We start from the raw sequence: 46211 nt of genomic DNA on the forward strand, positions 1-46211 counted from the left end.
GCCGAGGCCGCCAGCCAGCTGCTGGTCGGGCTGGGCGTCGCGCCGTCGGCGATCCGGGTCGAGCGGTTCGGGCCCTCGGCGTCGGAGCAGTCGACGCGCTGACCGAGGGCGGGTTCCGTGCTCGACGAAGGCAAGGCTAACCTCTGCTCGCCTGATCGTTGATCATGAGGAGTCCGCCGTGCCCCGCCGTCCCGTCCGCCGCGCCGCCGTCCTGGTCGCCGGCTTCACCGCTGTCCTCGGGCTGGCCGCCTGCGGCGGCTCAGAGGAGGCGGAGACCGCGGCCGCCGCCGGGTCGTCCCCCTCGTCCGAGGCGTTCCCCGTCTCCATCGAGAACAAGTTCGGCACGACGGAGATCCCGGACGAGCCCGAGCGCGTGGTCACCGTCGGCTTCAACGACCAGGACTTCGTGCTCGCCCTGGGGGTGACGCCGGTCGGCGTCCGGGAGAACCTGGGCGAGTACGACGCCACCCAGCGCCCGTGGGCCCAGGAGCAGCTCGGCGGGGCGGAGCTGCCGACCGTCGGCGGCGCGGAGATCGACGTCGAGGCCGTCGCCGCGCTGGACCCGGACCTGATCGTCGGCGTGTACTCGTACATGGACCAGGCGGTCTACGACCAGCTGTCCGGCATCGCGCCGACCCTCGCGCAGACCGACGAGTACCCCGACGGGGCCACCCCCTGGCAGCAGCAGACCCTGCTCACCGGCCAGGCGCTCGGCCGCGAGGAGCAGGCGCAGGAGCTGGTCGAGGAGGTCGAGGGCCGGTTCGAGCAGGCGATCAGCGACAACCCCGGGTTCGCCGGCACGTCGATCGCCGTGGACCTGACCGGCGTCGGATCAGGCCACTACCTGCTCGGCCAGGACGACCTGCGCACCCAGTTCTTCAGCGACCTCGGCTTCGCCGTCCCCGAGACGAGCACCGACGTCAGCCAGGAGCGCCTGGACCTGCTCGACGCCGAGGTCCTCGTGCTCAACGGGTACACGTCGGAGGACACCGCCGCCGAGCCGTTGCTGGCCGCGCTGAGCGTGGTGACCGAGGACCGCGCCGTCCACCTGGGCCCCTACAGCGGCGAGCTGAGCGCGGCGCTCGGCTACGGCAGCCCGCTGTCGCTGCCCTGGCTGCTCGACCGGGTCGAGCCGGCGCTCGCCGCCGCCGCCGACGGCGACCCGGCCACCGAGGTGCCCGCCCTGACCTGAGGAAGGACCACCGTGTCCCCCACCCCTCGCCGACGCTCGGGGTGGGACCCTGCACGGGGCCGGACCGGGAGGGTGTGCGGGTGATCGAGCTCGACCGGCTGACCAAGCGGTACCGGGCACGGACGGCGGTGGAGGACCTCACCGCCCGGGTCGAGCCCGGCCGGGTCACCGGCTTCCTGGGGCCCAACGGGTCGGGCAAGACCACGACGATGCGGTGCGTCCTCGGGCTCACCCGGCCCACCGCAGGTGGGGCCACCGTGCTGGGCGTGCCCTACGCCGAGCTGCGCGAGCCGATGCGCAGCGTCGGCGCGCTGGTCGACCCGCGCGCCCGGCACCCCGGGCGGACCGCCTACCGCCACCTGCTGGCGCTGGCGCAGAGCAACGCGCTGCCCCGGGGCCGGGTCGACGAGGTGGTCGACCTGGTCGGACTGGCCGATGTCGCGGGAGAGCGGGTGCGCGGGTTCTCCCTGGGCATGGGGCAGCGGCTGGGCATCGCCGTCGCGCTGCTGGGCGACCCGGAGGTGCTGATCCTCGACGAGCCGGTCAACGGGCTGGACCCCGACGGGATCCGCTGGGTGCGGGAGCTGCTGCGCGACCTGGCCGACGAAGGGCGCACGGTGCTGGTCTCCAGCCACCTGATGAGCGAGATGCAGGACACCGCCGACCACCTGCTGGTGATGGGTCGCGGCCGGTTGCTCGCCGACGTGCCGATGGCCGAGCTGCTGGGCGCGGACGCCGTCGTCCGGGTGCGCACTCCCCAGCGGGCGGCGCTCGCCGGCGCGCTGCAGCGGGCCGGCGCCCAGGTATCCGCGGAGCCCGACGGGGCCCTGGCCGTGCGGGGGATGGCCCCCGAGCAGGTCGGCGACGTCGCGTTCGCCGTCGGCGCGCCGGTGCACGAGCTGGCCCGGGCGACGACCTCGTTGGAGGCGGCGTACTACGCGCTCACCGGGGACGACGTCGAGTACCGGGCCGGCACCCGGTGACCGGGCTGCTGCGCGGTGAGTGGACCAAGCTCACCTCGCTGCGCTCCACCTGGTGGGCGGCCGCCGTGTACGCACTCCTCGCGGTCGGGTTCGGCTGGCTGGCGGCCGCCACCACGCCGTCCGCCGCCGACGCGGGCGATGCCGGGGGGATCGCGCTGATCGGCTTCGGCTTCGCCCAGCTCGTGGTGGTCGTCCTGGGCGTCGTCGTCGGCGCGGGGGAGTTCACCAGCGGCATGGTGCTGGCCTCGCTGGCCGCGGTGCCCCGGCGGGTGCGGTGGCTGGCGGGCAAGACCGTCGTCGTCGCCGGAGCCGTCGGGGTGCTGACCGCGGTGCTCGCGCTGGGCTGCTGGCTGGCCGCGCGGACGTCGACCGGGGTGCCGGGCGGGGTGCCGCTGACCGGATCCGGGGTGGGCGGCGCCCTGCTGCTGCAGGTCGCCGGAGCCGGGCTGACCGCAGTGCTGGCGGTCGGGCTGGGCGCGGCGCTGCGGTCGACGGCCGGCGGGGTCGGCGCGGGCATCGGGCTGGTGCTGGGTCTGCCGGTGGTGCTGCCGCTGTTCGGCGACCTCGCCACGTCGGTGGCGCAGGCGCTGCCGGTGCTGCGGGTCGCCGGGGTGCCCTTCCTGGCCGACGGTCCCGGCTGGGCGGTGGGCCTGGCCGTCACGGCCGCCTGGGCCGGCGGCAGCTGGCTGCTCGCCGCGGTGCTGCTGGTCCGCCGCGACGTCTGACGGGTGTGCGCGGTGCCCCAGCGGGTAGTGCGCGGCCGGACCGCGGCGCACCTCGCCCGGCCATCAGGGCAGGAGAGGAGCACCGTGGCCATCCGCGAGGAGGACGCCCGGGAGGAGCTCGGCGAGACGCCGGGGCCGACCGAGGACGAACTGCAGCAGGCGTTCGACACCATCGTCAGCGACGGCGCGCAGCGTCTGCACCGCAGCTGGCGGGAGGTCCTCACCACCGGCTTCGCCGGCGGCCTGGAGGTGGCCACCGGGGTCCTGCTGCTGCTCGCGGTCTACGCCGAGACCGGCAGCCACCTGCTGGCCGGCCTCGCCTTCTCGGTGGGTTTCATCGCCCTCCTGCTGGCCCGCAGCGAGCTGTTCACCGAGGGCTTCCTGGTGCCGGTCACCGCGGTGGCGGCCGGCCGGGCCGGCTACGCGCAGCTGGGCAAGCTGTGGAGCGGGACCCTGGTGATGAACCTGCTGGGCGGCTGGCTGGTGGCCTGGCTGGTCGCCCACGCCTTCCCGGAGCTGGGCGACACGGCCATCGAGAGCGCCGCGCACTTCGTGGACGCACCGCTGGACCTCCAGTCGGCCTCGCTGGCGATCCTGGCGGGGATCGCCATCACGCTGATGACCCGGATGCAGCACGGCACCGAGTCGGACGGGGTGAAGGTGGTCGCCGCGGTGGCGGGCGGCTTCCTGCTCGCCGGGCTGCAGCTGTTCCACTCGATCCTGGACTCGCTGCTCATCTTCGTCGCGCTGCACGCCGGTGCACCGTTCGGCTACGGCGACTGGCTGGCCTGGTTCTGGTACACCACGCTGCTCAACATGGCCGGTGGCCTGTTCGTGGTCACCCTGCTCCGGCTGGTCCGCAGCAAGGACATGATCAAGGACGAGCGCGCCGCGGCCGGCGACGACTGAACGGTCAGCCCCGGACCGCGCGGCGCATCGCCGTCACGTAGCGGTCCAGGGCCAGGGACTGCACCCGGCTGCTGATCGGAGCGCCCAGGCGGGCGAGCGGGGTGGCCAGCCGGGAGAAGGCGCGCAGCTCGTAGTGCACCTCGCCGTCGGGCGCCCGCGTGACGACGAAGCTCTCCTCGCCGCTTTCCGGGTGGCCGGGGAGCGTGCCGTAGCCGAACCCGCGGCGGTCCGGCTCGTCGACCACCCAGACGACCCGGCACGGGATGTCCAGACCCAGCCGGCGCAGCCCGGCGGTCATGAGGACGACGGTGCCGACCGTGCTGGCCGGTCCGCTGGCCTGGATCCGCAGGCCGGCGGCGCGCTGGGCCGCCCAGCGGAACACCGCGGCGGCGGCGCGGTCGAACTCCGTCGCGCCCGAGCCGATCCGCTCGCGGCGGTCGACGTGGTCGTAGCCGGCCGGCAACTCGGCGTCCCGGGTGGCGCCCACCTCGGGGTAGGTGAACGGTGCGTCGGCCAGCTGGGTGAGCGTCGTGCGGCGGAGGATTCCCACCCGGCCAGTGTGCCCGGCCGGTCAGGGCCGGGCGCTGTGCGCCCTCAGGCGGTGCTCCAGCTGCGTGACCAGCGCCGGCAGCTCGTCCGCGGGAACGGCCCCACCCAGCCAGAAGCCCTGGATCTCGTCGCAGCCCAGGGCGCGGAGGTCCCGCCACGTCGCGGCGCTCTCCACGCCCTCGGCGACCACCCGCAGCCCGAGGTCGTGCGCCAGCCCGATGATCGCCCGCACGATCGTCCGCGAGCCGGCGTCGGTCAGCATGCCCATCACGAACGACCGGTCGATCTTCAGCGTCTGCACCGGCAGCCGGGTGAGGTAGGCCAGCGAGGCGTGCCCGGTGCCGAAGTCGTCCACCGACAGACCGACGCCGAGCACCCGCAGCTGGCGCAGCACCTCCAGCGCCCGCGTCGGGTCGTCCATCACGGCGGTCTCGGTGATCTCCAGCTCCAGCGCGCCCGGGGCCACCCCGGCATCGCCCAGCAGCGCGGCGATGCGCCCGGGCAGCGTCAGGTCGCCGAGGCTGCGCGCGGAGAGGTTGACGGCGACCCGCAGCGGGCGGCCGGCGTCGGCCCAGCTGCGGCTGTCGGCGAGCGCCTGCACCAGGACGGCGTCGGTGAGCTCGTGGACCAACCCGGTGTGCTCGGCCAGGTCGATGAACGACCCGGGCAGCAGGAGGCCCCGGCGGGGGTGCTCCCAGCGCAGCAGGCCCTCCACCCCGATCACCCGGCCCGTGCGCAGGCACGCCTGCGGTTGGTAGTGCAGCCGCAGCTCGCCGGCGGAGACGGCCCGGCGCAGCTCGCCGTGCAGCACCAGGCGGTCGGCGTCGAAGGTGTCGATCGCGGGGGAGTAGACGACCAGCCCCGTCCGGTGGGCCCGGGCGTCGGAGAAGGCGACGTCGGCCCGGCGCAACAGCTCGGTCGGCTCGGTCACGGGGCCGGCCGCCAGCCCGGCGGACGCCGAGAGGTCCAGCACCAGGTCGCCCAGCCGCACCGGCTGCTGCAGCGCGGCGAGCAGCTGCGCGGACGAGGTCTGCGGGTCCGCGGCGGCCGGCCCGATGAGCAGCACGCCGAACTCGTCGCCACCCAGGCGCGCCACCAGGGCACCGGGCGGCGCGTCGTCGGTCAGCCGGGCCGCGACCGCGCACAGGAGGTCGTTGGCGGTGTCGTGGCCGAGGGTGGCGTTCACGTCGCCGAAGCCGTCGAGGTCGATGAGGAGCAGGGCGGGCGGAGGGCCGGCGTCGACTCCGAGCGCGGTGGCCAGACCGGAGAAGAAGGACTCGCGGTTGGCCAGCCCGGTGAGGAGGTCGTGGCTGGCCCGGTAGGAGAGGTCGGTCTCGGCGCACGCCCGGCGGCGGTGCTCGCGCTTGAGCTGAGCCCCGCGCCGGGCGCCGAAGCCGATCATGAACAGGTGGCTGCCGGCCAGCAGCAGGACCAGGTGGTCGACCGGCACCGGCCCCTGGGACCAGCGGTCCAGGGCGTCCGGCAGGTCCCAGGCCGCGCTGGCCGCGCCGAGGGCGACGGTGAGGAGCACGACCACGCCGAACTCCGCCAGCACCGTGCGGCGCAGCTCGGTCGCGTTCCGCCCCGTGCCTCGCATGCCGCCTCCTGGCGCTGCTGGCGCCGGCCGTCCGTGACCGAGTGCCCGAACCGAACATGGTGGTGTGCACCCGATCGGCCGGGGGAGGTTGCGGCGGGCCGGTCATCCGTTCGGGGGGCCGGAGCCCGGACCGGGGGCGGTACGTTGTGCCCACTGTGCTGCCCGCCGTCACCGCCACCCGCTACGTCACCCCGTTGCGCGAGGGTGGCTCGCTGCCCGGCCTCATGGAGGCCGACGACCTGGGCACCTACGTGGTCAAGTGGCGGGCGGCCGGGCAGGGCGTGAAGGTGCTCGCCGCCGAGGTCGTCTGCGGTGAGCTGGCCCGCCGGCTGTCGCTGCCGGTGCCGGCGCTCGTCACCGTCGACGTCGCGCCCGAGCTCGCGGTGGGGGAGCCGGACTTCGAGGTGCAGGAGCTGCTGCGCAACTCGGCCGGGGTGAACCTGGGCATGGACTACCTCCCCGGCGCGCTGGACTTCGAGGCCGGCGCCGCCCAGGTGTCGCCGGAGCTGGCCGGGCGGGTGCTCTGGTTCGACGCGCTGATCGGCAACGTCGACCGGTCCTGGCGCAACCCGAACATGCTGTTCTGGCACGGCCGGCTGCACCTGATCGACCACGGCGCCTCGCTCACCTTCCACCACAACTGGGCCGGGGCCGCCGCCGCGGTCACCCGCCCCTACGACGCCGCCCAGCACGCGCTGGTCGAGTGCGAGCCCGACGTGCCGGGCGCCGACGCGGCGCTGGCCTCCCGGGTCACCCCGCAGCTGCTGACCGAGGTGCTCGCGCTGGTGCCCGACGCGTGGCTGGAAGGGCCCACGCCTGACGAGGGGCCTGCGACCGTGCGCGCCCGCTACGTCGACCAGCTGCTGGCCCGGCTCGCCGCCCGCGACGCCTGGCTGCCCGGCCTGGTCGCCAGCGCCCGGGCCGGCGGTGCCGGACGGCGGTCGGCGCCCCGTGGGCAGAACCGGCCGTCCTGGCTGGGGCCGCCGCCGCCCGAGGGGGTGACGCAGCGGTGAAGCAGACCTTCGAGTACGCCGTGCTGCGGGTGGTGCCGCGGGTCGAGCGGGGGGAGTGCCTCAACGCCGGGGTGCTGGTCTACTGCCGGCAGCTGGACTACCTGGGCGCCCGGCTGCACCTGGACGTCGACCGGCTGCGCGCGCTCGACCCGACCGCCGACCCGGCGGCCATCGACGCCGCGCTGCAGGCGGCCGGCGACGTCTGCGCGGCCGAGCCCGCCGCGGGGGCGGCCGGCCGGGAGGTGCTGGGCTCGCGGTTCCGCTGGCTCACCGCCCCGCGCAGCACCGTCGTCCAGCCGGGCCCGGTGCACACCGGGCTGACCGCCGACCCCGACGCCGAGGCCGACCGGCTGCTGAGGTTGCTGGTCCTCCCCGTCGAGGGCTGAGGGGAACTGCTCCGGGTCACGGCAGCCCGGAGCCGGGGAACCACCGAGCGACGAGGTCGTAGGCCGCCTGCAGCTCGGGGCCGGCGTCCGCGTAGGGCGTCGGGTCGACGTGGGCGTCGATCCGGCGGCCGAACTCCAGGTCGAGCCCGCTGACCCCGTCGCCCACGCCCACGCCGACGCGGAGGCGGGAGGCCCGCCACTGGAACTCCAGATCGGGTCGGTGGCCGGTCTCCTCCTCCAGCTCCTCCGCCAGCGCGGCCAGGTCGTTGACCACGTCTCCGACGGACAGCAGCCCGACCCGGCGAACGGTCCGCCAGATGCCGGTCGTGTCGCCCGACCACGTCGGCAGGCCGGGGAGCGCTGCGGTCAGCTGACCAGGGGAGAGGACGGTTCGGGTGACCATGCCAGCAGCCTGCCGGTGCGCACCGACAGGACCGTTCTGTCCGACCCGCCCGGTAGACCACCGGCATGGAGATCACCGCGGTGGGCGTCGCCGCCACCGACCTGCGCCGGGCCGTCGCCTTCTACGAACTGCTCGGGTTCCGCTTCCCGACGTTCGACGACGGCGAGGAGCACGTGGAGGCCACGCCGGGCACCGGGGCGCGGCTCATGATCGACACGATCGCGATGCTGACCGAGCTGCTCGGGGAGGCGCCCCGGCCGGGCACCGGCGCGGCGTTCGCGAGCAACCTCGGCAGCCCGGCAGAGGTCGACGAGGTGGTCGCCCGGGTGGCCGCGGCCGGGCACACGGTGGTGCTGGCGCCGTGGGACGCCCCGTGGGGGCAGCGCTACGCCACCGTCGCCGACCCCGACGGCTACCGGGTCGACCTCTACGCGCCGCTGCCCGGCTGACGATCCGGGGCCAGCAGGCTGTCGACCTGCGCGGCGAGCTCCGGGTCGGTGTCGGTGAACGGGGCGAGCGCCTCGTCGGTCCGGCGGGCGTACTCGACGTCCAGCTCCGTCACGCCTCCGGCGGAGTGCGTCGTCAGGAAGACGCGCAACGTGCGCCACCGGACGTCGACGTCGGGGTGGTGGTCCAGCTCGTCGGCGGCCACGGCCAGGTCGGCCATCACCTCGGCCGCGTCGGCGAAGTCGATGCCCTGCACCGTCCGTTCGATGCCGGAGGTGTCACCCGACCACTCGGGCAGATCGGCGAGAGCGGCGGTGAGCTGGTCGGGCGTCAGCGGGGTGCGGCGGGCCATGCCCCGATCCTGCCGCTCAGACGTGCAGGCCGCACTCGACCTTGTTCTTGCCGGCCCAGCGGCCGGCGCGGGGGTCCTCGCCGGAGGCGACGGGGCGGGTGCACGGCGCGCAGCCGATGGAGGCGTAGCCGATCTCCTGCAGCGGGTTCACCGGCACCTGGTGCTCGGCGATGTAGGCGTCGACGTGCTCCTGCGTCCAGGCCGCGAGCGGGTTGACCTTCACCATGCCCCGCTTGGCGTCCCAGTCGACGACCTTGGTGCCCGCCCGGGTCACCGCCTCGTCGCGGCGCACCCCCGAGCCCCAGGCGACGAAACCGGCCAGTGCCTGTGCCAGCGGCTGCACCTTGCGCAGCGAGCAGCACAGGTCCGGGTCGCGCTCGTACAGCTTGGCTCCGTGCTCGGCGTCCTGCTCGGCCACCGACTGCGGCGGCTGCACGTTGTGCAGCGTGATCGGCAGCACGCCGGTGATCCAGTCGCGGGTGCCGATGGTCTCGGCGAAGTGGTACCCGGTGTCGAGGAACACGACGTTGACCCCGGGGACGGCGCGGCTGGCCAGGTGCGCCAGCAGCCCGTCGGCCATGCTCGAGGTGATCGCGAACCCGTCGCCGAAGGTCTCCCCGGCCCAGGTCAGCACGGCGAGGGCCTGCTCGATCGGGTCGGCGATGCCCGCGAAGCGTGCGTCGGCCTCGGCGGCCAGCTCCGGTGTCGGCTGGACGAGGGACGTGGTCACGGTCGGTTCACCCCAGTTCCGGTCAGGTGCACGGTGAAGGTGCGCAGGCACGCGGTGCAGTGCCAGCCTTCACCCTCCGGGACGAGGTCCTCGTCTCCGCAGTACGGGCAGTGGAACACCGGGAGCTGGCGAGTCCTTCCCGGCCGCGCCGGCTCGGTCGGCTCGCTCACCTCAGACCAGCCATTCCTCTTCTGCGCGCGAGACGTAGGCGGCGAACCGCTCGCCGGGCTCGCGGCGCTCGAGGTAGCCGCGGAGCACGCGCTCGCAGTAGTCCGCGGTCTCCTCCTTGGTGATCTTGTGGCCGCGGAACTTGCGGCCGAAGGAGGCCTCGACCCCGAGGTGACCGCCCAGGTGGACCTGGAAGCCCTCGACGCTCTCGCCCTCGGCGTTGCGGACGATCATGCCCTTGAAGCCGATGTCGGCGGTCTGGAACCGGGCGCAGCTGTTCGGGCAGCCGTTGACGTTGATCCCGATGGGCTCGTCGAAGTCCGGCAGCCGCCGCTCCAGCTCGGCGTACAGCTCCTGGGCGTGCTGCTTGGTCTCGACGATCGCCAGCTTGCAGAACTCCAGCCCGGTGCAGGCCATGGTGCCGCGGCGGAAGGCGCTGGGTCGCACCAGCAGGTCGTGCTCGGCCAGCGCGTCGACCAGGTCCTCGACGCGGGCGTCCGGGACGTCGAGGATCACCAGCTTCTGCTGGGTCGTCGTCCGGATCCGCCCGCCCTGGGTGCCGTACTCCTCGGCGAGGTCGGCGATCCGGGTCAGCAGCGTGCCGCTGAGCCGGCCGGTGCGCAGTGCGAAGCCGAGCGCGTTGAGGCCGTCCTTCTGCTTGCTGACGCCGACGTGGTCGCGCTGGTCGTGCTTGGCCGGCGCCGGGGCGGGGCCGTCGGGGAGCTGCTCGTGCAGGTACTCGTCCTGCAGCACCTGACGGAACTTCTCCGGGCCCCAGTCGGCCATCAGGAACTTGATCCGGGCGTGGTTGCGGGACCGGCGGTAGCCGTAGTCGCGGAAGATCGCGGTGCACGCCGCCCAGACGTCGGTCACCTGGTCGGGGCGGACGAACACCCCGATCCGCTTGGCGAACATCGGGTTGGTCGACAGACCGCCACCGACCCACAGGTCGTAGCCGGCCTCGCCGTCGGCGTTCACCACACCGACGAAGGAGACGTCGTCGATCTCGGGCTCGGTGCAGTGGTCGACGCACCCGGACATCGACGTCTTCCACTTGCGCGGCAGGTTGCTGAACTGCGGGTCGCCCAGGTACTTCTCCACGGTCTGGGCCAGCACCTCGGAGGCGTCGATGACCTCGTCCTCGAGCACCCCGGCCAGCGGGCAGTTCAGCATGACCCGGGGGACGTCACCGCAGGCCTCGGTGGTGGAGAGCCCGATGGACTCCAGTCGCCGCCAGATCTCCGGAACGTCCTCGATCCGGATCCAGTGCAGCTGCACGTTCTGCCGGTCGGTCACGTCGGCGACGTCCCGGCCGAACTCCGTGCTGATGCCGCCGATGACCCGCAGTTGCTCGGTGGTCAGCTGCCCGCCGTCGATGCGCACCCGCAGCATGAAGTACTCGTCCTCGAGCTCCTCGGGCTCCAGCACGGCGGTCTTGCCACCGGGGATGCCCTGGGCCCGCTGGGTGTAGAGCCCCATCCAGCGCATCCGGCCGCGCAGGTCGCCGGGGTCGATGCCGCCGAACCCGGTGTGCGCGTAGATGTCGAGGATCCGCTGGCGGACGTCCAGCCCGTCGGAGTCCTTCTTCATCCGCTCGTTCGGGTTCAGCGGCTCGCGGTAGCCCAGCGCCCACTGCCCCTGTCCGCGGACGGGGCGGTTGCTGCTGCGAGTGGGGGTCGACACGTCAGTCGTTCTCCTCTGCGCCGGCACGGGAGCGTGCGCGACGCGGCCGGGTGTGGGTGCAGCAGGGAGGCTGCGGGGGGAGCGGGGCCGGGGTCAGCGCGCGGCGCGACAGGCGGCGCTGGAGACCCGCGCCAGGTCGACGTGCAGGCGCGACACGAGCAGGGCGCCGCAGTCCGTCACGCTTCGATGGTGCCACACCGGCCCGGCGGTGGCGCTCGGTCGCTGTGCTCAGTCGGCGGCGGGGACGCCGAAGGAGCGCCAGGCGCTCTCGAGCTCGATGAGCTCGGCGACCTGCGGCGGCATCGTGCCGGCGACGACGTCGGCCAGGGTCACGTTCTCCAGCACCCGCCGGTAGCCCTCCCGGGCGGCCACCCACACGTTGGCCAGCGACGCGGCGGGCCCCGGGTACTCGACGTCCTCGGGTCGCTGGCCGTGCACCTCGGCGAGGAAGCCCTGCTCCACCCGCATCACCCGGGCGATGGAGACCTCCGACGGGGGCAGGGCGAGGCGGTAGCCGCCCTCCCGGCCGCGCTGGCTGGTGACCAGCCGGGCGTGCTGCAGGTCGCCGAGGATCGCCTGCAGGAACCGGGCGGGGATGCCCTGGGCCTGGGCGATCCGCTCCGACGTCAGCGACTCGGGAGCCACGGAGGCCAGCTCGACGGCCGCCCGCACCGCGTAGTCGACCCGGGCTGAGATGCGCACGGCGCTCATCCTGCCGTGTCTGGTTGGCTGGCCCGCGTGTTCCAGCTGAGGTTCACCACGTTGGTGGAGGCGCCGCTCACCGTCGCCTTCGACGTGGCGCGGTCCCTCGGCCGGCCGTGGCCGCAGCCGCTGCGGGAGGTCGCCTCCGACCGGCCGTGGTCCGACGTCTACGAGGCGGTGCCGGGCCGGGGCCTGCGCCGGCTGGTGCACACGCGGCACTTCTCGGCCACCGGCGCCGGCACTCTGGTCGAGGAGCAGGTCGACGGGGAGACGTCGCTGCCCGGCGTGCTCGGCGGGCTGGTCGACCAGACGCTGCTGCGCGGCCGCGTCGTCCGCGCGATGCAGGCCCACCTGGACGCCTTCGCCGCAGCGGCCGCCGAGCGGGCCCTGGCGGTGACCCAGGTGGTCGGCGCCGCGCTGGTCGACGACCGGCGACGGGTGCTCGTCGCGCAGCGCGGGTCGGGGCCGCTGGCCGGGCTGTGGGAGTTCCCCGGGGGCAAGGTCGAGCCGGGGGAGGCCGACCTCGACGCGCTGGTGCGGGAGTGCCGCGAGGAGCTCGGCGTCGTGATCGCCCCGCAGTCGTTCCTGGGGGAGGTGCCGCTGGACGGCGTCGTCGCCGGGGGCGCGCCCGGGTCGTCGACGCTGCGGGTGTGGTGGGGGCGGGTGACCGGCGGCGAGCTGGTGGCGCACGAGCACACCGAACTGCGCTGGGTGGCCGACGACGAGCTCGAGGAGCTCGACTGGATCCCCGCCGACCGCCCGCTGCTCCCCGCCGTCCGCGCCCTCCTCGCCCTGTAGCCCCAGCTCCTTTCGCTTTCCGCGCCGAAAGCGAGGGCGGGGGGCTCGCTTTCGGCGCGGAAAGTGGTGTTCGGGGCGGTCTCCCTGTGGACGACGGGTTCACGGTGGGTCCCGGTGCGTCAGGGTCCCCGTTCGTGGTGCCTCGTCGACCTCTTCCGCACGGCGTCTTCCTCGGTTCCCACGCGGTGGCGGAGGGACTGCTGACCCGGGAACAGCTGCTCCGGCTCTACCGGCGCGTCCTGCGCAACGTGTACGCGGAACCGGGGCTGCCCTTCGACCACGAGCTCAGGTCGCGGGCGGCAGCCCTGTTGATCCCGGCGGACGCCGTCCTCGGCGGTCGGTCTGCTGCGGTGTGGTGGGGAGCCCCGACTGCGGGGCCCGTCGATCCGGTCACGGTGATCGTGCCGCCAGCATCCGCCTGGCGGGGCCCGCAGGGCGTGCGGGTGCACCGCAGCCTCCTCTCCCCCGGGGACGTGACCACGGCGGCGGACGGGCCGCGGATCACCTCCGCTGAGCGCACCGCGTGGGACGTCGCGACGCTGGAGCGCACGCTGGACGCGGTGGCCTGCCTGGACGGCATGGCGCACGCGCAGACGTTGAGCGGGGGCGTGATCCGGGCGCTCGTGGCCGGTGCGCCGGGCCGCTGGCGTGGCCGGCGGGCAGCGTCGGCGTTGTCCCTCGTGGACGGGCGGGCGCAGAGCCCGCCCGAGTCCTGGCTGCGCGTCGCTTGTCACCTCGCCGGACTCCCCGCGCCCGTCCCGCAGTTCGACGTCGTGGACCGGGGGAAGTGGCTCGGCCAGGTGGATCTCGCCTGGCCCGAGGCGGGACTGATCGTCGAGTACGAGGGTGCCTACCACTTCGAGGGCGAGCAGATCGTCAAGGACGACGCCCGTTACGAGCGGCTGATCGCGGCGGGGTGGCGGGTCATCCGTCTGCTCGCCGCAGACCTGAGAGACCTCGACGCCGTCGTCGCGCGGATCAGAGCAGCGCTGTGACCGGACCCCGATTCGCTTTCCGCGCGGAAAGCGAGGTGGACCGCGTCGATGGTGCGCACACGGGAGGTGGCATCGGCGTGTCCGCGTGTGTCTCGCCCCACACGCAAGATCGTTCGCCGCACTCCGTCCCAACCTGGAAATCCCGAGGTGGGCGGCGCCGGTGTTGCACGGATGTTTCGGGTCGGGCGCAGCAGTCCTGAGCAGAGGTCACAAGTTGGTGACGGTCGTGGACGGCCCCTTCGGGGCTGCTTACTGTCCTCCCCGTCCGCTCTGCACGACCGGGTGTCTGCCAGATGCGTACGAACTCGTCACCGACCGGCCACCTCGCCGTCACCGGCAGGTCCCGGTTCCCGACCGCCTCCCGTGCCAGTCGCGGGTCGAGGAGGAAATCGAACGTGAAGTTGAGCAAGCGCAGCGCGATGCTCATCGCTGCCGGGGTCTCCGGCACGATGGTGCTGTCCGCGTGCGGCGGCAGCAGTGACAGCGGTGGCGGCGGGAACGAGTCCGGCGGCGGGCGTGTCGTGTTCGGCGAGTCCACCGACTTCCCGGAGAACCTCTTCCCGAACATCGCCGCCGGGAACGCGGTGTCGACCGCCAACATCATCCACGGGGTCCTGCCCGGCGCCTTCAACGCGCTGCCGGACTTCAGCGTGGTCTACAACGAGGACCTGCTGACCGAGGAGCCGACCCTCGAAGAGGTCGACGGGCAGCAGGTGAACACCTACACGATCAGCCCCGACGCGGTCTGGAGCGACGGCACTCCGATCACCGCCGACGACTTCGAGTTCACCTGGCGCAGCAGCCGCTCCGGTGACCCGGCGGACGGTGGCTGCCCGGCGAACCTGTCGACCACCGGCTACGAGCAGATCGCCTCGGTCGAGGGCTCGGGCGACGACAACAAGACCGTCACCGTCACCTACGAGACCCCGTTCTCCGACTGGCAGTCGCTGTTCAGCGGCGACTTCGGCGGGGGCATCCTGCCCGCCCACCTGATGGACGACGACGACCCGGTGGCGCTCTGCGAGACCCTGACCGCCGGCTGGCCGATCGCCCAGGGCCTGCCCGAGGACATCTCCGGTGGCCCGTGGCAGGTCAAGGCGGAGAACATCGACGTCGGCAACCAGGTCGTCGTCCTGACGCCGAACCCCGAGTGGTGGGGCGAGGGGCCGAACCTCGACCAGCTCGTCATCCAGAACATCGGCAACGACCCGACGACTGCCGTCCAGGGTCTGCAGTCCGGTGAGCTCGGCGTCATCTACCCCCAGCCGCAGCTCGACCTGGTCGACCAGGTCGAGGGGCTGGCGCCGAACGTCGAGAGCGACATCACCTTCGGTCTGTCCTTCGAGCACCTGGACTTCAACGCCACGGGCCCGATCCTGAGCTCGCTGCCCGTCCGCCAGGCCTTCACCATGGCGCTGGACCGCCAGGAGATCGTCGACCAGACCGTGGGTCAGTTCTCCAGCGACGCCGAGGTGCTGCAGAACCGCATCTACTTCAACAACCAGCCGCAGTACGAGGACACCGCTCCCGACCAGTACAAGGAGCAGAACACCGAGCAGGCCCGGGCCCTGCTGGAGAGCGACGGCTGGGTCGCCGGCCCCGACGGTATCTACGTCAAGGACGGGCAGCGCCTGTCGGTCCAGATCGACACCACCGCCAACAACCCGCTGCGGCAGACCACCATCGAGGTCATGATCCCGCAGCTGGCCGAGGCGGGCATCGAGGCGACGTTCAACGCGAACCCGGACATCTTCGAGAGCGCCGAGTCGCCCACCTCCCTGGAGGGTGGCGGTTTCCAGGCCGCGCTCTTCGCGTGGGTCGGGTCGCCGTTCCGCGGCGCCACGCAGTCGATCTACACCCAGCCGCAGGGTGACAACATCCAGCAGAACTACTCGCGGCAGGGCACCCCGGAGATCGACGCCCTCTTCGCCGAGTTCGTGAGCGAGCCCGACCCCGAGGCGCAGGCCGAGCTGGGCAACCAGATCGACGCCCTGCTCTGGGAGCAGGTCGCCACGGTCCCGCTGTACCAGAAGCCGACCTTCATCGCGTACCAGAGCTCGATCAACGGCGTCGAGGACAACTCGACCCAGGCTGGTCCGCTGTGGAACTCGGCGACCTGGACCGTCGACAACTGACCTCGGGGCCCGAGCACGCACCAGCGGCTCCGAGCGTCACCAGCACTGAGCACCACCAGCACTGAGCACCACCAGAGCCCGGCGCCGCCGTCCTGACGGCGCCGGGCGCCGGATCCGCGGCCCCCTGGGACCTCCCTCCTGGGGGGCCGTGGCTCGTCCGGGGCCGAGGCGCGTCGATCGCGTCCACCGCCCCGGAGCGGCCGGCGGTGGTCCCCGCTCACCGCCGGCCGGCGGGGCCCGAGAGTCGGCCGACTGCGGGCCATCCGGACGCTCCGCACACCTCGTCGTCCCGCACCGGACGGCTTTCGCTCCCGGCGTAAGGTCACCGCATGTTCTTCTTCACGATCCGGCGTCTGCTCGCGTCGGTCCTCGTGTTGCTGGTCAGCTCGTTCCTGGTCTTCGCGCTGTGCGCGGCCAGCTTCGATCCACTGGCGAGGTACTACAGCCAGAACCCCCGGCCGCCGGAGTCGTTCTTCATCAACCTCCGCGAGACCCTGGGCCTGAACGACAACTTCTTCGTCCGGTACTGGCGATGGCTCTCCGGGGTGCTCACCGGCGACTTCGGCGAGACCATCAACGGCACCCCGGTCGCCGACCAGCTCTGGCCGCGGCTGATGGTGACCGGCCGGATGATCGTGGGTGCGGTCGTGATCGCCATCCTGCTGGCGATCATCGTGGGCGTCATCGGTGCCGTTCGGCAGTACAAGGCGTCCGACTACACCCTCACGTTCATCGCCTACATCCTCATCGCGCTGCCGACCTTCTGGTTCGCCGCGCTGCTGAAGGAGTACGTCGCCGGTGGGGTGAACGACCTGTTCGGGCAGCAACTGCTCTACACGATCGGTGAGGAGACACCGGGGCTCGCGCTCTACGCCTCCGGCTGGGAGCTCTGGTCCGACCGGCTCGGGCACCTCGTGCTGCCCACGATCAGCCTGGCCGCGCTGTCCTTCGCCGCCTGGAGCCGGTTCCAGCGCGCAGCGATGCTCGACGTGCTCGGATCCGACTACATCCGGCTGGCCCGGGCCAAGGGGCTCACCTACCGCCGCACCGTGCTCCGGCACGGCCTGCGCAACGCGCTGATCCCGCTGACCACGGTGGTCGCGCTCGGCGTGGGCACGCTGCTCGGCGGCGCGGTCATCACCGAGACGGTCTTCGTCTGGCACGGCATGGGCGAGTACCTGCTGCGCAACGGCATCGGGCAGGACGACATCAACGTCGTGCTGGGGTGGCTGCTGGTCAGCGCCGTGTTCGTCGTCATCTTCAACCTGGTCGCCGACATCCTCTACGCGGTCCTCGACCCGCGTATCCGGCTGTCCTGACCCGGCATCGCGAGAAGGAACGAGCTCATGGCCTCCACCCAGACCACGACCGGCCCCACCGGGCCGGTGGTGCCCGCGACTCCGGGCGCTCCCGAGGGCACCGGGATCGACCGGGAGTTCGGCGTCAAGGCGCGCAGCCAGCGTCAGCAGATCCTCGGCCGCTTCCTGCGCAGCAGGATCGGGATGACCGGAGCGGTCATCTTCGTCCTGCTGCTGGCCTTCGGCTTCCTCGGCCCGCTGGTGACCGGCGTCGACTACGCCCAGCAGAACAGCAGCTTCCAGTCCGTCCCGCCGGGCACCGCCGGCTACGTCATGGGCAGCGACGCGATCGGCCGTGACCTCATGGCCGGGATCATGACCGGAGTCCAGCGCTCGCTGTTCATCGTGCTGCTCTTCGTCGCCATCGCGTTCCCGCTCGGGCTGCTGGTCGGCGCGCTGGCCGGCTACTTCGGCCGGTGGGTCGACAGCGTCCTCATGCGGCTGGTCGACCTGATCCTGACCGTGCCGCTGCTGGTCGTGCTGATCGTCGTCGCCAGCAACTTCCCCGGCTCCCGGACGCCGCTGGGCGTCGGCATCATCCTCGGCCTGTTCGGCTGGCTGGACCTGGCCCGGATCGTGCGCAGCCAGTTCCTCTCGCTGCGGGAGAAGGAGTACGTCGAGGCCGCGCACGCGATGGGCGCCTCCAACCGGCGGATCATCTTCCGCCACCTGATCCCCAACGCGCTGGGCTCGCTGATCGTCTGGACGACGCTGGCCGCGGCCACCGCGATCACCCTCGAGGCTGCGCTGACCTACCTGGGCTTCGGCGTCAACGGCGCCAACCAGACCTCGCTCGGCCGGCTGGTCTCCGACGGCGTCCAGGCGGCGAGCACCCGCCCCTGGCTCTTCTACTTCCCCGGCCTCGCGCTGCTGATCATCGTGCTGTCGATCAACCTGATCGGCGACGGCATCCGCGACGCCTTCGACCCGAGCAACCGCCGCGTGCGGGCCTGACAGTCCTGATGACGGAGAGCTCCTTGTCCACTTCTCCCGGGTCCACTCCTGCCGGGTCGACCCTCGCCGGCGCGACCCCGCTGGGCAGCCTCAGCGACTCCCGCACCACCGGCGGCCGCGACGGCGCCGACCCGAACGCCCCGCTGCTGGAGGTCACCGACCTCAACGTCCGGTTCCCCACCGAGGACGGCCTGGTGCACGCCGTCCGCGGCGTCGACTACACGCTGCGCTCCGGCGAGGTGCTCGGCATCGTCGGCGAGTCCGGTTCGGGCAAGTCGGTCACCTCGCTGGCGGTGATGGGCCTGCTGCCGGGATCCGCCCGGGTGACCGGCTCGGTAAAGTACCGCGGCCAGGAGCTGCTGGGGCAGAGCGACCGCAGCATGTCGCGCGTGCGCGGCAAGGGCGTGTCGATGATCTTCCAGGACCCGATGACGTCGCTGGACCCGGTCTACAAGGTCGGGGCGCAGATCGAGGAGACGCTGCGCATCCACGACAAGTCGTTGTCGTCGAAGGCCTCCGAGGCCCGCGCCGTCGAGCTGCTGGAGCTGGTCGGCATCCCCAACGCCGGGGAGCGGGTGCGCTCCTACCCGCACGAGTTCTCCGGCGGCATGCGGCAGCGCGTGGTCATCGCCATCGCGATGGCCAACCAGCCCGAGGTGATCATCGCCGACGAGCCCACGACGGCGCTGGACGTCACCGTGCAGGCGCAGATCCTCGAGGTGCTGCAGACGGCGCTGCAGGAGACCGGCGCCGCGATGGTGATGATCACCCACGACCTGGGCGTCGTCGCCGGGATCGCCGACCGCGTGCTGGTCATGTACGCCGGTCGGCCGGTGGAGGTCGGCAGCGTCGAGGAGATCTACTACGAGCCGCGGATGCCCTACACCCTGGGGCTGCTCGGCTCCCTGCCCCGGCTGGACTCCAGCACCCGCGAGCGGCTGACCCCGATCGTCGGTGCCCCGCCGTCCCTGGTGAGCATGCCGCCGGGGTGCCCGTTCGCGCCGCGCTGCCCGCTGCACGTCGCCGAGTGCGACGAGGCCGAGCCGCCCCTGCTGCAGGTGTCCCCGGGGCACGAGGCCGCGTGCATCCGCACCGAGCAGGTCGCCGCGGCCCACGGTCACGCCGCCGAGGTGTTCAGCGCAACTGCCGAGGACCGCGCGCTGGCCGCCGGGGCACTGCCGTCCGACGTGGCCGGCACCGAGGTCGACCGGGACGCAGCCACCCCCGCGACCCCGCCGGACGACCAGACCGAGCCCGGTGCCGCGCGCACCGGGAGTGACACCGGCAGCGTGGTCAGCGACCGCGGTGCCAGCAACGGAGGACGGGCATGAGCGCCCCCACGACCGAGCGCCCCGAGGGGGGCGCCGCGACCCGCGAGCCGATCCTGTCGGTGCGCGGGCTGGAGAAGCACTTCCCGATCAAGGGTGGCGGGCTGATCAAGCGCACCGTCGGGGCGGTGCGCGCCGTCGACGGCGTCGACCTCGACCTCTACCCGGGCGAGGTGCTCGGGCTGGTCGGCGAGTCCGGCTGCGGCAAGTCGACCACCGGGCGGGCCATCCTCAACCTCCAGCCGGCCACCGCCGGCTCGGTGGTGTTCCAGGGCCGGGAGCTCGTCGGCCTGGGCCGCAAGGCGATGCGGCCGCTGCGCCGGGACATCCAGCTGGTGTTCCAGGACCCCTACGCGTCGCTGAACCCCCGCATGCCGGTGTTCGACATCATCGCCGAGCCGCTGATCATCCACGGGCTCACCCAGGACGAGACCGAGCTGCGCGCCCGCGTGCGCGAGCTGGTGGAGACCGTCGGGCTCAACCCCGAGCACACCAACCGGTACCCCGCGGAGTTCTCCGGCGGGCAGCGGCAGCGCATCGGCATCGCCCGGGCCCTGGCGCTGCAGCCCAAGGTGCTCGTGCTCGACGAGCCGGTGTCCGCGCTGGACGTCTCCATCCAGGCCGGCGTCATCAACCTGCTCGAGGACCTCAAGAACGAGCTGGGCCTGAGCTACCTGTTCATCGCCCACGACCTGTCCGTGGTGCGGCACATCTCCGACCGGGTCGCCGTCATGTACCTCGGGCGGATCATCGAGGTCGCCGACCAGGAGGAGCTGTTCACCCGGCCGGCGCACCCCTACACCCAGGCGCTGCTGTCGGCGATCCCGCTGCCCGACCCGCGCCGCGAGCGGCAGCGCCAGCGGATCATCATCAGCGGCGACGTGCCCAGCCCCGCGAACCCGCCGTCGGGCTGCCGGTTCCGCACCCGCTGCTGGAAGTTCGCCAGCGTCCTGACCGACACCCAGCGGCAGCAGTGCATCGACGTCGACCCGCCCCTGGAGGAGCGCGGCACCGGGCACCTCAACGCCTGCCACTACGCCGAGGTCAAGTCGGTGCTGTGACACGGCGGTCCTTCCGGACCGCACCGCGGCCAATGGCCGTGCCCGGCGTGCGCTGAGCCGTTGCGTCGGGGTCAGGCGGGAGTCCTCCGGACCCCGCGCCTGACCCCGGCAGCTCGCTCCGCTCGCGTCATCCCTCCGCGTCGCGCCTCTCACGCGGGGTGCGTTCTCGGTCGTCACGCGCGCCCGGGAAGATGTCCCGGTGACCGCCGATCGTCGCCTGCTGCTCGTGCACGCCCACCCCGACGACGAGACGATCAACAACGGGGCCACCATGGCCCGCTACGCCGCTGCGGGCGTCCAGGTCACGCTGCTCACCTGCACGCTCGGCGAGGAGGGTGAGGTGCTGGTGCCCGAGCTGGCCCAGCTCGCCCCCGACCAGGCCGACCAGTTGGGCGGCTACCGGATCGGTGAGCTGGCCGCCGCGCTGGCCGCCCTGGGGGTCACCGACCAGCGCTTCCTCGGCGGCGCCGGCCGGTACCGCGACTCCGGGATGATGGGCACCCCGGCCAACGAGGCGCCGCGGGCCTTCTGGCGGGCCGACCTCGCGGCGGCCGTGGACGCCGCCGTCGCCGTCGTCCGCGAGGTCCGCCCGCAGGTGCTGGTCACCTACGACGAGAACGGTGGCTACGGCCACCCCGACCACATCCAGGCGCACCGCGTCGCGATGGCGGCCGTCGACGCCGCCGCCGACCCCGCCCACCGGCCCGACCTCGGCCCGGCCTGGGCGGTGTCGAAGGTCTACTGGAACGCGATGCCCCGATCGGTGGTGCAGCAGGGCATCGAGGCGCTCGCCGCGCTGGGCGAGGCCGCACCGTTCCAGGTGCTCGGCGACCTGGACGAGGTGCCGTTCGCGGTGCCGGACGACGTCGTCACCACCGTCGTCGAGGCCCCCGAGCAGGTGGCGCGCAAGGAGGCCGCGATGCGTGCCCACCGCACCCAGATCACCGTCGACGGGCCGTTCTTCGCGCTGTCGAACGGCCTGGGGCAGCAGCTGCTGGCCACCGAGCACTACCGCCTGGTCCGCGGCGTCCGCGGTCCGGCCGGCCCCGGCCCGCAGGGCTGGGAGGACGACCTGTTCGCCGGGCTGCCCGGGTGACCGCGCTGCGGCTGCTGGGCTGGGCGGTGGCCGCCGTCGTCGTCTCCGGCTGGCTGGCGGTGGTCGAGGTCTTCTGGCTGCCCTGGCGCCCGGCCGGCATCCCGGTGCCCATCTCGATCGTCGCCGCCGTGGTCGGCAACGTGCTGCTGGCGTGGGCGGCCCGGGAGCTGTCCGGCTCCCGCCTGGTGGGCGTGCTGCCGCCGCTGGTCTGGCTGGTCGTCGCGGTGGCCGCGATGAACCCCCGCCCGGAGGGCGACCTGCTGCTGCCCGGTGGTGACGCGGTCACCACCACGGTCAACCTGGCCTTCCTGCTGCTCGGGGTGGTCTCCGCCGCCTTCGCCGTGGGGCAGACCCTCGGCGGCCCGCGCCGTCCGGCGCTCAGCCCGGGAGCCGCCGGTAGTGGTAGCGGTGGTGCTCGATGAAGCCCGCCCGGCGGTAGAGCGCCCGCGCGGGGGCGTTGCTGGTCGTCACCTGCAGGTAGACCGAGTGAGCGCCCCGCTCGGCGGCCCAGCGCTGCAGCGCGCCCATGACCGCGGTGGCCAGGCCACGTCGCCGGTGCTCCTCGGCCACGGTGACCGCGCTGACGCCGAGCCACCCGTCGGTGAGCACGCCGCGCCCCACCGCCGCCAGCGGAGCCGGTTCGGGGTCCAGCCGCACCGATGCGAAGGCGACCTGCTCGGCGTTGACCAGCACCTCCCGCGCGGTCGGCGGCAGGGCCCGCCCGCGGTGCCGGTAGCCGGCCAGCCAGGCGTCGTCCGGGGTGGGGGAGAGGTGGACCGGCACGTCCGGCGCCGCTGGTGCGGTCAGCGGGGCGGTCAGCACGTGCACGTCCTCCTCGCGGGACCAGCCCGCGGCGGCGAACGCCGCGTCCGCGGCCCGCGACTGCACCCCGGGCAGCTGCGCGCACGGCGGAATGCCCCGCTCGGCGTACCAGCGGCCGACGGCGTCGACCGCCTCCGGCAGCGGCAGCCCCGGGTCGCCGGCGACGAGCACGGAGTTGGCGCGGCCGGTGAACCCGCCGCCGGCGCGCAGCAGCCAGCCGCCCAGCGGCTCCTCCTCCAGCGCCCGCCAACCGCGGGCGGCGACCCGCTCCAGGTCGACGACGCCGAGGGGTGAGCGTCTCTGTCCCATGCCCCCGATCCTGCGTGGTGCTCCTCGCGCGCAGGTCGCCGGGTCACCCGCGAGAGGGCGGGTCGACCACCCGTCGCGCTGACCGCGGGGGTGCCGGGTGATACTTGACGGCGTACCGCTGCGGCCCTGGTCAGTCCCGGGGTCGTCGCCCCTGCACGTCCCGGAGGAGACCCGTGACCTACGTCATCACCCAGGCCTGCGTCGACGTCCTCGACAAGGCGTGCATCGACGAGTGTCCGGTGGACTGCATCTACGAGGGCGAGCGGATGCTCTACATCCACCCCGACGAGTGCGTCGACTGTGGCGCCTGCGAGCCGGTGTGCCCGGTGGAGGCCATCTACTACGAGGACGACGTCCCGGACAAGTGGAAGGACTTCTACAACGCCAACGTGGAGTTCTTCTCCGACCTGGGCAGCCCCGGTGGCGCCGCCAAGACCGGCAAGATCGCCAAGGACCACCCGCTGGTCGCCGCCCTGCCGCCGCAGGGTGAGGGTTCCTGAGCACCACGGGGCCCGCCGGCCGGCCGCAGCTGCCGGACTTCCCGTGGGACTCGCTCGCCGCGGCCCGCGCCCGCGCCGCTGAGCACGCCGGGGGCGTCGTCGACCTGTCCATCGGGACGCCGGTCGACGAAACCCCCGCCGTCCTCACCCGGGCACTGGCCGCGGCCGGCAACGCGCCCGGCTACCCGACGGCGCTGGGCACGGCCGACCTGCGCCGCGCTGCGGCCGGCTGGCTCGCCCGCCGGCTCGGCGTGGAGCTGGCCGACCCGCTGGGCGCCGACCCGTCGGTGATCCCGACCATCGGCTCCAAGGAGCTGGTGGCGCTGCTGCCCACCATGCTCGGCCTGCACACCGGCACGGTGCTGGTCCCCGAGGTCGCCTACCCGACCTACGAGGTGGGCGGCGTGGTCGCCGGGCTGTCCGTCGTCCGCACCGACACCCCGCCGGCCGAGGCCGGGAACGCGGTGCTGGTCTGGCTGAACTCGCCGGGCAACCCGCACGGCCGGGTGCTCGGCGACGGCGAGCTGCGCGCCTGGGTGGCGTGGGGCCGCGAGCACCGCGTGCCCGTGGTGGCCGACGAGTGCTACATCGAGCTGGGCTGGGACGTCACCCCGCGGTCGGTGCTGCACCCGGCGGTGTCCGGCGGTGACCACTCCGGCCTGCTGGCGGTGCACTCGCTGTCCAAGCAGTCGACCGCGGCCGGCTACCGGGGCGGGCTGCTCTCCGGTGACCCGGCCCTGGTCCGCCGGGTGTGGGAGGTCCGCCGCCACCTGGGCCTGCTGGTACCGGCCCCGGTGCAGGCGGCGATGGCCGCCGCGCTGGCCGACGACGCCCACGTCGAGGCCCAGCGGGAACGCTACCGGTCGCGGCGGGAGCGGCTCGTGGCCGCGGTCCGGGCGACCGGTGCGCGGATCGACCACTCCGAGGCCGGGCTGTACCTGTGGGTCACCCGCGACGAGGACTGCTGGACGACGATCGACTGGCTGGCCGGCCTGGGCATCGTGGCCGCGCCCGGGTCCTTCTACGGCCCCGCCGGTGCCCGCCACGTCCGGATGGCGCTCACCGCCACCGACGAGCGCATCGACGCCGCCGTGCAGCGACTCGCCGGCTGCTGACGGACCCCGTCCTCCTCACCCCTCGTCCTCCGCGCCCTCGCCCGCTCGGGACGAGCCGCTGGACGGGGCCGGGGTCGCCACCGCCGGCCGGTGCTGGGCGGGGCTCCGCCCGGTGGACCGCTTCACCGCCGCGCTCAGGGCGAACGGGGTCGCGTAGCCGACCCGGCGGGCGATCGCGGCCAGTGTGAGGTCCGGGTCGCGCAGCAGGTCGGTGGCCAGCGCGATCCGCCAGCCGGTCAGGTAGGTCATCGGGGGCTCGCCGACCAGCGCGGTGAACCGGCGGGCGAGTGTCGCGCGGGCCACGCCGACGGCGGCGGCCAGCGACACGACGGTCCACGGCCGGGCCGGCCCGTCGTGCAGCAGGGCGAGGGCCGGGCCGACCACCGGGTCGGCGTGCGCGGAGTACCAGCCCGGCGCCCGGGCTCCGGACCGGTCGAACCAGGAGCGCAGCGCGGAGACCAGCGTGACGTCGAGCAGCCGGTCCAGCACCGCGGTCTGCCCTGGGGCCTCCCGGGCGAGCTCGTCGGCCAGCAGACCGACCAGCGCGCCGGTGCCCGCGTCCGCGGGGACGACGGCGAGCTCCGGCAGCGCCCGCACCAGCCGCCGGCCGACCTCACCGGGATCGGGGTAGGTGCCGGTGAGCAGCACCGTCTCCCCGGCGGCGTCGTTGCCCCAGGTGCGCGGCCCGAGGGTCGTCATCCCTGCGGCGGTGCTCGACCCGGCGGCGGGCGTGCAGATCTGGCCGGGCCCGATGGTGACCTGGGGCGGCGTCTGGGGCGCGTCGGCGACGGTGTACGGCCGTGGGCCGCGCAGGAGCGCGACGTCGCCGGCGCCCACGAGGCTGGCCCGGCCGTCGTCGTCGAGCACCCACGCCGACCCGGCCAGCACGGCCAGCGCGGTGAGCGGCGCCTCGTCGGCGATCCGCAGTGACCACGGGGCCCGCAGCACCGAGCGCAGCAGGAAGGCGTCCTGCGCGCGCGGCGCGGTCAGCAGCGCGGAGACGGCGTCCATGCCCGGCACCGTAGACGCTCGCGTATGCGCAGGGGAGTCCTGGCGATGGACCGTCTCACCGGCCGCCGCTGTACTCGTGGCATGACGACGATCCTCGTGACGGGCGGTACCGGGACCACCGGGAGCCGCGTGACCGCGCGCCTGCGGGCGGCCGGCCACCGGGCAGTGCCGGCGAGCCGGGGCGGTGAGCGCCGGCTGGACTGGGCCGAGCCCGGCGGCTGGGACGCCGCGGTGGCCGGGGTGGAGGCGGTGTACCTGGCCTACGCCCCCGACCTGGCGGTGCCCGGGTCGGGTGAGGTCCTGGCCGCGTTCACCGGCCGCGCTGCCGCGGCCGGGGCCCGGCGGGTGGTGCTCCTCTCCGGCCGGGGCGAGCCGGGGGCGCAGGCCGCCGAGCAGGCGGTCGCCGCGGCCGCGGATGCCGCCGGGGTCGACTGGACCGTGCTGCGGTGCAGCTGGTTCGCGCAGAACTTCACCGAGGGGGCGTTCGCTCCGGCGATGGTCGCCGGTGAGCTCGCCCTGCCGGTGGACGGGGTGCGGGAGCCGTTCCTCGACGCCGACGACATCGCCGACGTCGCGGTCGCCGCACTGCTGGGCGAGGGGCACGCCGGCCGGGTGCACGAGCTGACCGGCCCACGGGCGCTCACCTTCGCCGAGGCGGTGGCCGAGGTGGCGGTCGCCAGTGGCCGGCCGGCCCGCTTTCGGTCCGAGCCGGTCGAGGAGCACCTCGCCGGGCTCGCCACCGCGGGGGTGCCCGAGGAGGTCCGGGAGCTCATGCGGCACCTGTTCACCGAGGTGCTCGACGGCCGCAACACCCCGACCACCGACGGCGTGCGCCGCGTGCTCGGGCGGGAGCCGGCCGACGTCGCCGCGCACGTCCGCCGCGTGGCGGACGGGCCGGTCTGACCGTGGAGCTGCTGCCGGGGCTGGCCGCGCTCGGCGCCGGGCTCGTCGCGGGTGCGTTCGCGGTGTTCAGCCTGATGGTGATGCCGGCGCTCGCGGCCCTGTCCGCGAACGCCGGCGTCGCGGCGATGCAGTCGGTGAACCGGACGGCGCTGCGCCCGGCCTTCCTCACGCTGCTGCTCGGCACCGCCGCGCTGTGCCTGGCCACCGGGGTGCGTGAGCTGGTCGGTGACGGTCGGCCGGCGCTGCTCGCCGGCGCGGCGGCCTACCTGGTCGGCGTCGTCGGGGTGACCGTCGCCGGCAACGTCCCGCTCAACGAGGTGCTGGCCCGGCTGGACGCCGGGTCATCCGCGGCGGGGGAGCGGTGGCCGGGCTGGGTGCGCCGGTGGACCGGCTGGAACACCGTCCGGGCGCTGGCCGGGACGGCCGCCGCGGCGCTGCTGGCCGTCGCGGCGGCCGGCTGACGTCAGGTCGCCAGCTCCAGGCGCAGCGGCCGCCCGCCGGTTCCCGGCGCCTCGGCCCAGCCGCCGTCCAGCGTCCACCGCCAGCCGTCCAGCGACACCCGGGCCAGCTGCAGCCGGTCGGCCGAGGCCACCGCCCAGTGCGCCGCGGGCCAGCCCTCGCCGGGCACGGTCAGGGCGCCGCCGACGCCGATCTCGGCCGGACCCGCCTCCCGGCGGACCGCGTCGGCCACGGCAGCGACGCGCTGGTCGACCGGGGTGTCGGTGGCGGTCGGGGCGTAGCTGCACGACAGCGTCCCCGGCCCGTCGGCGAGCAGCGCACCACCCAGCGCCTGCCCCAGCGGCTCCCACTGCTGGTAGGCCTCCGGGAAGCCGCTGCGCTGCACGGCCTGGGCCACCTCGGTGAGCCGGCCGGTCTCCCAGCCGGGCACCTCGACCAGGCCGTCGAAGAACATCCCGGCGGCGTACACCGGGTCCCGCACCTGCTCGGGGGTGCCCCAGCCCTGGGACGGGCGCTGCTGGAACAGGCCGAGGGAGTCGCGGTCGCCGTGGTCGAGGTTGCGCAGCCGCGACTCCTGCTGGGCGGTGGCCAGGGCGATCACCGTGGCCCGCGCCGGCAGCCCCCGGGAGCGGGCGACGGCGGCGATCGTGGCGGCGTGGGCCGCCTGCTCGGTGGTCACGGTGACGTCGGAGCCGGCCACCGTGCACGTCCCGCTCGCCACGGGGGCACTCTCGTCCCCGGCCTGCCAGACCGCCAGTCCGCCGAGCAGCAGCACCAGCGCCAGCAGCACCGGACCCAGGGGGCGCCGGCGGGCCCGTCTCCGCGCCCCCGGCCGGCGGGAACCGCGCGCCGCCGGCCGGGCCGGGGGACGCCCCGACCGGGCCGGGGGACGCCGCGTCGACGCCGGGGAGCTCGCCATCGCCGCCGATGCTAGGCAGCCAGGCTGTGCCTTCCCTGGCAGGACGACGCGGCGAGCCCCCGGTCAGCCGGTGGCGTGCGGCTCACTCGGCGGCCCACTCGGCGGCGTGCTCAGTGGCCGGCGTGCTCAGTCGTTGGCGTGCAGGGCGGCGTTGAGCGAGCCCCAGTCGCCGTCACGCGGGGTGGCCTCCAGCGCCCCGGTGACCGAGTTGCGGCGGAACAGCAGCCCGTCGCGCCCGGAGAGCTCCGCGGCCTTCACCGTCGATCCGTCCGGGAGGGTGACCTTGGCGCCGGCGGTGACGTAGCAGCCCGCCTCCACCACGCAGCGGTCGCCGAGGGAGATGCCGATGCCGGCGTTGGCGCCCAGCAGGCACCCCTCGCCGATGGAGATGACCTGCTTCCCGCCGCCGGACAGCGTGCCCATGATCGAGGCGCCGCCACCGACGTCGGAGTCGCGGCCCACCACGACGCCCGCGCTGATCCGACCCTCCACCATCGACGGGCCGAGGGTGCCGGCGTTGAAGTTGACGAAGCCCTCGTGCATCACCGTGGTGCCCTCGGCCAGGTGGGCGCCCAGCCGCACCCGGTCTGCGTCGGCGATCCGCACCCCGGAGGGGACGACGTAGTCGACCATCCGGGGGAACTTGTCGATCCCGAAGACGGTCAGGTGGCCGTGCGCGGAGCGCATCCGGGCCCGGACGGCGTCCAGCTCGGTGGCGAGCACCGGTCCGGCGCTGGTCCACGCCACGTTGGCCAGCAGGCCGAAGATGCCGTCCAGGTTCGCGCCGTGCGGCCGGACGAGCCGGTGGGAGAGCAGGTGCAGCCGGAGCCACGCGTCGTAGGCGTCGGCCGGGGGCTCGGCGAGGTCGGCGATGGTGGTCGCGACGGCGATCGAGGAGACCCCGCGCACCTCGTCGGAGCGGACCAGGTCGGAGTGGTCGGGGCCGAGCAGGCCCTCCAGCTCCAGCACGCCGAGCTGCTGGGTGCCGCTCCCGCCCTGGTCGGCGGAGCTCAGCGAGGGGGTCGGGAACCAGACGTCGAGGACGGTGCCGTCGGCGCTGAGGGTGGCGATGCCGACGCCGTTCGCGCCGGTGGTCTCTGCAGGGGTCGTCACGGTCGACCACGCTACCGAGCCCCGTGATCGACGCCGCAGACGATCGGAGCCGGCGGCCCCGGGCTGTTGGTGATCACGATGCCCGCCGTTGGCCGGGTCGGCACCTGTCTCGGCCAGGGTCCTCCCGCGGCGGACGGTCCGCCCGGAGCTCCCAGGAGGCAAGCGGTGCAGGTACAGGACGACCGGGCGGCGGCCGGTCAGGGCGTCAACAGGCGGAACTTCCTCAAGGTCGGCGCGGCGGGCTCGGCCCTGCTGCTGGCGCCGGCGACGCTGTTCCGCCCGGCGCGGGCGCTGGCGGCCCCGGGTGAGGCGACCCAGGTGGCGAGCGACAGCCCGCTGCTGCCCTTCGTCGACCACTACAACACCAACACCACCGACAACCTCAGCGCCGAGACGAACGCCGCGGTCGTCATCCTCTCCGGGATGCAGGACCTGTGGGTGACCGGGGCCAGCTGGGACGACGGCGTCGCGGTCGACCCGCTGCTGCGGCAGAACATCACCCACGTCGTGCAGGTCACCCGGGCGCGCACCGCCGCGGAGGCCAAGCAGTCGTTCATCTACGACCGCCAGCACCAGAGCTACTCGGTGACCGGCGGCCTCGGCCCGCTGACCGAGCTCTACCGGACCGGGGCCAAGGCGGTCACCAGCATCACCTCCGCGCCCGACGGCACCCCGCCCACCAAGATCGACGACGCCGTACCGGCCGGTGCGCCCGCCGGCTCGTCGACCGGCGCCGGCTCGCCGTCCTCCGAGCTCGGCCGGGTGGTCGACCTGGTCAACACGCTGCGCGGTTCGAACACCTCGAGCAACCCCACCAAGTACACCTACCAGTACCCGCGCCCCTGGCGGCTGACCAGTGCCAGCACCGTCGTGCCCACCGGCGCCACCGACGACCTCGGCTACCCGGTGTACCGGTCCGACGTGGTGGTCGCCCCGCAGCTGCTGCGCCAGCGCAGCACCACCCCGGCCACGGACGGCGGCTACCCCAGCGGTCACACGAACGCGACCTGGCTGGCGTCGCTGGCCCTGGCCTACGCGGTGCCGGAGCGCTACCAGGAGATGGTGGCCTGGGCCGCCCGCCTGTCCGACTACCGGATCGTCACCGGCATGCACTCCCCGGTCGACGTGATCGGCGGGCGGATCCTCGGCACGGCGCTGGCCGCCGCGAAGCTCCACGAGGCCGGCAACGCCCAGGTCAAGGCGGAGGCCCGCGCGCAGGCGCTGGCGTACTTCACCTCGCGGACCGGGACGACCGCCGACACCCTGGCCGCGTTCGCCCAGGCCGGCGCCGACCGGGAGGCGACCCGCCGGCTGCACCTGCAGCGGCTGACCTACGGCCTGCCCACCCGCGGGTCGACGTCGGTCCCGATGGTGGTGCCCAAGGGCGCCGAGGCGCTGCTGGAGACCCGGCTGCCCTACCTGACCGCCGAGCAGCGGCGCGAGGTCCTGCGCACCACCGCGCTCCCGTCGGGCCACCCGCTGCTGGACGGCCCCGAGTACTGGGGCCGGCTGGACCTGTTCACCGCCGCGGACGGCTACGGCCGCTTCGACGGCGAGGTCCGGGTCGCGCTGGACGGCGCCGCCGCCGGGTTCGCCGCCCGGGACACCTGGCGCAACGACATCACCGGCGCCGGCCGCCTCGTGAAGGCGGGTTCGGGCACCCTCGAGCTGGCCGGGGCGAACACCTTCACCGGAGCACCCGGGTGCTCGACGGCACCCTGGTGGCCCGGTCCAACGGCGCGCTGGGCAACGGCCCCGTCCAGGTCGACGGCGGGGCCCTGCGCCTGGGCGCCGGGGCGACCGTGGTCGCGGCGCGCGGGGACGTCAGCCTGACCGGTGGTGCGCTGCAGCTGACCTTCGGCGCCGGCGCCCAGCCCCCGCTGTCGGTGATCGGCACGGCGACCCTGGGGGCCGGCAGCCGGCTGGAGGTCACCGTCACCGACCCGCGCCGCTGGGCGCACGGCGGCGAGGTGCCGGTGCTGCTGGCCCGGTCGGTTCGCGGCGCCTTCGGCTCCGTGGTCGAGACGACCGGCAGCTGCCGGGTCGAGGTCGTGCACCGCGCCGGCGGCGTCTTCGTGCGGCTGACCCCGGCGCGCTGACCGCGGCCGGCCGACCCGCGCGTGCGGGCCGGTGACGGGCCGGGCCTGATTAGGCTCGGCCCGTGACCGCTCCCGCCCCGTTGGACCTGACCGCCGACGTGCTGACCCTGACCCGCGCGCTGGTCGACACCCCGTCGGTCTCGGGCGAGGAGGAGCCGCTGGCCGACGCGGTCGAGGCCGCGCTGCGCGCCCTGGGCGGGCTGGAGGTCGAGCGGCTCGGCAACACGGTGCTGGCCCGCACCAACCTCGACCTGCCCACCCGGATCGTGCTCGCCGGCCACCTGGACACCGTGCCGATCGCGGACAACCTGCCCAGCCGGGTCGAGACCGTCGACGGCGAGGAGCGGCTCTACGGCTGCGGCACCAGCGACATGAAGTCCGGTGACGCGGTGATGCTGCGGCTGGCCGCCCGCTTCGGCGTGCCCGGCGCGCAGCCGGCCCGCGACGTCACCTTCGTCTTCTACGACAACGAGGAGGTCGAGGCCACGCGCAACGGGCTGGGCCGGGTGGCCCGCGAGCGGCGCGGCTGGCTCTACGGCGACCTGGCGATCCTGCTGGAGCCCACCGACGGCGTCGTCGAGGGCGGCTGCCAGGGCACGCTGCGCGTCGTGCTCACCGTCCCCGGCAAGCGCGCGCACAGCGCCCGGTCCTGGCTGGGGGTGAACGCCGTCCACGGCGCCGGGGGCATCCTCACCACCCTCGCCGGGTACGACGCGCGTCAGGTGGAGATCGACGGCCTGCAGTACCGGGAGGGGCTCAACGCGGTGCGGATCGAGGGCGGCGTCGCCGGGAACGTCGTCCCCGACGAGTGCCGGGTGACGGTGAACTTCCGCTACGCCCCGGACCGCGACGAGGACGCCGCCGAGGCGCACGTGCGCGAGGTGTTCGCCGACGCGCTGGCCGCCGGCGTGACGCTCGAGGTCACCGACTCCTCCGGCGGCGCGCTGCCCGGCCTCGGCGAGCCGGCCGCGGCGGACTTCGTGGCGGCCGTCGGGCAGCCGCCGCGGGCCAAGCTGGGCTGGACCGACGTGGCCCGGTTCGCCGCCTTCGGCATCCCCGCGGTCAACTACGGCCCGGGAGAACCCAACCTCGCCCACCAGGTCGGGGAGTACACGCGCATCGACCGGCTCCAGCCGGCCGAGGACGCCCTGATCGCCTACCTCAGCGGGAGCGACGCATGAGCTCGACCGAGAACGGCCGCCGGCCGCGCCCCACCCGGCACCGGGGCCCGATCACCCTGCGCGGCGGTGAGCCCGACCCGCAGACCGAGGGGTCGACCACCGACCAGCGGCTGCTGGACCTGCGCGGCACCAGCGACTGGGTGCACACCGACCCGTGGCGCGTCCTCCGCATCCAGAGCGAGTTCGTCGAGGGCTTCGGCCTGCTCGCCGAGCTGCCGCGCGCGGTGAGCGTCTTCGGCAGCGCCCGCACCCCGCGCGACTCCCCGTTCTATGAGACCGGGGTGCAGCTGGGCGCCGCGCTGGCCGAGGCCGGCTACGCGGTGATCACCGGCGGCGGGCCGGGCGCGATGGAGGCGGCCAACAAGGGCGCCTGCGACGCCGGCGGCATGTCGATCGGCCTGGGCATCGAGCTGCCGTTCGAGCAGGAGCTCAACGAGTGGGTCGACGTCGGCATCAGCTTCCGCTACTTCTTCGTGCGCAAGACGATGTTCGTGAAGTACGCCCAGGCCTTCGTGATCCTTCCCGGCGGCTTCGGCACGCTCGACGAGCTGTTCGAGGCGCTCACCCTGGTGCAGACCCGCAAGGTCACCCGCTTCCCGGTGATCCTCTTCGGCTCGGAGTACTGGTCCGGGCTGCTCGACTGGATCCGCACCACGATGACCGAGGCCGGCACGGTGGGCCCGCGGGACCTCGACCTGCTGCACGTCACCGACGACGTCGCCGAGGCGGTGGCGATCATCTCCGCCGCCGAGACCGAGCGGGAGCGGGACCCGGCCGCGGACGCCCCGTCGCCGGCGCCGGTCGACGACTGACCGTGTCCGCCGTCGTCTTCGTCCTCGGCCTGCTGGTCGTCGGCGGGCTGCTCTTCCTCGGCGGTTCGTTGCTGCTGGGCCGGGGGGAGACCCAGCCGCCGGCCGACCCGGCGCGCTCCCCGGTCGAGCTGCCCGACGACCGGCCGGTGGTCGCCGACGACGTGCGCGCGCTGCGGTTGTCGGTCACGGTGCGGGGATACCGGATGAGCGAGGTCGACTGGCTGCTGGAGCAGCTCGCGCAGGCGCTGGACGAACGCGACGCGGAGATCGTGGCGCTGCGGGCCGCCGCCGCGCCGGCCGAGCACCCCACGACCGAGCGGTCCACCACCGAGGACGAGGAGCGCACCGATGCCTGAGCTGGTCGAGCAGGTCGACGTCGACGCACCCCCGGAGGAGGTCTTCGCCGCGCTGGTCGACTGGGAGCGGCAGGGGGAGTGGATGGTGCTCACCGACGTCGAGCCCGACGCGGACTCCGGCGCGCAGGGCGTGGGCGGGCGGATCGCCGCGGTCACCGGCGTCCGGCTGCCGTTCGGGCTGCTCGGCGGCCGCCGCATCGGCGTGCTCGACACCATGCTGGTCACCCGCTGGGAGGCGCCGCGGCGGGTCGACGTCCGGCACACCGGGAAGGTCGTGCGCGGCACCGGCACCTTCGAGGTGCTCCCGCGCGGCGGGAACGGGTCGACCTTCGTCTGGACCGAGGAGGTCGACCTGCCGCTGGGCGCGCTGGGCCGGGCCGGCTGGCCGCTGGCCCGGCCGGTGATCGCCGCCGCCTACCGGGTCTCGCTGCGCCGGTTCGCCGCCTACGCCCGCGCCCACGGGCGCTGACCGGCGGACGACCCGGCCTCCCGGACCGCCGCCCGGCTGCGGTACCACTGCCGCCAGAGCAGCGCGGCGACGACGACGTGCACCACGGTGCCGCCGTCGTAGAGGAGCCGCGCACCCGCCTCGGCGTGCGTCACGCCGGTCGGCGGGTGGGCGTACAGCCACTTCGCCAGCACGTCGTGGCCGGCCATCCCCGCGCCCAGCGCCACCGCCCGGGCGACGACGCCCCGCCGGTGCGGCGCGGGGTCGACGGCGAGGACGGCGGCGGTGGCCAGCCAGCCGGTCAGCAGCACGTGCACCGAGACCACCAGGTGGCCGCCGGGGGAGTGCGCGACCGCGCCGAGCAGCCCGCCGCCGTGCAGCACCCACAGCCCGCCCACGTTCAGCGCGACCGCGACGAACGGGTCGCCGAGCACCCGGGCCGGGGCCGAGCGCAGCAGCCGGCTCAGCGCCCGCGCCCGGGCCACCGGCAGGGTGCGCAGCAGCAGCGTGACCGGAGCGGCCAGCACCAGCAGCACCGGCGCGACCATCCCGGTCAGCAGGTGGGCGGCGAGGTGCGCCCGCAGGTCCCCGTGCGCCTGCGCCAGCGGGCCGGTCAGCCCGGCCGCCGCCACGGCCAGCCCGGCCAGCCAGCTCGCCGTCCGCCGCGGGGACCAGCGCAGGTCGACCGCGGCGAGCAGGTAGCCGAACGCCAGCAGCGCCAGGACGGCGAGGACGAGGGCGCTCACCGACAGCCGCTCACCGGTCGACCGCGGGGGTCCGGTCACGCGCCAGCAGCACGAGACCGGCCGCGAGGAGCGCGAGGCCGGCGCCGATCCACACCACGTCGTAGGGGAGCAGGTCGACGCCGTAGCGGATCTGGTGCACCCGCAGCACCTTGTGGTCGACGACGCCGTCGAAGGTCTGGAACGCGCCGGCCCCGGTGAGCACCGCGCCCCACCAGGTACGCGGTGCGAAGGAGCGCCGCCGGCGGACGTCGGCCAGCAGCGCCAGCCCGGCGACGGTGGCCGACCAGGTGGCGGCGTGCAGCAGGCCGTCGGAGACCAGCGCCAGATCGCCGCCGGCGCGGTCGTAGAAGTGGTGCCAGTGCAGCAGCTGGTGGAAGACGATCTCGTCGACCGCACCCATCGCGCCGGCGCCGAACAGCAGGCCGGCCCACAGCAGCCGGCGGCGGTCGCGGGGCGCGGGCTCGGTCACGGTGCTCCCTCGGCGGGCGGCGGCGGTCGCCCCTCGCTGCCCGCCCGCCCCGACCGGGAAACGCCCGCCGGTCGTACGACCGCCGGTGGACCCGTCCCGGGCAGGATCCGTCCCCGGGCCGACGCGGGCGGAGGCCCGGCCGCCCGACGATCAGGTCATGACGGCTGTCCTCTCTGCCCGCGACGTGCGGATGACCTACGGCGCCGGCCCCACCGCCACCCACGCGCTCGCCGGCGTCGACCTCGACGTCGGCCCGGGCTCGCTGGCGGTGATGGGCCCGTCCGGCTCGGGCAAGACCACGCTGCTGCACGTGCTGGCCGGCATCCTGCGGCCCTCCTCCGGGTCGGTGACCTGGCGCGGGCAGGACCTCGCCGGCCTCTCCGACGCCCGGCGCACCGCGCTGCGCCGCACCGACTTCGGTTTCGTCTTCCAGTCCGGCCAGCTGCTCCCCGAGCTGCCGGCGGTGGAGAACGCGGCGCTGCCGCTGATGCTCGCCGGGGCCGGCCGCCGGACGGCGACCGCCCGGGCCGCGGAGTGGCTGGGCGGGCTCGGGCTGGCCGGGCTGGAGCAGCGTCGGCCCGGGGAGCTCTCCGGCGGGCAGGGGCAGCGGGTCGCCATCGCCCGCGCGCTGGTGGGTGAGCCGGGTGTGGTCTTCGCCGACGAGCCGACCGGTGCCCTCGACGCCGCGACCGGCTCCGAGGTGCTGCGCCTGCTGGTGACGGCGACCTCGGCGGCCGGCGCCGCGCTCGTCGTCGTCACCCACGACGACCGGGTGGCCGCCGGCTGCGACCGGGTGGTGACGATGGCCGACGGCCGGCTCGTCGACGACCGGCGGGTCACGCCGGTCGCCGGCGGGGTGCCCCGGTGATCGCCGCGCTGCGACTGTGGGCCGGCCTGGCCCGCCGGCAGGGTGGGGACCGGCTGACCACCGGACTGGCGGTGATCGCGTTCACCGCGGTGACCTGGGCGCTGCTGACCACCCTCGGTGGGGTGCGGGCCTTCGTGGCACGCGCCGAGGTGCAGAGCGAGGGCATCGGCGAGATCTACGTGGTGCTGTCGCTGACCGCGGCCGCGCTGATCCTGGTGCCGCTGGTGACCTTGGGCGGGGCGGCGGCCCGCCTGGCGGTGGCCCGGCGCGACGCCCGGATGGCCGCGCTGCGGCTGGCCGGGGCGACCACCGGGCAGGTGTCGGCGATGGCGGGAGCCGAGGCGCTCACCCAGGCGGTGGCCGGCGCGCTGCTCGGCGCGGTGCTCTACGGCGCGACGCTGCCGCTCGTGGCGCTGCTGCCCTTCCAGGGGCGCACCTTCGACGTCGCCGAGCTGTGGGTCGGCAGCTGGGCGGGGCTCGCGCTGCCCGCCGTCCCGCTGGTGGCGCTGGGCTCCGCGCTGGCCGCGCTGCGCCGGGTGGCGATCACCCCGCTCGGGGTGGCCCGCCGGCTGCCGCCGAAGGGGCTGTCCTGGACCCGGCTGCTTCCGCTGGTCGTGCTCGGCGGGGTGTTCACGGCCACCGCCAACGGGATCCTCCAGGCCGAGCTCGTGGTGCTCCTCGCCGTGCTGCTGGGCAGCCTCGCCGGGGCGATGTGGGTGTTCACCCTGGTCGGGCCGTGGCTGGTGACGGTGGTGGGCCGGGTCGCCGTCCGCCGGGCGCAGAGCGTGCCCACGCTGCTCGCCGCGCGGCGGCTGCTCGACGACCCGAAGGCCGCCTGGCGCAGCGTCGGCGGGGTGGCGTTGATCGCCTTCGTCGCCGGCGTGCTCTGCGTCAGCCCGGCGATGGGGGCCACCGCGGAGGGCGAGGCGCACCTGGGCGCGGACATCGCGGTCGGCACGGCGGTGACCCTGCTGATCGCCGCGCTGCTGGCCGCGGTCTCCACCGGGGTGACCCAGGCCGGCCGGGCACTGGACTCCGCCGCCGAGTACCGGGCGCTGCACCTCGCCGGCACCGAGGTGTCGGTGCTGCACGCCTCCCGGATGCGGGAGACCGGCCTGCCGCTGGCGGTGTGCGTGGGCGGGGCGTCGATCACCGCGCTGCTGATGATCAGCCCGTTCGCCGATCTGCTGGCCCAGGAGCCGATCGGGCTGGTGCTGTTCGCCGGCTCCGTCGTCGTCGGGTGCGCGCTGGTGCTGGCCGGCACCGCGGCCAGCCGCCGGATGGTCGACCGCGCGGCCCGCTCGCTCGGCTGAGTGTGTCCGGCGCGGTGATCACCTCGCGCTCAGCGGTGCTTCCCCGTCGGGATGACCCCGCTCCGCGCGGGGTGATCATGGCGGCTCCGGCGGACCGCCACCACCGCCCACGCCGCGGCGACCAGCCAGACCGCGACCACGAGCAGCAGCAGGTTGCGCTTGAGGTCGCGGGGCAGGAACGACGGGTTCGCCGGGCCGTCGGCGGGGGTGAGCAGGAACGGCAGCGTCACCAGGGTCAGCACCCCGCTGACCACCCCGGCGACGACGACCGGCGGCCGCGCCGGCGCGGGCAGGAACCGGGCGGCGAGCCAGCCCAGCCCGATCCACAGCGGGGCGATCACCAGGTCGTGCAGCAGCGCGCTGCCGACGAACCAGGTGGCCCACGAGCCCAGCGGGATCCGGTCGCCGGCGGTCACCAGGTTCCAGCCGCCCCACAGCACCGCGGCCAGCCCGGGCACGACGAACAGCCAGCGCCACCACGGCCGCAGCGCCGAGGTCAGCGGCCGGCCGGGGTCCGAGGCGTACGGATCGGCCGGGACCAGCTCCGCGGCCCGCGGATCGTGCTCCCGGCTGCTCTCCCGTTCCAGGCTCATGCCGGCCGCACCGCCGTGACCCACTTGGTCTGCATCACCCCGGGCCGGTTCGGCGCGATCAGCCGCACCGGGTAGCCGTGGTCGAGGTCCAGCGGCTCGCCCTGCAGTTGCAGCGCCAGCAGGGTGAGCGGGCTGCGGGCGTGCGGCGGCGCCACCACCGACGTCCGGTAGAGCCCGCCGGGCTGCAGCGACTCGACGACGACCTCGGTGTCCCGGGGCAGCCCGGCCCCGGCCAGCAGGTCGGCCAGCCGCACGCCGGTCCAGGTGCCGCCGGCGCTCCAGCCCTCGACGCAGGTGATCGGCAGGTCGACGGTGGTCTGCGGCATCGCCTGCAGGTCGGCGAGGGTGAGCTCCAGGCGGTCCGGGCCCGCGATGGTGAGCCGGTACGCCGGGTCGACGGCGGTCTCGGTCACCCCGGCCCGGTCGGCGGTCTGCCGCACGGGGAGGTCCTGCGGCCCGACGCCGGGGTGCCGCGGGGCGAGCACGGAGACGTCGGCCAGCGGTGAGAACGTCTGCCCGACCATGGTCAGCGTGACCGCCCCGGCGCCCGCACCGGCGGCGAGCACGAACGCCCGCCGGGACACCGCCTGCTGCTCGGCGGCCTCGTCGTCGGCGGTGAGCTCCGCGGCCTGCTCGGGGGCCAGGCCCGCGACGGCGCCGGGCGACCCGCGGCGGGCCAGGCCGCGGCGGATCTCGGGGGCCTTGGCGCCGACGTGCACCGCGACCGCGCCGATGGCGATCCAGCCGGTCCAGTAGTGGGTGTCGGGGAAGAAGAAGCCCCACGGGTACCACTGCGCCGTGTTGACCAGGCCGGTGACCAGCTGGAACGACGTGGCGCCGACCAGCACCAGGATGGACAGCCGGCTGATCGCCCGGGACGGTGACCCGGCCGGTGGCCACTCGAACAGCTTCGGGTAGACCGTCCAGAGCTTCACCAGCAGCAACGGGATCGCGGTGAGCCCGACGGTGACGTGCACGCCCTGGGTGACGCCGTAGAGCCACACCGGCTGGGCCGGCCAGCCGAACCAGCCGGGCGGGTCCTGGATCCAGTGGCTGATCAGCCCGGTGCCGAAGCAGAGCAGGAAGGCGACGCCCAGCCACGCACCGACCCGGGCGGAGCGGCGCTCGGAGTGCAGCGGGCTGCCGAACGCCCCGCGCCGGAACGGGCCGCGGCGCAGCCCGTCCGGCGGTGCCGGCAGCCGGGCGCCGAGCAGCCGGTCCAGGGGGGCGGTCACGGCAGCCCGCCCGCCACCTCGTCGACCGCTCGGCGGGTGCGGCTGTCCGGCGGGCACAGCGCGGCCACCGCGAGCGCGTCCGGGAAGTGGTCGATGTCGGTCAGCTGCGGCAGGTCGAGCACGGTCAGCCCGGCGGACTCCAGCGCGGCGCGGGTGCGCACCGCGGTGTCCTCGCGGGACATCGGCACGTCGGGCAGCACCTGCGCGCCGTCGGGGGAGTGCAGCCCGAGCGCCCACCAGCCGCCGTCCGGTGCGACGCCGAGCACCGCCGTCCCCGGCCCGGCGGCCACCAGCCGGTCGAGGGCGCCGGTCAGCAGCGCGGGAGTCACCTGCGGGGTGTCCATCCCGATCAGCAGGGTGGGCAGCGCGCCGTCCGGGCCGGCCATCGCGTCGGCGAAGGCGCGCGCCAGCCGGGTGCCCAGGTCGCCCTCGACCTGCGGGACGACGACGCAGCCGGACAGGTCCAGGTCGCGGGGGGCGCCGTCCAGGGCCACCACCCGGCGCTGCACCGGGGTCGCCCGCACCACGTCGAGGGTGTCGCCGACCGCGGCGGAGGCGATCGCCGCGGCCTGCTCCGGGGTGCACGGCGGGGTGAGCCGGGTCTTGCTCCGGCCCGGCACCGGCGCCTTGGTGATCACCAGCAGCTGCGTCATCGCGCCAGCACCTCCCGCATGTCCCGGATCGTGCGCAACGTGCCGAGGGCCGTGCCGGTGACCTTGGACCTCGTGCCCTCGGCGCGCGGGGCGTAGTCGACGTCGACCTCGACGATCCGCCAGCCGGCGTCGGCCGCCTTCGTGACCATCTCCAGCGGGTAGCCGAACCGGCGGTCGGTGATCCCGAGGGCCAGCAGCGCCTCCCGGCGTCCGGCGCGCATCGGGCCGAGGTCGTGCAGCGCGAGCCCGGTGCGGCGGCGCAGCATCACCGACAGCGCCAGGTTGGCCACCCGGGCGTGCAGCGGCCAGGCGCTGCGGTGCGTGGGCCGGCGGCGGCCGAGCACCAGGTCGGCGTCGCCGGCCAGCACCGGGTCGGCCACCTTCGGCAGGTCGGCGGGGTCCATCGAGGCGTCGGCGTCGCAGAAGCAGACGACGTCGTCGGTGGCCGCCTCCAGCCCGGCGTGCGCGGCGGCGCCGAAGCCGCGCTGCGGCACGGGGACGACGGTGGCGCCGTGGTCGGCGGCGATCTGCGCCGACCCGTCGGTCGAGCCGTTGTCGGCGACGATCGCGCGGTAGCCGGCGGGCAGCCGGGGCAGCACCGCGGGCAGCGCACCGGCTTCGTTCAGGCAGGGGAAGACGACGTCCGGCACGGACGGACGGTAACCAGGTTCGGGGATCGTCGCCTGCTGTTCGGTCGTGGACCACCGATCGGGTGCCCCCGACCGGCCGGCCCGCCGCCGGCCACCTAGGGTCGATTCGGTGCAGACGGTGCCGGCTCCGGTCGACTCCCCGGACGGCGGTCCGCGCCGGTGGTGGGTGCCGCCGCTCGCCGTCGCCGGAACCGCGGTCTTCGTCGTCGCGATGGGCCTGATCGGCCGGCGGCTGACCGAGTCCGGCGTGCGCCTGCACCTGCTCGGCGGGTGGGTGCTGCGGGGCGCCTTCGGCGTCGTGCTCACCCCCGCGGTCCTGCTGCCGGTGGCGGTCGGGCTGGCCGGCGTGCTGTGGGGGCCGGCGCTCGCGGCCCGGGCGAGCTGGCGGCTGCTGCTGCCGGGCTCCGCGCTGGCCGCCGCCGGCTGGGCGGTCGCCCTCGCGCTGAGCTCCGGGGCGCACCGGCTGACCGAGCCGCTGGACTCGGTCTACGAGTACCCGCACGACGTGCCGCGGGTCGGTTCGATCGGGGAGCTCCTCTCCGGCTTCGCCGCCTCGGTGCCGGCCGACGCCGCCGATCCGTGGACCACCCACGTCGCCGGCCACCCACCCGGCGCGCTGCTCGCCTTCGTGCTGCTGGACCGGCTCGGCCTGGACGGGCTCGGGTGGGCGGCGGCGCTGTGCATCGCCGGCGGCGCGCTCGCCGTGCCCGCGGTGCTGGTCACGGTGCGCGCGGTGGCCGACGAGGCGAGCGCCCGGGTGGTCGCGCCGTTCCTGGTGCTCGCCCCGGTCGCGCTGTGGGTGGCCACCAGCGCCGACGCGCTCTTCGCCGGGGTGGCCGCCTGGGGCGTCGCGCTGCTGGCGACGGCGGCCGCCCGCGCGCCGGGGCTCGACGCCGACCTGCGCGCCCTGGGCGGTGGGCTGCTCATGGGGCTCGCGCTCTTCCTCTCCTTCGGGCTCACCGCGCTCGGCCTGGTGGTGCTCGTGGTCGTGCTGGTGCACCGCGGCCGGCTGGGCTGGGCCGGGGTCGCTCGGGTGCTCGGCGTCGGCGCGGTGGGCGTGCTGCTGGTGGTCGCCGCGTTCGCCGCCGGCGGCTACTGGTGGGTGGAGGGCTTCACCGTCGCCGGCGACCGGGTGCGCTCCGGGCCGTCCTACGCCAACCGCCCGCTGGCCTTCTTCCTGTTCAGCAACCTGGCCGCCGCGGCACTGGCGGTCGGACCGGCCGCCGTGGCCGGGCTGGCCTCGCTGCGCCGGCACCGGCTGGCGCTGGTGCCGCTGGCCGCGCTCGTCGGGATGCTGGTCTCCGACGCCACCGGGCTGGTGCGCGGGGAGACCGAGCGGATCTGGCTGCCGTTCCACGTCTGGCTGCTCGTCGCCACCGCGTTCCTGCCGCCCCGGCAGCGCCGCTGGTGGCTGGCCGCCTCGGTGCTGCTCGCGCTGGTGATCGAGGTGCTCGTCCGCACCGAGTGGTGACCGCACTGACGACGCCGGCGGGGCGTGGGCCAGGATGACCGGCGTGCGGACGTCGGGGGTGGCTCGGTGAGCCGGCGGGGCTGGGCGCTGTTCGTCGCGATGTCGCTGATCTGGGGCGTGCCGTACCTGCTGATCAAGGTCGCCGTCGGTGAGTTCTCCCCGGTGCTGGTGGTGTTCGCCCGCTGCGTCATCGGCGCCGCGGTGCTGCTGCCCTGGACCGTCGCCCGCGGTCAGCTGCGCCCGGCGCTGCGGCACTGGCGGGCGCTGCTGCTGTTCACCGTGCTGGAGATGACCGGCCCGTGGCTGCTGCTGTCCTGGGCCGAGCAGTCGCTGTCCAGCTCGCTGACCGGGCTGCTGGTGGCCGCCGTCCCGTTCGTCGCCGCGCTCACCGCCCGGATCGCCGGCGACGAGGACCGGCTCTCCCCGGTGCGGGTGCTCGGCATGCTCATCGGCGTCGTCGGCATCGCCGCGCTGCTCGGGCTGGACGTCGCCGGTGCCCAGCTGTCCGCGATCGGCGCCGTCGGGCTGGTGGTGGTCGGCTACGCCACCGCGCCGATGGTGGTCACCCGGGCGCTGCCCGACGTGCCCGGCGTCGCCGCCGCGTCGATCGCGCTGGCGGTCACCGCGGTGGTCTACGCCCCGTTCGCGCTGCCCCGGCTCGGGCAGCTGCCCGGCGCGCCGGCGGACGCGCTGGCGTCGCTCGCCGCGCTCGGGCTGGTGTGCACCGCGCTCGCGATGGCGCTGTTCTTCGCCCTCATCCGCGAGGCCGGCCCCCAGCGGGCGCTGGTGATCACCTTCGTGAACCCGGCGGTCGCCGTCCTGCTGGGGGTGCTGCTGCTCGACGAGCCGTTCACCCTCGGCCTCGCCGTCGGGCTGCCGCTGGTGCTGCTCGGCTGCGTGCTGGCCACCCGCCGCAGCCCCACCCGCCCGCACCGCTCCGAGCTGACCGAGGTCGACAGCGCCGTCCCCTGACCCCCTGGAGGAGAGCCATGACCGAACCGTCGACGTCGCCGGTGGTCCGCACCCGTGCAGGTGCGCTCCGCGGCCGCACCGAGGGCGGGACCGCGGTGTTCCGCGGCATCCCGTTCGCCGCGCCGCCGGTGGGCCCGCTGCGTTTCCAGGCACCCCGGCCGGCCCCGGCGTGGGACGGCGTCCGGGAGGCCGATGTCTTCGGCCCTCCGCCGCCGCAGGCACCCATGGGGCCGCCGCCCCCGGAGCCGCCGTCCGCCGGGCCGGTGCGCCACGACCCGACCGACTGGCTGACCCTCAACGTCTGGACGCCGGACCCGGGCGCCACCGGCCTGCCGGTGCTGGTCTGGGTCTACGGCGGCGCCTACCGGATGGGCACCGCCGGCGTGCCCGAGTACGACGGCGCTGCGCTCGCCCGCAGCGGCGTCGTCGTGGTCACCGCCAACCACCGGGTCGGGGTCGAGGGCTGGGCTGAGTTCGACGGCGCTCCGGCGAACCGGGCGCTCCTCGACGTCGAGGCCACGCTGCGCTGGGTGCAGGAGGAGATCGCCGCCTTCGGCGGGGACCCGGCGCGGGTCACGGTCGTCGGGGAGTCCGCCGGCGCGGGGATCATCGCCGCCCTGCTGGTGATGCCGACGACCGGTGGCCTGTTCTCCCAGGCGGTGCTGCAGAGCGTGCCGGGCACCTGGTTCACCCCGGAGCTGGCGCGCGACGTCAGCGCCGAGCTGCTCGCCCCGCTGGGTCTGCCCGCGTCGGCCGCCGCGCTCGCCGACGTCCCGCCGCAGCGGCTGGTCGACGCTCTGGGTGAGCTCGACCGGCGCCTGCCCGGGCTGGACCGCTGGGGTCTGGTGGCACACACCCCGACGCCGTTCTCCCCGGTCGTCGACGGGCAGGTGCTGCCCACCGACCCGTGGACCGGCCTCACCGCCGGTGCGGCCCGCGACGTGCCCGTCGTGGTCGGGCACAACCGCGACGAGTGGCGGCTGTTCCTCGCGCTGGCCGGTCAGGTCGGCGCGGTCACCGAGGAGATGGCCGCCACCGCGATGGCGGTCTTCGGCCCGGGCGCGACGCCGGAGACCCGGATGCGGGCGGCCTACCCGGACGCGGAGGCGGAGGAGCTCTTCGTCCTGGCGCACTCCGACCGGATGTTCCGGGTGCCCAGCCTGGACGTCGCCCGGGCGCAGACCGCCGGCGGTGGCCGGGCGCACCTGTACGAGCTGACCTGGCCCGCGTCGGGCGGTGGTGGCGTGCTGGGCGCGTGCCACGCCCTGGACGTCCCGCTGGTGTTCGGCCGGCTCGACGTCGGGCTCGGGGCGCAGCTGCTGGGCAGCCCACCGCCGGCCGAGGCCGCCGAGGTGTCCGCGCAGCTGCAGGCCGCGTGGACCACCTTCGCCCGGGACGGCGACCCCGGTTGGCCGGCGTTCGACGAGCGGCGCGCGCTCACCCGGGTGTTCGACACCGGCGAGCGGGGCGGGGTGCGGCCCTACCCCGAGCAGGCCCTCCGCGACCTGTGGCGGAACGCGCCGATCGGGCTGCTCGACGTGCGCCGCTGACCCGCCCCCGTTCCGCCGACATGGCCATTTCGGCGGAACGGAACGGAACGGGGCGGGTCAGGGGGCGGGGCGCAGGGGAGCGGTGGCGAACTCGCGCATGCCGTCGGCGAAGGTGACCCGCGCGCGGAAGCCGAGCTCGGCCGCGGCCCGCGCGGGGGAGGCCACCACGTGCCGGACGTCGCCGATCCGGTACTCCCCGGTGACCTGCGGTGCCGGGCCGCCGAACGCCTCGGCCAGCGCGGCGGCCATGTCACCGACGCTGTGCGGCACCCCGGAGGCGACGTTGTACGCCCGCAGCGCGGCGTCGGGCGCCTCGGCCTCCAGCGCGCGCAGGTTGGCCTGCGCGACGTCGGTGACGTGCACGAAGTCGCGCATCTGCCCGCCGTCCTCGAACACCTGCGGCGCCCGGCTGCCCTCCAGCGCCGACCGGAAGATCGAGGCGACCCCGGCGTAGGGGGTGTCCCGCGGCATGTGCGGGCCGTAGACGTTGTGGTACCGCAGCGCGATCGCGCCGCCGCCGGTCGAGCGGGCCCACGCCGACGCGAGGTGCTCCTGGGCCAGCTTGGTCGCGGCGTAGGTGTTGCGCGGGTCGGCGGGGGTGTCCTCCCCGACCTCGCCCCAGGTCAGCTGCCGACCGCACACCGGGCAGGGCGGCTCGAACCGTCCGGCGTCCAGGTCGGCCCGCCGCCGTGGTGCGGCCGGTACGACGCCGTGCTCCGGGCACTCGTAGCGGCCCTCGCCGTAGACCACCATCGAGCTGGCCAGCACCAGCCGGCCGACGTCGGCGCGCGCCATCGCGGCCAGCAGTACCGCCGTCCCCAGGTCGTTGATCCCGGCGTAGGCGGGCATGTCCTGCACGTCGACGCCGAGGCCGACCATCGCCGCCTGGTGGCAGACGGCGTCCACCCCGGCGAGTGCGCGGTCGACGGTCGCGGCGTCCCGGACGTCGCCGTGCAGCAGCTCCACGCCGTCCAGCCCGGGCACGCCGTCGGGGTAGCCGGGGTGCACCGCGGGGAGCAGGGCGTCGAGCACCCGCACGTCGTGGCCGGCCGCGCGGCAGGCGGCGGCGACGTGCGAGCCGATGAAGCCCGCCCCTCCGGTGATCAGGATGCGCACGAGCGCAGACGCTAGCTTCGGTGCCCGTGGAGCGCTCCCGATGCGGCTGGGCGACCAGCGCGCCCGAGTACGTCCGGTACCACGACGAGGAGTGGGGGGTACCCCTGCGCGGGGACGACGCCCTCTACGAGCGGCTCACCCTGGAGGCGTTCCAGTCCGGGCTGTCCTGGATCACCATCCTGCGCAAGCGGCCCGCCTTCCGGGCCGCGTTCGCCGGCTTCTCCATCCCGGCGGTCGCGGCGTTCACCGACGAGGACGTCGCGCGGTTGACGGCCGACGCCGGCATCGTCCGCAACCGCGCGAAGATCACCGCCGCGGTCGCCAACGCCCGCGCGGCGCTGGAGGTGCCCGAGGGGCTGTCAGCGCTGCTCTGGTCGTTCGCGCCCACCGGGCCGCGGCCCCGGCCGCGGACGCTGGCCGACGTGCCGGCCACCAGCCCGGAGTCGGTGGCGATGGCGAAGGAGCTCAAGCGCCGGGGGTTCCGCTTCGTCGGGCCGACCACCGGCTACGCGCTGATGCAGGCCACCGGGATGGTCGACGACCACGTCGCGACCTGTTTCCGCGCCGGTTCCGGGGGCCCGGTGTGACCCGTACCGGTGGGTCCGGGTTGGTCGATCCGCCCCCCATACGGGATCATGGATGCAGGTTCTCTGCACAACTGGTGCCACACCGCGGCCGTCCGGCCACGGGTGGCGGGCGAAGGAGGCACGCATGGCGGCCATGAAGCCGCGCACGGGTGAGGGTCCCCTCGAGGTCACCAAGGAGGGCCGCGGCCTGGTCATGCGCGTTCCGCTGGAGGGGGGCGGCCGGCTCGTCGTCGAGCTGACCCCCGACGAGGCGAGCGCCCTCTCCGAGGCCCTGAAGGGCGCGATCAGCTGAACACCGCCGCGAGCCTGCCCCCGGGCAGCCCCGCGGGCGACGACGCGGCCCCGGCCGCCGGCAGCACGCCGGCGACCGGGGCCGC

Annotated in this window: 53 protein-coding genes (1 of these 53 only partly in view); 34 read left to right on the forward strand and 19 right to left on the reverse strand. The window is 75.0% G+C overall.

What is annotated here, in order from left to right:
- The 5 genes from ACI79A_RS11315 to ACI79A_RS11335 all read left to right on the forward strand — a co-directional run.
- Positions 1-102 carry the 3' end of an FAD-binding oxidoreductase gene (locus tag ACI79A_RS11315; protein WP_457083089.1) on the forward strand. 675 nt of this gene lie to the left of the window's left edge, so 102 of the gene's 777 nt are visible here — the last part of the coding sequence; its start codon lies off the left edge, out of view; it ends in the stop codon at positions 100-102.
- A gap of 76 nt (positions 103-178) precedes the next feature.
- Positions 179-1192 (forward strand): iron-siderophore ABC transporter substrate-binding protein, encoded by a 1014-nt coding sequence (locus tag ACI79A_RS11320; protein ID WP_457083091.1) that lies wholly within the window; start codon positions 179-181, stop codon positions 1190-1192.
- Positions 1193-1272: 80 nt separating this feature from the next.
- Positions 1273-2175 carry an ATP-binding cassette domain-containing protein gene (locus ACI79A_RS11325; protein ID WP_457083093.1) on the forward strand — a complete coding sequence of 301 codons (903 nt, stop codon included), beginning with the start codon at positions 1273-1275 and terminating at the stop codon, positions 2173-2175.
- The gene (locus ACI79A_RS11330) at positions 2172-2900 is read left to right on the forward strand and encodes a hypothetical protein (RefSeq protein ID WP_457083095.1); all 729 of its coding nucleotides are present in this window, start codon (positions 2172-2174) and stop codon (positions 2898-2900) included. The genes ACI79A_RS11325 and ACI79A_RS11330 overlap by 4 nt, the downstream gene beginning before the upstream one ends.
- Positions 2901-2984: 84 nt before the next feature.
- Positions 2985-3809 (forward strand): formate/nitrite transporter family protein, encoded by an 825-nt coding sequence (locus ACI79A_RS11335; protein WP_457083097.1) that lies wholly within the window; start codon positions 2985-2987, stop codon positions 3807-3809.
- A gap of 4 nt (positions 3810-3813) precedes the next feature.
- Here ACI79A_RS11335 and ACI79A_RS11340 read toward each other — a convergent pair whose 3' ends face one another.
- Entirely contained in the window at positions 3814-4359 is a 546-nt protein-coding gene (locus ACI79A_RS11340) for a DUF1990 family protein (protein WP_457083099.1), read from the reverse strand.
- 21 nt (positions 4360-4380) lie between these two features.
- Positions 4381-5955, reverse strand: coding sequence for a putative bifunctional diguanylate cyclase/phosphodiesterase (locus ACI79A_RS11345; protein ID WP_457083101.1), 1575 nt, complete (start codon positions 5953-5955; stop codon positions 4381-4383).
- 155 nt (positions 5956-6110) lie between these two features.
- On the opposite strand from ACI79A_RS11345, the gene ACI79A_RS11350 reads away from it, so the two are divergent.
- Together ACI79A_RS11350 and ACI79A_RS11355 are read left to right on the forward strand one after the other, a co-directional pair.
- Positions 6111-6968 carry a HipA family kinase gene (locus ACI79A_RS11350; RefSeq protein WP_457083103.1) on the forward strand — a complete coding sequence of 286 codons (858 nt, stop codon included), beginning with the start codon at positions 6111-6113 and terminating at the stop codon, positions 6966-6968.
- On the forward strand, positions 6965-7354 hold the full coding sequence (locus tag ACI79A_RS11355) for a DUF3037 domain-containing protein (RefSeq protein ID WP_457083105.1): 390 nt from the start codon (positions 6965-6967) through the stop codon (positions 7352-7354). The genes ACI79A_RS11350 and ACI79A_RS11355 overlap by 4 nt, the downstream gene beginning before the upstream one ends.
- 16 nt (positions 7355-7370) lie before the next feature.
- Here the strand turns inward: ACI79A_RS11355 and ACI79A_RS11360 are convergent, their stop codons facing one another.
- Positions 7371-7757: a hypothetical protein gene (locus ACI79A_RS11360; RefSeq protein WP_457083107.1), complete on the reverse strand. Its 387-nt coding sequence runs from the start codon at positions 7755-7757 to the stop codon at positions 7371-7373.
- A gap of 65 nt (positions 7758-7822) precedes the next feature.
- Here ACI79A_RS11360 and ACI79A_RS11365 point away from each other — a divergent pair, with 65 nt between their 5' ends.
- Positions 7823-8206: a VOC family protein gene (locus ACI79A_RS11365; protein WP_457083109.1), complete on the forward strand. Its 384-nt coding sequence runs from the start codon at positions 7823-7825 to the stop codon at positions 8204-8206.
- Here ACI79A_RS11365 and ACI79A_RS11370 read toward each other — a convergent pair.
- The 5 genes from ACI79A_RS11370 to ACI79A_RS11390 all read right to left on the reverse strand — a co-directional run bounded on the left by ACI79A_RS11370 (position 8185) and on the right by ACI79A_RS11390 (position 11848).
- Positions 8185-8556 carry a 4a-hydroxytetrahydrobiopterin dehydratase gene (locus ACI79A_RS11370; RefSeq protein WP_457083111.1) on the reverse strand — a complete coding sequence of 124 codons (372 nt, stop codon included), beginning with the start codon at positions 8554-8556 and terminating at the stop codon, positions 8185-8187. The genes ACI79A_RS11365 and ACI79A_RS11370 overlap by 22 nt on opposite strands.
- 16 nt (positions 8557-8572) lie before the next feature.
- Positions 8573-9286: a phosphoadenylyl-sulfate reductase gene (locus ACI79A_RS11375; RefSeq protein ID WP_457083114.1), complete on the reverse strand. Its 714-nt coding sequence runs from the start codon at positions 9284-9286 to the stop codon at positions 8573-8575.
- Positions 9287-9457: 171 nt separating this feature from the next.
- Entirely contained in the window at positions 9458-11137 is a 1680-nt protein-coding gene (locus ACI79A_RS11380; protein WP_457083116.1) for a nitrite/sulfite reductase, read from the reverse strand.
- Between the two features lie 93 nt (positions 11138-11230).
- Positions 11231-11335: a putative leader peptide gene (locus ACI79A_RS11385; protein WP_457083118.1), complete on the reverse strand. Its 105-nt coding sequence runs from the start codon at positions 11333-11335 to the stop codon at positions 11231-11233.
- A gap of 30 nt (positions 11336-11365) precedes the next feature.
- Entirely contained in the window at positions 11366-11848 is a 483-nt protein-coding gene (locus tag ACI79A_RS11390) for an RrF2 family transcriptional regulator (protein ID WP_457083121.1), read from the reverse strand.
- A 27-nt stretch (positions 11849-11875) separates the two neighbouring features.
- Between ACI79A_RS11390 and ACI79A_RS11395 the strand changes: the two genes are divergently transcribed.
- The 9 genes from ACI79A_RS11395 (at position 11876) to ACI79A_RS11435 (ending at position 21986) form a co-directional block, all read left to right on the forward strand.
- On the forward strand, positions 11876-12637 hold the full coding sequence (locus ACI79A_RS11395; protein WP_457083123.1) for a (deoxy)nucleoside triphosphate pyrophosphohydrolase: 762 nt from the start codon (positions 11876-11878) through the stop codon (positions 12635-12637).
- Positions 12638-12822: 185 nt separating this feature from the next.
- The gene (locus ACI79A_RS11400; RefSeq protein WP_457083125.1) at positions 12823-13632 is read left to right on the forward strand and encodes a DUF559 domain-containing protein; all 810 of its coding nucleotides are present in this window, start codon (positions 12823-12825) and stop codon (positions 13630-13632) included.
- A gap of 395 nt (positions 13633-14027) precedes the next feature.
- Positions 14028-15767 (forward strand): ABC transporter family substrate-binding protein, encoded by a 1740-nt coding sequence (locus ACI79A_RS11405; RefSeq protein ID WP_457083127.1) that lies wholly within the window; start codon positions 14028-14030, stop codon positions 15765-15767.
- A 329-nt stretch (positions 15768-16096) separates the two neighbouring features.
- The gene (locus tag ACI79A_RS11410; RefSeq protein WP_457083129.1) at positions 16097-17086 is read left to right on the forward strand and encodes an ABC transporter permease; all 990 of its coding nucleotides are present in this window, start codon (positions 16097-16099) and stop codon (positions 17084-17086) included.
- Between the two features lie 27 nt (positions 17087-17113).
- Positions 17114-18079 carry an ABC transporter permease gene (locus tag ACI79A_RS11415; RefSeq protein WP_457083131.1) on the forward strand — a complete coding sequence of 322 codons (966 nt, stop codon included), beginning with the start codon at positions 17114-17116 and terminating at the stop codon, positions 18077-18079.
- A gap of 23 nt (positions 18080-18102) precedes the next feature.
- Positions 18103-19410, forward strand: a complete 1308-nt coding sequence (locus ACI79A_RS11420; protein WP_457083133.1) for an ABC transporter ATP-binding protein — start codon at positions 18103-18105, stop codon at positions 19408-19410.
- A complete protein-coding gene (locus tag ACI79A_RS11425; RefSeq protein WP_457083135.1) occupies positions 19407-20468 on the forward strand; it encodes an ABC transporter ATP-binding protein in 1062 nt (353 codons plus the stop codon). Before ACI79A_RS11420 ends, ACI79A_RS11425 begins: the two co-directional genes overlap by 4 nt.
- 199 nt (positions 20469-20667) lie before the next feature.
- Positions 20668-21564: an N-acetyl-1-D-myo-inositol-2-amino-2-deoxy-alpha-D-glucopyranoside deacetylase gene (gene mshB, locus ACI79A_RS11430; protein WP_457083137.1), complete on the forward strand. Its 897-nt coding sequence runs from the start codon at positions 20668-20670 to the stop codon at positions 21562-21564.
- Complete coding sequence (locus ACI79A_RS11435; RefSeq protein ID WP_457083139.1) at positions 21561-21986, forward strand: hypothetical protein; 426 nt, start codon at positions 21561-21563, stop codon at positions 21984-21986. The genes mshB and ACI79A_RS11435 overlap by 4 nt, the downstream gene beginning before the upstream one ends.
- Here the strand turns inward: ACI79A_RS11435 and ACI79A_RS11440 are convergent.
- Positions 21943-22695: a GNAT family N-acetyltransferase gene (locus tag ACI79A_RS11440; protein WP_457083141.1), complete on the reverse strand. Its 753-nt coding sequence runs from the start codon at positions 22693-22695 to the stop codon at positions 21943-21945. The two genes, ACI79A_RS11435 and ACI79A_RS11440, sit on opposite strands and share 44 nt — an antisense overlap.
- Positions 22696-22868: 173 nt before the next feature.
- Between ACI79A_RS11440 and fdxA the strand changes: the two genes are divergently transcribed.
- Positions 22869-23195 carry a ferredoxin gene (gene fdxA, locus ACI79A_RS11445; RefSeq protein WP_457083143.1) on the forward strand — a complete coding sequence of 109 codons (327 nt, stop codon included), beginning with the start codon at positions 22869-22871 and terminating at the stop codon, positions 23193-23195.
- 29 nt (positions 23196-23224) lie between these two features.
- Positions 23225-24310 carry a succinyldiaminopimelate transaminase gene (dapC, locus tag ACI79A_RS11450; protein ID WP_457083196.1) on the forward strand — a complete coding sequence of 362 codons (1086 nt, stop codon included), beginning with the start codon at positions 23225-23227 and terminating at the stop codon, positions 24308-24310.
- 15 nt (positions 24311-24325) lie between these two features.
- On the opposite strand, the gene ACI79A_RS11455 is transcribed toward dapC, so the two are convergent.
- Positions 24326-25321 (reverse strand): AraC family transcriptional regulator, encoded by a 996-nt coding sequence (locus ACI79A_RS11455; protein ID WP_457083145.1) that lies wholly within the window; start codon positions 25319-25321, stop codon positions 24326-24328.
- A gap of 129 nt (positions 25322-25450) precedes the next feature.
- Here ACI79A_RS11455 and ACI79A_RS11460 point away from each other — a divergent pair, with 129 nt between their 5' ends.
- A complete protein-coding gene (locus tag ACI79A_RS11460) occupies positions 25451-26224 on the forward strand; it encodes an NAD(P)H-binding protein (RefSeq protein ID WP_457083147.1) in 774 nt (257 codons plus the stop codon).
- Between the two features lie 2 nt (positions 26225-26226).
- The gene (locus tag ACI79A_RS11465) at positions 26227-26685 is read left to right on the forward strand and encodes an anthrone oxygenase family protein (protein ID WP_457083149.1); all 459 of its coding nucleotides are present in this window, start codon (positions 26227-26229) and stop codon (positions 26683-26685) included.
- A gap of 2 nt (positions 26686-26687) precedes the next feature.
- On the opposite strand, the gene ACI79A_RS11470 is transcribed toward ACI79A_RS11465, so the two are convergent.
- A complete protein-coding gene (locus ACI79A_RS11470; RefSeq protein WP_457083151.1) occupies positions 26688-27473 on the reverse strand; it encodes a hypothetical protein in 786 nt (261 codons plus the stop codon).
- 255 nt (positions 27474-27728) lie between these two features.
- Positions 27729-28715 (reverse strand): 2,3,4,5-tetrahydropyridine-2,6-dicarboxylate N-succinyltransferase, encoded by a 987-nt coding sequence (gene dapD / locus ACI79A_RS11475; RefSeq protein ID WP_457083153.1) that lies wholly within the window; start codon positions 28713-28715, stop codon positions 27729-27731.
- A gap of 165 nt (positions 28716-28880) precedes the next feature.
- Between dapD and ACI79A_RS11480 the strand changes: the two genes are divergently transcribed.
- The 6 genes from ACI79A_RS11480 (at position 28881) to ACI79A_RS11505 (ending at position 33632) form a co-directional block, all read left to right on the forward strand.
- A complete protein-coding gene (locus ACI79A_RS11480; protein WP_457083155.1) occupies positions 28881-30548 on the forward strand; it encodes a phosphatase PAP2 family protein in 1668 nt (555 codons plus the stop codon).
- Positions 30518-30814, forward strand: coding sequence for a hypothetical protein (locus tag ACI79A_RS11485; protein ID WP_457083157.1), 297 nt, complete (start codon positions 30518-30520; stop codon positions 30812-30814). Before ACI79A_RS11480 ends, ACI79A_RS11485 begins: the two co-directional genes overlap by 31 nt.
- Before the next feature lie 62 nt (positions 30815-30876).
- Entirely contained in the window at positions 30877-31995 is a 1119-nt protein-coding gene (gene dapE, locus ACI79A_RS11490; protein WP_457083159.1) for a succinyl-diaminopimelate desuccinylase, read from the forward strand.
- The gene (locus tag ACI79A_RS11495; RefSeq protein ID WP_457083162.1) at positions 31992-32807 is read left to right on the forward strand and encodes an LOG family protein; all 816 of its coding nucleotides are present in this window, start codon (positions 31992-31994) and stop codon (positions 32805-32807) included. The genes dapE and ACI79A_RS11495 overlap by 4 nt, the downstream gene beginning before the upstream one ends.
- 2 nt (positions 32808-32809) lie before the next feature.
- On the forward strand, positions 32810-33163 hold the full coding sequence (locus ACI79A_RS11500; protein WP_457083164.1) for a DivIVA domain-containing protein: 354 nt from the start codon (positions 32810-32812) through the stop codon (positions 33161-33163).
- Positions 33156-33632: an SRPBCC family protein gene (locus tag ACI79A_RS11505; RefSeq protein ID WP_457083166.1), complete on the forward strand. Its 477-nt coding sequence runs from the start codon at positions 33156-33158 to the stop codon at positions 33630-33632. Before ACI79A_RS11500 ends, ACI79A_RS11505 begins: the two co-directional genes overlap by 8 nt.
- On the opposite strand, the gene ACI79A_RS11510 is transcribed toward ACI79A_RS11505, so the two are convergent.
- Positions 33608-34396: a cytochrome c oxidase assembly protein gene (locus ACI79A_RS11510; RefSeq protein ID WP_457083168.1), complete on the reverse strand. Its 789-nt coding sequence runs from the start codon at positions 34394-34396 to the stop codon at positions 33608-33610. The genes ACI79A_RS11505 and ACI79A_RS11510 overlap by 25 nt on opposite strands.
- Positions 34368-34826, reverse strand: a complete 459-nt coding sequence (locus ACI79A_RS11515; protein ID WP_457083170.1) for a DUF2243 domain-containing protein — start codon at positions 34824-34826, stop codon at positions 34368-34370. Before ACI79A_RS11515 ends, ACI79A_RS11510 begins: the two co-directional genes overlap by 29 nt.
- Before the next feature lie 157 nt (positions 34827-34983).
- Here ACI79A_RS11515 and ACI79A_RS11520 point away from each other — a divergent pair, with 157 nt between their 5' ends.
- Together ACI79A_RS11520 and ACI79A_RS11525 are read left to right on the forward strand one after the other, a co-directional pair.
- A complete protein-coding gene (locus ACI79A_RS11520; RefSeq protein WP_457083172.1) occupies positions 34984-35694 on the forward strand; it encodes an ABC transporter ATP-binding protein in 711 nt (236 codons plus the stop codon).
- Positions 35691-37007, forward strand: a complete 1317-nt coding sequence (locus tag ACI79A_RS11525; RefSeq protein WP_457083174.1) for a hypothetical protein — start codon at positions 35691-35693, stop codon at positions 37005-37007. The genes ACI79A_RS11520 and ACI79A_RS11525 overlap by 4 nt, the downstream gene beginning before the upstream one ends.
- A 29-nt stretch (positions 37008-37036) precedes the next feature.
- Here ACI79A_RS11525 and ACI79A_RS11530 read toward each other — a convergent pair whose 3' ends face one another.
- From ACI79A_RS11530 to ACI79A_RS11545, 4 genes are read right to left on the reverse strand one after another with little or no spacing between them, the layout of a single operon-like run.
- The gene (locus ACI79A_RS11530) at positions 37037-37600 is read right to left on the reverse strand and encodes a hypothetical protein (protein ID WP_457083176.1); all 564 of its coding nucleotides are present in this window, start codon (positions 37598-37600) and stop codon (positions 37037-37039) included.
- Positions 37597-38835, reverse strand: a complete 1239-nt coding sequence (locus tag ACI79A_RS11535; protein WP_457083178.1) for a molybdopterin-dependent oxidoreductase — start codon at positions 38833-38835, stop codon at positions 37597-37599. The genes ACI79A_RS11530 and ACI79A_RS11535 overlap by 4 nt, the downstream gene beginning before the upstream one ends.
- A complete protein-coding gene (locus ACI79A_RS11540; RefSeq protein ID WP_457083180.1) occupies positions 38832-39488 on the reverse strand; it encodes a TIGR04282 family arsenosugar biosynthesis glycosyltransferase in 657 nt (218 codons plus the stop codon). Before ACI79A_RS11540 ends, ACI79A_RS11535 begins: the two co-directional genes overlap by 4 nt.
- Complete coding sequence (locus ACI79A_RS11545; protein WP_457083182.1) at positions 39485-40138, reverse strand: glycosyltransferase family 2 protein; 654 nt, start codon at positions 40136-40138, stop codon at positions 39485-39487. Before ACI79A_RS11545 ends, ACI79A_RS11540 begins: the two co-directional genes overlap by 4 nt.
- 109 nt (positions 40139-40247) lie before the next feature.
- Here ACI79A_RS11545 and ACI79A_RS11550 point away from each other — a divergent pair, with 109 nt between their 5' ends.
- From ACI79A_RS11550 to ACI79A_RS11560, 3 genes are all read left to right on the forward strand, one after another.
- Positions 40248-41609 carry a hypothetical protein gene (locus tag ACI79A_RS11550; RefSeq protein ID WP_457083184.1) on the forward strand — a complete coding sequence of 454 codons (1362 nt, stop codon included), beginning with the start codon at positions 40248-40250 and terminating at the stop codon, positions 41607-41609.
- A gap of 66 nt (positions 41610-41675) precedes the next feature.
- Positions 41676-42581, forward strand: coding sequence for a DMT family transporter (locus ACI79A_RS11555; RefSeq protein WP_457083186.1), 906 nt, complete (start codon positions 41676-41678; stop codon positions 42579-42581).
- Positions 42582-42598: 17 nt separating this feature from the next.
- Positions 42599-44131 carry a carboxylesterase/lipase family protein gene (locus ACI79A_RS11560; protein ID WP_457083188.1) on the forward strand — a complete coding sequence of 511 codons (1533 nt, stop codon included), beginning with the start codon at positions 42599-42601 and terminating at the stop codon, positions 44129-44131.
- 57 nt (positions 44132-44188) lie between these two features.
- On the opposite strand, the gene ACI79A_RS11565 is transcribed toward ACI79A_RS11560, so the two are convergent.
- Positions 44189-45247 carry an NAD-dependent epimerase/dehydratase family protein gene (locus ACI79A_RS11565; protein ID WP_457083190.1) on the reverse strand — a complete coding sequence of 353 codons (1059 nt, stop codon included), beginning with the start codon at positions 45245-45247 and terminating at the stop codon, positions 44189-44191.
- A gap of 26 nt (positions 45248-45273) precedes the next feature.
- Here ACI79A_RS11565 and ACI79A_RS11570 point away from each other — a divergent pair, with 26 nt between their 5' ends.
- Positions 45274-45834: a DNA-3-methyladenine glycosylase I gene (locus tag ACI79A_RS11570; RefSeq protein ID WP_457083192.1), complete on the forward strand. Its 561-nt coding sequence runs from the start codon at positions 45274-45276 to the stop codon at positions 45832-45834.
- 124 nt (positions 45835-45958) lie between these two features.
- Positions 45959-46126, forward strand: coding sequence for a DUF3117 domain-containing protein (locus ACI79A_RS11575; RefSeq protein WP_457066014.1), 168 nt, complete (start codon positions 45959-45961; stop codon positions 46124-46126).
- The last annotated feature ends 85 nt before the right edge of the window (positions 46127-46211 follow it).

The sequence above is a fragment of the Modestobacter sp. SYSU DS0657 genome, from assembly GCF_054050925.1.

What these genes read in the sequence shown, in the direction of transcription:
- ACI79A_RS11575 (WP_457066014.1), top strand. Translation starts at nt 45,959, where the DNA reads ATGGCGGCCATGAAGCCGCGCACGGGTGAGGGTCCCCTCGAGGTCACC.
- ACI79A_RS11345 (WP_457083101.1), bottom strand. Translation starts at nt 5,955, where the DNA reads ATGCGAGGCACGGGGCGGAACGCGACCGAGCTGCGCCGCACGGTGCTG.
- ACI79A_RS11560 (WP_457083188.1), top strand. Translation starts at nt 42,599, where the DNA reads ATGACCGAACCGTCGACGTCGCCGGTGGTCCGCACCCGTGCAGGTGCG.
- ACI79A_RS11365 (WP_457083109.1), top strand. Translation starts at nt 7,823, where the DNA reads ATGGAGATCACCGCGGTGGGCGTCGCCGCCACCGACCTGCGCCGGGCC.
- ACI79A_RS11540 (WP_457083180.1), bottom strand. Translation starts at nt 39,488, where the DNA reads ATGACGCAGCTGCTGGTGATCACCAAGGCGCCGGTGCCGGGCCGGAGC.
- ACI79A_RS11360 (WP_457083107.1), bottom strand. Translation starts at nt 7,757, where the DNA reads ATGGTCACCCGAACCGTCCTCTCCCCTGGTCAGCTGACCGCAGCGCTC.
- ACI79A_RS11530 (WP_457083176.1), bottom strand. Translation starts at nt 37,600, where the DNA reads ATGAGCCTGGAACGGGAGAGCAGCCGGGAGCACGATCCGCGGGCCGCG.
- ACI79A_RS11425 (WP_457083135.1), top strand. Translation starts at nt 19,407, where the DNA reads ATGAGCGCCCCCACGACCGAGCGCCCCGAGGGGGGCGCCGCGACCCGC.
- ACI79A_RS11505 (WP_457083166.1), top strand. Translation starts at nt 33,156, where the DNA reads ATGCCTGAGCTGGTCGAGCAGGTCGACGTCGACGCACCCCCGGAGGAG.
- ACI79A_RS11370 (WP_457083111.1), bottom strand. Translation starts at nt 8,556, where the DNA reads ATGGCCCGCCGCACCCCGCTGACGCCCGACCAGCTCACCGCCGCTCTC.
- ACI79A_RS11495 (WP_457083162.1), top strand. Translation starts at nt 31,992, where the DNA reads ATGAGCTCGACCGAGAACGGCCGCCGGCCGCGCCCCACCCGGCACCGG.
- ACI79A_RS11520 (WP_457083172.1), top strand. Translation starts at nt 34,984, where the DNA reads ATGACGGCTGTCCTCTCTGCCCGCGACGTGCGGATGACCTACGGCGCC.
- ACI79A_RS11440 (WP_457083141.1), bottom strand. Translation starts at nt 22,695, where the DNA reads ATGGGACAGAGACGCTCACCCCTCGGCGTCGTCGACCTGGAGCGGGTC.
- ACI79A_RS11455 (WP_457083145.1), bottom strand. Translation starts at nt 25,321, where the DNA reads ATGGACGCCGTCTCCGCGCTGCTGACCGCGCCGCGCGCGCAGGACGCC.
- ACI79A_RS11390 (WP_457083121.1), bottom strand. Translation starts at nt 11,848, where the DNA reads ATGAGCGCCGTGCGCATCTCAGCCCGGGTCGACTACGCGGTGCGGGCG.
- ACI79A_RS11410 (WP_457083129.1), top strand. Translation starts at nt 16,097, where the DNA reads ATGTTCTTCTTCACGATCCGGCGTCTGCTCGCGTCGGTCCTCGTGTTG.
- ACI79A_RS11415 (WP_457083131.1), top strand. Translation starts at nt 17,114, where the DNA reads ATGGCCTCCACCCAGACCACGACCGGCCCCACCGGGCCGGTGGTGCCC.